This window comes from Kitasatospora brasiliensis (genome assembly GCF_032654805.1).
In the GTDB taxonomy this organism is placed as follows: Bacteria; Actinomycetota; Actinomycetes; order Streptomycetales; family Streptomycetaceae; genus Kitasatospora; species Kitasatospora brasiliensis.
Genome location: NZ_JAUOOW010000003.1, coordinates 692059 through 748202 on the forward strand (window position 1 = coordinate 692059; position 56144 = coordinate 748202).

At 73.7% G+C, this 56144-nt stretch carries 50 protein-coding genes (2 of these 50 only partly in view); 29 read left to right on the forward strand and 21 right to left on the reverse strand.

Features of this window, described 5'->3' with window-relative positions; translation table 11 throughout:
- Both QWJ13_RS15165 and QWJ13_RS15170 read right to left on the reverse strand, forming a co-directional pair.
- Positions 1 to 155, reverse strand: the beginning of a protein-coding gene (locus QWJ13_RS15165; RefSeq protein WP_316524776.1) for a hypothetical protein. It extends 592 nt beyond the left edge of the window; 155 of the gene's 747 nt are visible here — the first part of the coding sequence; its start codon is at positions 153 to 155; its stop codon lies off the left edge, out of view.
- Positions 152 to 1069 carry an ATP-binding cassette domain-containing protein gene (locus tag QWJ13_RS15170; RefSeq protein WP_316524778.1) on the reverse strand — a complete coding sequence of 306 codons (918 nt, stop codon included), beginning with the start codon at positions 1067 to 1069 and terminating at the stop codon, positions 152 to 154. The genes QWJ13_RS15165 and QWJ13_RS15170 overlap by 4 nt, the downstream gene beginning before the upstream one ends.
- Before the next feature lie 199 nt (positions 1070 to 1268).
- On the opposite strand from QWJ13_RS15170, the gene QWJ13_RS15175 reads away from it, so the two are divergent.
- Both QWJ13_RS15175 and QWJ13_RS15180 read left to right on the forward strand, forming a co-directional pair.
- A complete protein-coding gene (locus tag QWJ13_RS15175; RefSeq protein WP_316524780.1) occupies positions 1269 to 2615 on the forward strand; it encodes a sensor histidine kinase in 1347 nt (448 codons plus the stop codon).
- A complete protein-coding gene (locus QWJ13_RS15180) occupies positions 2612 to 3322 on the forward strand; it encodes a response regulator transcription factor (protein WP_316524783.1) in 711 nt (236 codons plus the stop codon). The genes QWJ13_RS15175 and QWJ13_RS15180 overlap by 4 nt, the downstream gene beginning before the upstream one ends.
- A gap of 68 nt (positions 3323 to 3390) precedes the next feature.
- Here QWJ13_RS15180 and QWJ13_RS15185 read toward each other — a convergent pair whose 3' ends face one another.
- The 3 genes from QWJ13_RS15185 to modA form a co-directional block, all read right to left on the reverse strand.
- Positions 3391 to 4503 carry an ABC transporter ATP-binding protein gene (locus QWJ13_RS15185; RefSeq protein ID WP_432277511.1) on the reverse strand — a complete coding sequence of 371 codons (1113 nt, stop codon included), beginning with the start codon at positions 4501 to 4503 and terminating at the stop codon, positions 3391 to 3393.
- Between the two features lie 97 nt (positions 4504 to 4600).
- Positions 4601 to 5404, reverse strand: coding sequence for an ABC transporter permease (locus QWJ13_RS15190; protein ID WP_316525201.1), 804 nt, complete (start codon positions 5402 to 5404; stop codon positions 4601 to 4603).
- Positions 5405 to 5484: 80 nt separating this feature from the next.
- Complete coding sequence (modA, locus tag QWJ13_RS15195; protein ID WP_316524787.1) at positions 5485 to 6387, reverse strand: molybdate ABC transporter substrate-binding protein; 903 nt, start codon at positions 6385 to 6387, stop codon at positions 5485 to 5487.
- Positions 6388 to 6737: 350 nt separating this feature from the next.
- On the opposite strand from modA, the gene QWJ13_RS15200 reads away from it, so the two are divergent.
- The 6 genes from QWJ13_RS15200 to QWJ13_RS15225 all read left to right on the forward strand — a co-directional run bounded on the left by QWJ13_RS15200 (position 6738) and on the right by QWJ13_RS15225 (position 13591).
- Positions 6738 to 7805 carry an RNA ligase (ATP) gene (locus tag QWJ13_RS15200; protein WP_316524789.1) on the forward strand — a complete coding sequence of 356 codons (1068 nt, stop codon included), beginning with the start codon at positions 6738 to 6740 and terminating at the stop codon, positions 7803 to 7805.
- A gap of 378 nt (positions 7806 to 8183) precedes the next feature.
- Positions 8184 to 9131 carry an MHYT domain-containing protein gene (locus QWJ13_RS15205; RefSeq protein WP_316524792.1) on the forward strand — a complete coding sequence of 316 codons (948 nt, stop codon included), beginning with the start codon at positions 8184 to 8186 and terminating at the stop codon, positions 9129 to 9131.
- 90 nt (positions 9132 to 9221) lie between these two features.
- Entirely contained in the window at positions 9222 to 11987 is a 2766-nt protein-coding gene (locus tag QWJ13_RS15210; protein ID WP_316524794.1) for a sensor histidine kinase, read from the forward strand.
- Positions 11984 to 12394 carry a roadblock/LC7 domain-containing protein gene (locus QWJ13_RS15215; protein ID WP_316524797.1) on the forward strand — a complete coding sequence of 137 codons (411 nt, stop codon included), beginning with the start codon at positions 11984 to 11986 and terminating at the stop codon, positions 12392 to 12394. Before QWJ13_RS15210 ends, QWJ13_RS15215 begins: the two co-directional genes overlap by 4 nt.
- A 5-nt stretch (positions 12395 to 12399) precedes the next feature.
- Positions 12400 to 12867, forward strand: a complete 468-nt coding sequence (locus tag QWJ13_RS15220) for a DUF742 domain-containing protein (protein ID WP_432277527.1) — start codon at positions 12400 to 12402, stop codon at positions 12865 to 12867.
- A 151-nt stretch (positions 12868 to 13018) separates the two neighbouring features.
- Positions 13019 to 13591, forward strand: a complete 573-nt coding sequence (locus QWJ13_RS15225; protein ID WP_316525203.1) for a GTP-binding protein — start codon at positions 13019 to 13021, stop codon at positions 13589 to 13591.
- 136 nt (positions 13592 to 13727) lie between these two features.
- On the opposite strand, the gene QWJ13_RS15230 is transcribed toward QWJ13_RS15225, so the two are convergent.
- Positions 13728 to 14099: a hypothetical protein gene (locus QWJ13_RS15230; RefSeq protein WP_316524800.1), complete on the reverse strand. Its 372-nt coding sequence runs from the start codon at positions 14097 to 14099 to the stop codon at positions 13728 to 13730.
- 327 nt (positions 14100 to 14426) lie between these two features.
- On the opposite strand from QWJ13_RS15230, the gene QWJ13_RS15235 reads away from it, so the two are divergent.
- Positions 14427 to 15068 (forward strand): RNA polymerase sigma factor, encoded by a 642-nt coding sequence (locus tag QWJ13_RS15235; RefSeq protein WP_316524802.1) that lies wholly within the window; start codon positions 14427 to 14429, stop codon positions 15066 to 15068.
- Between the two features lie 45 nt (positions 15069 to 15113).
- Positions 15114 to 16163, forward strand: a complete 1050-nt coding sequence (locus QWJ13_RS15240; RefSeq protein ID WP_316524804.1) for a hypothetical protein — start codon at positions 15114 to 15116, stop codon at positions 16161 to 16163.
- A 128-nt stretch (positions 16164 to 16291) separates the two neighbouring features.
- Here the strand turns inward: QWJ13_RS15240 and QWJ13_RS15245 are convergent, their stop codons facing one another.
- Complete coding sequence (locus QWJ13_RS15245) at positions 16292 to 17695, reverse strand: cation:dicarboxylate symporter family transporter (RefSeq protein ID WP_316524805.1); 1404 nt, start codon at positions 17693 to 17695, stop codon at positions 16292 to 16294.
- A gap of 243 nt (positions 17696 to 17938) precedes the next feature.
- Here QWJ13_RS15245 and QWJ13_RS15250 point away from each other — a divergent pair, with 243 nt between their 5' ends.
- The 4 genes from QWJ13_RS15250 (at position 17939) to QWJ13_RS15265 (ending at position 23702) form a co-directional block, all read left to right on the forward strand.
- Complete coding sequence (locus tag QWJ13_RS15250) at positions 17939 to 19843, forward strand: sensor histidine kinase (protein WP_316524806.1); 1905 nt, start codon at positions 17939 to 17941, stop codon at positions 19841 to 19843.
- Positions 19840 to 20571 carry a response regulator gene (locus QWJ13_RS15255; RefSeq protein ID WP_316524808.1) on the forward strand — a complete coding sequence of 244 codons (732 nt, stop codon included), beginning with the start codon at positions 19840 to 19842 and terminating at the stop codon, positions 20569 to 20571. Before QWJ13_RS15250 ends, QWJ13_RS15255 begins: the two co-directional genes overlap by 4 nt.
- Before the next feature lie 222 nt (positions 20572 to 20793).
- Positions 20794 to 22191, forward strand: coding sequence for a diaminobutyrate--2-oxoglutarate transaminase (locus QWJ13_RS15260; protein ID WP_316524811.1), 1398 nt, complete (start codon positions 20794 to 20796; stop codon positions 22189 to 22191).
- On the forward strand, positions 22188 to 23702 hold the full coding sequence (locus QWJ13_RS15265) for a pyridoxal phosphate-dependent decarboxylase family protein (protein ID WP_316524814.1): 1515 nt from the start codon (positions 22188 to 22190) through the stop codon (positions 23700 to 23702). Before QWJ13_RS15260 ends, QWJ13_RS15265 begins: the two co-directional genes overlap by 4 nt.
- Positions 23703 to 23728: 26 nt before the next feature.
- On the opposite strand, the gene QWJ13_RS15270 is transcribed toward QWJ13_RS15265, so the two are convergent.
- Complete coding sequence (locus QWJ13_RS15270) at positions 23729 to 24526, reverse strand: inositol monophosphatase family protein (protein ID WP_316525205.1); 798 nt, start codon at positions 24524 to 24526, stop codon at positions 23729 to 23731.
- Between the two features lie 362 nt (positions 24527 to 24888).
- Between QWJ13_RS15270 and QWJ13_RS15275 the strand changes: the two genes are divergently transcribed.
- Positions 24889 to 25290 carry a VOC family protein gene (locus QWJ13_RS15275; RefSeq protein WP_316524816.1) on the forward strand — a complete coding sequence of 134 codons (402 nt, stop codon included), beginning with the start codon at positions 24889 to 24891 and terminating at the stop codon, positions 25288 to 25290.
- Here the strand turns inward: QWJ13_RS15275 and QWJ13_RS15280 are convergent.
- Positions 25251 to 25625, reverse strand: a complete 375-nt coding sequence (locus QWJ13_RS15280; RefSeq protein ID WP_316524818.1) for a DUF6191 domain-containing protein — start codon at positions 25623 to 25625, stop codon at positions 25251 to 25253. The two genes, QWJ13_RS15275 and QWJ13_RS15280, sit on opposite strands and share 40 nt — an antisense overlap.
- A gap of 141 nt (positions 25626 to 25766) precedes the next feature.
- Between QWJ13_RS15280 and QWJ13_RS15285 the strand changes: the two genes are divergently transcribed.
- The 3 genes from QWJ13_RS15285 (at position 25767) to QWJ13_RS15295 (ending at position 30818) form a co-directional block, all read left to right on the forward strand.
- Positions 25767 to 26525, forward strand: coding sequence for a dienelactone hydrolase family protein (locus QWJ13_RS15285; protein WP_316524820.1), 759 nt, complete (start codon positions 25767 to 25769; stop codon positions 26523 to 26525).
- A 1170-nt stretch (positions 26526 to 27695) separates the two neighbouring features.
- Positions 27696 to 29342: a M4 family metallopeptidase gene (locus tag QWJ13_RS15290; protein ID WP_316524822.1), complete on the forward strand. Its 1647-nt coding sequence runs from the start codon at positions 27696 to 27698 to the stop codon at positions 29340 to 29342.
- A gap of 507 nt (positions 29343 to 29849) precedes the next feature.
- Positions 29850 to 30818, forward strand: a complete 969-nt coding sequence (locus tag QWJ13_RS15295; RefSeq protein ID WP_316524824.1) for a CPBP family intramembrane glutamic endopeptidase — start codon at positions 29850 to 29852, stop codon at positions 30816 to 30818.
- A 100-nt stretch (positions 30819 to 30918) separates the two neighbouring features.
- Here the strand turns inward: QWJ13_RS15295 and QWJ13_RS15300 are convergent, their stop codons facing one another.
- Positions 30919 to 31710 carry an ABC transporter substrate-binding protein gene (locus QWJ13_RS15300; protein ID WP_432277528.1) on the reverse strand — a complete coding sequence of 264 codons (792 nt, stop codon included), beginning with the start codon at positions 31708 to 31710 and terminating at the stop codon, positions 30919 to 30921.
- A gap of 245 nt (positions 31711 to 31955) precedes the next feature.
- On the reverse strand, positions 31956 to 32732 hold the full coding sequence (locus QWJ13_RS15305; RefSeq protein WP_316524830.1) for a MerR family transcriptional regulator: 777 nt from the start codon (positions 32730 to 32732) through the stop codon (positions 31956 to 31958).
- Between the two features lie 238 nt (positions 32733 to 32970).
- Between QWJ13_RS15305 and QWJ13_RS15310 the strand changes: the two genes are divergently transcribed.
- Genes QWJ13_RS15310 through QWJ13_RS15320 form a run of 3 tightly spaced genes read left to right on the forward strand, consistent with a single transcriptional unit; the run spans position 32971 to position 36427 of the window.
- Positions 32971 to 34542, forward strand: a complete 1572-nt coding sequence (locus QWJ13_RS15310; protein WP_316524833.1) for a flavin-containing monooxygenase — start codon at positions 32971 to 32973, stop codon at positions 34540 to 34542.
- Complete coding sequence (locus tag QWJ13_RS15315) at positions 34539 to 35525, forward strand: alpha/beta fold hydrolase (RefSeq protein WP_316524835.1); 987 nt, start codon at positions 34539 to 34541, stop codon at positions 35523 to 35525. The genes QWJ13_RS15310 and QWJ13_RS15315 overlap by 4 nt, the downstream gene beginning before the upstream one ends.
- Entirely contained in the window at positions 35522 to 36427 is a 906-nt protein-coding gene (locus QWJ13_RS15320) for an SDR family oxidoreductase (RefSeq protein ID WP_316524837.1), read from the forward strand. The genes QWJ13_RS15315 and QWJ13_RS15320 overlap by 4 nt, the downstream gene beginning before the upstream one ends.
- Before the next feature lie 114 nt (positions 36428 to 36541).
- Here the strand turns inward: QWJ13_RS15320 and QWJ13_RS15325 are convergent, their stop codons facing one another.
- A complete protein-coding gene (locus QWJ13_RS15325) occupies positions 36542 to 37885 on the reverse strand; it encodes an aminotransferase-like domain-containing protein (RefSeq protein WP_316524839.1) in 1344 nt (447 codons plus the stop codon).
- 132 nt (positions 37886 to 38017) lie between these two features.
- On the opposite strand from QWJ13_RS15325, the gene QWJ13_RS15330 reads away from it, so the two are divergent.
- Positions 38018 to 38680, forward strand: coding sequence for a LysE family translocator (locus QWJ13_RS15330; protein WP_316524841.1), 663 nt, complete (start codon positions 38018 to 38020; stop codon positions 38678 to 38680).
- A 24-nt stretch (positions 38681 to 38704) separates the two neighbouring features.
- Here QWJ13_RS15330 and QWJ13_RS15335 read toward each other — a convergent pair whose 3' ends face one another.
- The 4 genes from QWJ13_RS15335 to QWJ13_RS15350 form a co-directional block, all read right to left on the reverse strand.
- Positions 38705 to 39748: a serine hydrolase domain-containing protein gene (locus QWJ13_RS15335; RefSeq protein ID WP_316524843.1), complete on the reverse strand. Its 1044-nt coding sequence runs from the start codon at positions 39746 to 39748 to the stop codon at positions 38705 to 38707.
- On the reverse strand, positions 39745 to 40683 hold the full coding sequence (locus tag QWJ13_RS15340) for a DUF6895 family protein (RefSeq protein ID WP_316524846.1): 939 nt from the start codon (positions 40681 to 40683) through the stop codon (positions 39745 to 39747). Before QWJ13_RS15340 ends, QWJ13_RS15335 begins: the two co-directional genes overlap by 4 nt.
- Positions 40680 to 41399, reverse strand: coding sequence for a hypothetical protein (locus QWJ13_RS15345; RefSeq protein ID WP_316524850.1), 720 nt, complete (start codon positions 41397 to 41399; stop codon positions 40680 to 40682). The genes QWJ13_RS15340 and QWJ13_RS15345 overlap by 4 nt, the downstream gene beginning before the upstream one ends.
- A gap of 64 nt (positions 41400 to 41463) precedes the next feature.
- Positions 41464 to 41667: a hypothetical protein gene (locus QWJ13_RS15350; RefSeq protein WP_316524852.1), complete on the reverse strand. Its 204-nt coding sequence runs from the start codon at positions 41665 to 41667 to the stop codon at positions 41464 to 41466.
- A gap of 155 nt (positions 41668 to 41822) precedes the next feature.
- Here QWJ13_RS15350 and QWJ13_RS15355 point away from each other — a divergent pair, with 155 nt between their 5' ends.
- Together QWJ13_RS15355 and QWJ13_RS15360 are read left to right on the forward strand one after the other, a co-directional pair.
- Complete coding sequence (locus QWJ13_RS15355) at positions 41823 to 42596, forward strand: SDR family NAD(P)-dependent oxidoreductase (protein WP_316524854.1); 774 nt, start codon at positions 41823 to 41825, stop codon at positions 42594 to 42596.
- A 163-nt stretch (positions 42597 to 42759) separates the two neighbouring features.
- A complete protein-coding gene (locus tag QWJ13_RS15360; RefSeq protein ID WP_316524856.1) occupies positions 42760 to 44640 on the forward strand; it encodes an ABC transporter ATP-binding protein in 1881 nt (626 codons plus the stop codon).
- A 4-nt stretch (positions 44641 to 44644) separates the two neighbouring features.
- On the opposite strand, the gene QWJ13_RS15365 is transcribed toward QWJ13_RS15360, so the two are convergent.
- Positions 44645 to 45313, reverse strand: a complete 669-nt coding sequence (locus QWJ13_RS15365) for a lysophospholipid acyltransferase family protein (protein WP_316524860.1) — start codon at positions 45311 to 45313, stop codon at positions 44645 to 44647.
- A gap of 176 nt (positions 45314 to 45489) precedes the next feature.
- Here QWJ13_RS15365 and QWJ13_RS15370 point away from each other — a divergent pair, with 176 nt between their 5' ends.
- Positions 45490 to 45702, forward strand: coding sequence for an EF-hand domain-containing protein (locus QWJ13_RS15370; RefSeq protein ID WP_316524863.1), 213 nt, complete (start codon positions 45490 to 45492; stop codon positions 45700 to 45702).
- Between the two features lie 108 nt (positions 45703 to 45810).
- On the opposite strand, the gene QWJ13_RS15375 is transcribed toward QWJ13_RS15370, so the two are convergent.
- Complete coding sequence (locus QWJ13_RS15375) at positions 45811 to 48036, reverse strand: bifunctional glycosyltransferase/CDP-glycerol:glycerophosphate glycerophosphotransferase (RefSeq protein WP_316524865.1); 2226 nt, start codon at positions 48034 to 48036, stop codon at positions 45811 to 45813.
- A gap of 841 nt (positions 48037 to 48877) precedes the next feature.
- Between QWJ13_RS15375 and QWJ13_RS15380 the strand changes: the two genes are divergently transcribed.
- Both QWJ13_RS15380 and QWJ13_RS15385 read left to right on the forward strand, forming a co-directional pair.
- A complete protein-coding gene (locus QWJ13_RS15380) occupies positions 48878 to 49144 on the forward strand; it encodes a hypothetical protein (protein WP_316524868.1) in 267 nt (88 codons plus the stop codon).
- Between the two features lie 241 nt (positions 49145 to 49385).
- Positions 49386 to 49847: a YjbQ family protein gene (locus QWJ13_RS15385; protein ID WP_316524871.1), complete on the forward strand. Its 462-nt coding sequence runs from the start codon at positions 49386 to 49388 to the stop codon at positions 49845 to 49847.
- Positions 49848 to 49925: 78 nt separating this feature from the next.
- Here QWJ13_RS15385 and QWJ13_RS15390 read toward each other — a convergent pair whose 3' ends face one another.
- Entirely contained in the window at positions 49926 to 50480 is a 555-nt protein-coding gene (locus tag QWJ13_RS15390; RefSeq protein ID WP_316524874.1) for a DUF1990 domain-containing protein, read from the reverse strand.
- Positions 50481 to 50610: 130 nt separating this feature from the next.
- Between QWJ13_RS15390 and QWJ13_RS15395 the strand changes: the two genes are divergently transcribed.
- A complete protein-coding gene (locus tag QWJ13_RS15395) occupies positions 50611 to 50829 on the forward strand; it encodes a hypothetical protein (protein ID WP_316524875.1) in 219 nt (72 codons plus the stop codon).
- Between the two features lie 17 nt (positions 50830 to 50846).
- Here QWJ13_RS15395 and QWJ13_RS15400 read toward each other — a convergent pair whose 3' ends face one another.
- Positions 50847 to 53885: an SMC family ATPase gene (locus QWJ13_RS15400; protein ID WP_316524877.1), complete on the reverse strand. Its 3039-nt coding sequence runs from the start codon at positions 53883 to 53885 to the stop codon at positions 50847 to 50849.
- Complete coding sequence (locus tag QWJ13_RS15405; protein ID WP_316524879.1) at positions 53882 to 55051, reverse strand: exonuclease SbcCD subunit D; 1170 nt, start codon at positions 55049 to 55051, stop codon at positions 53882 to 53884. Before QWJ13_RS15405 ends, QWJ13_RS15400 begins: the two co-directional genes overlap by 4 nt.
- 363 nt (positions 55052 to 55414) lie before the next feature.
- Here QWJ13_RS15405 and QWJ13_RS15410 point away from each other — a divergent pair, with 363 nt between their 5' ends.
- A protein-coding gene (locus QWJ13_RS15410; RefSeq protein ID WP_316524882.1) for a DUF8829 domain-containing protein crosses the window boundary here: on the forward strand, positions 55415 to 56144 show its 5' portion. Its footprint extends 473 nt past the window's final position; only the first 730 of its 1203 coding nucleotides appear in the window; the start codon lies at positions 55415 to 55417; its stop codon lies beyond the right edge, outside the window.

Here is a 56144-nt window from a genome sequence, read left to right on the forward strand (position 1 = left end):
TTGTGCTCCTTGCCGCTGAGGGCGGCGCCGACGGCGGTGGTGCCCCCTGCGGTGAGCACGAGGGAGAGCAGCGGGGTGATCCAGAGCGAGCGGAGGGTGGTGAGCTTGATCCGTTCGGCGCGCAGGGCGTTGAGGACGAGGACCGGCGCGCTCATGCGACGGCCTCCGCACGGTACTCGACGCTGTCGGCGGTCATGCGCATGAACGCCTCCTCCAGGGAGTCCTGTTGCACGGCGATCTCGTACAGCACCACGCCGTTGGCGGCGGCGAGCGAGGCGATCCGCTCGGGTTCGGCGCCGCTCACCTCCCAGGCTCCGCCGTCGACTCGGGTGGCGTCGAGGCCGTGGCCGGGGTCGCCGAGCAGGTCGGCGAGCTTGGCCGGGTTGACGGCGCGGACCCGGATCCGGCTCCGGCCGTGGCGATCGATGAACTCGGCGGTGGCGGCGTCGGCGAGCAGCCGACCGCGCCCGATCACCACCAAGTGGTCGGCGGTGAGCGCCATTTCTGTCATCAGGTGGGAGGAGACCAGCACCGCCCGGCCCTCGGCGGCCAGGTCGCGCAGCAGGGTGCGGATCCAGCGGATGCCTTCCGGGTCGAGGCCGTTCACCGGTTCGTCCAGCATGAGGACCGGCGGGTCGCCGAGCAGCGCGGCGGCCACTCCGAGGCGCTGGCGCATGCCGAGCGAGAAGCCCCGGATCCGCCGTCCGGCCGCGTCCGCCAGGCCGACCTGGCCGAGCACCTCGTCGACCCGGCGCCCCGGCAGCCCGTTGCTCGCGGCGAGCCAGCGCAGGTGGCCGTGGGCGGTCCGGCCGCCGTGCAGCGCCTGGGCGTCCAGCAGGGCGCCGACCGTCCGCAGCGGGGAGGGGAGTTCGGGGTACGGCCGGCCGTCGACCAGTGCGTGTCCGGCGGTCGGCCGGTCGAGTCCCAGGATCAGGCGCATGGTGGTGCTCTTGCCGGCGCCGTTCGGGCCGAGGAAGCCGGTGACCACGCCGGGCCGGACCTCGAAGGTCAGGTCGTCGACGACGCGCCGGCCGTCGTACTCCTTGGTCAGGCCCTGGATCTCGATCACGGCCGGCTCCCCTCATCTCGTCGTCGGTGGTCCGCTCCGGTGCTCGCTGTGGTCGGCCCCGGGCGGTGGCTCCATTCGACCGGAACGGGCCGGTGCGGCGGATCCCGCCGGGGCGGGGAGCGGCCTCCCTCTCGGGAGGGAGGCCGCGGGCGCCCGGCGCGGGATCCGGGAGCCGGCCCCGACCTGGCAGGATGGCCCGATGTCCAAGATCGAAGCGCTGAGGAGCGCGGTGTTCGGAGCCATTGGGCGGGAGAACGCGGCGGCAGGCGGCACGGTGTCCGGGTGCGCGGTTCCCGGGCGCGCGGTTCCCGGGTTCCTCGCACCGCTGGTGGCCGGTGTCACGTACGCGCGGATGCTGCACCTGCTGGTCGGGTGGATCTTCGCGGGCGTCGTGCTGATGATCTATCCGGGGACGTACCGGAAGGGCCTCGGCGAGATCCTGATGGCGGCCGTCCCGCTGGACTGCCTGCTGCTCGCGGCCGTCGCCCTGATCCCGGCGGCGCGGCGGGCCGAAGGGGTGCAGGCGCGGCTGCTGCTGGTGCCCGATCGCGAGGAGGACATCGCCACCGAACCCTCCCGCACCTGGGCCGACCGGCGGCGTACGGCGGGCTGGTTGATCGGTCGGGTCGCGCTCGGGTCGGTGGCCGGCTTCGCGCTGTCCTTCGGCGCCGCCGCGTGCTACGGCCGGCTGACCGGTCCGGACGCGCTCTGGTACCTCCCGTTCACCCCGCTGCTGGTGCTCGGCTTCGGCTGGTTCCTGGTCCTCGCCGGTCGTCTCCAACTGGCCATGTCGGTACGGATGCTGGGCCCCTCCCCGGTGGAGCGGCTGGCCGAGGCGGAACTGCGGGCCGAACGGCTGCTGGAGCGCAACCGGTTGGCCCGGGAGCTGCACGATTCGATCGGCCACGCGCTGACGGTGACGGTCCTTCAGGCCGGCGCCGCGCGCGAGGTCGGGGATCCGGCCTTCGTCGCCAAGGCCCTCGAAGTCATCGAGGAGACCGGCCGCTTGGCCATGGAGGACCTCGAACGCACCCTCGTCCTGCTCCGCGAGACCCCGTCCGGGGTAAGCGGGGTGGCCACCGAACAGCCCGGCATCGACCAGCTGCCCGCGCTCTTCGACACCGCCCGGGCAGCCGGCAGCCCGGTCGAGGCGCGGATCGACGTGCCGCCCGGCACGCTGCCCGGGGTGCTCTCCCGGGAGTCCTACCGGATCGTCCAGGAGGGGATCACCAACGCGCTCAAGTACGCACCCGGCGAGCCGGTCGACCTCCGGATCGCCGTGCAGGACGGGCAGTTGGAACTGCGCTGCGCCAACCGGCTGCCCGGCTCCGGGCGTTCGGCGGCCGGTGCGGGCAAGGGCGGAACGCGCAAGGGCGGCAAGGGGCTGCGCGGCATCCGCGAGCGCGCCGCGCTGCTCGGCGGGGAGGCGACGGCGGGTGCGGCGGCAGGTGCGACGGCAGAGGTCGAGCCGACGGCGGGGGCGTCCGGGGACAGCGGCGGGGAGTGGGTGCTGAGCGTCCGGCTGCCCCTACGCTTGGGCTCGTGACGAACGATCTCGATGCGGCAGACCGGGGCGGCCGCGGAGCCGCCGGTACGACGGACATCCTGCTCGCCGACGACGAGGAACTGGTCCGGGCCGGCCTGCGGGCCGTCCTGGAGGCGCAAGGGGACCTGAGGGTGGTCGGCGAGGCGGCCGACGGCGCGCAGGCCGTCACCCTGGCCCGCGCGCTGCGCCCGCACGTGGTGCTGATGGACGTCCGGATGCCGGTCCTGGACGGCCTGGCGGCCACCCGCGAACTGCTGCGCCCCGGTGCGCCGGGGGAGCGGCCGCCACGCATCCTGGTCGTGACCACCTTCGAGAACGACGACTACGTCTACCAGGCGCTGCGCGCGGGCGCCGACGGCTTCCTGCTCAAGCGCAGCCGCCCGGCCGAGATCGCCCACGCGGTACGGCTGGCGGCGGCGGGGGAGTCGCTGCTGTTCCCGGCCGCGATCCGTCGCCTGGCGGCCGGGCACGGCAACCCGAGCGCCCGCGCGGCGATGGAACGGGCGGCGCTGACCGAACGCGAGGCGGAGGTGCTGCGGCTGGTCGCGCGCGGCCTCAGCAACGGGGAGATCGCCGAGCAACTGTTCCTCGGCGTACAGACGGTGAAGACGCACGTCAGCAGCGTGCTGGCGAAGCTGGGCGCGCGGGACCGCACCCAGGCGGTGATCGCGGCGTACGAGTCGGGGTTCGTCGAGCCGTCGGAATGACCTCGCCTGGGCGGCCCGGGCGTGGTGGCCAAGCGAAGCGGCGGCTTCGGTGACGTGCCGGTGGGCGGTCAGGCCGGGTAGGCGTGGGTCTGGGCGGCCTTGACCGACGCCCAGACCGCGGCGCCGGGGGCCAGTTCCAGCTCCGCGACGGCGGCCGGGGTCAGGTCGGCGGCCATCGGCAGGTCGCCGACGAGTTCGGCGCGGACCTGGTCGCCGTGCAGGTCCAGCCCGGTGACCTCGGCCTTCCACAGGTTGCGCGCGCTGGTCTGCGGGCGCTCCCGGTAGAGGGTCACGGCGGAGGGCGGGAAGGCCACGAAGGCCGGGCCGTGCAACTCCTCGGTGGTGGCCAGGACCGTGCCGTCCGGGAGCGTGACCCGACCGCCCTCGGCCCGGCCCTGGTACAGGTTCAGTCCGACCAGCCGGGCGATGTAGTCGGTGCGCGGGCGCCGTGCCACCTCGGCCGGGCTGCCGGACTGCACCTCCTGCCCGTCCTCGATCACCACCAGACGGTCGGCCAGCACCATGGCGTCCAGCGGGTCGTGCGTCACCAGCACCGCGACGGCCTCGAACTCGGCCAGGTGGCGCCGCAGTTGGGCTCGTACGTCGAGCCGGGTGCGGGCGTCCAGGGCGGCCAGCGGCTCGTCCAGCAGGAGCAGCCGGGGGTGAACGGCCAGGGCGCGGGCGAGTGCCACCCGCTGGGCCTGGCCGCCGGAGAGCCGGCCGGGGCGGGACGAGGCGTGGTCGGCCAGGCCCATCCGCTCCAGCCAGCCGGCCGCCTCGGCCCGCGCCTCGCGTTTGGGACGGCCCTGGCAACGCGGGCCGAAGGCGACGTTGTCGAGCGCGCTCAGGTGCGGGAACAGCAGGTAGTCCTGGAACACCACGCCGACCGGCCGCTCCTCGGCGGGGGTGTGCACGCGCTGCGCCGGGTCCTCCAGGAGGCGGCCGTCCAGGCGCAGATGGCCGCCGGTGAGCGGAAGCAGTCCGGCGAGGGCGCGCAGGGCGGTGGACTTGCCGGCGCCGTTGGGGCCGAGCAGGGCGACCACCTCGCCGGGGGCGGCGGCGAGGGTGAGGTCGAGGGCGAACGTGGCGCGCTCGACCCGCAGGCGGGCGTCCAGGGCGGGGCCGGGGGGGCTGTCGGCGCCCGTGGGGGGTGTGGAGGGCACAGGGGGCGTGGGGCTCATCGGGGCGGCGTCCAGGTGTCCGAAGGGGCGTCCGAAGGGGTGTCCGAGTGGGCACCCGAGGGGGAGGCCGAGCGCGAGTCCGAGGGCGCGGGCCGGGTCACGGCGTCGACAGCCAGCGGTCGCGCAGACCCACCAGGACGGCGACGGAGACCACCAGCAGGACGAGCGACAGCGCGATCGCCGCCTGCGGGTCCGACTCCATGGCCAGGTAGACCGCCAGCGGCATGGTCTGGGTGCGGCCCGGGAAATTGCCCGCGAAGGTGATCGTCGCGCCGAACTCGCCGAGCGCCCGGGCCCAGGCCAGGACGGCGCCGGCCGCGATCCCCGGGGCGATCAGCGGCAGGGTGACCCGCCGGAACGCGGTCAGCCGGGAGGCGCCCAGGGTCGCGGCGGCCTCCTCGTAGCGGGGGTCGGCGGCCCGCAGTGCGCCCTCGACGCTGATCACCAGGAAGGGCATCGCCACGAACGCCTCGGCGATCACGACCCCGGTGGTGGTGAACGGCAGTGTGATGCCGAAGGCCGAGTCCAGCCAGGAGCCGACGATGCCGCGCCTCCCGAGCACCAGCAGCAGTGCCACACCGCCGACCACCGGCGGCAGCACCAGCGGCAGGGTGACCAGCGCCCGGATCACCCGCCGGCCGGGCAGCTCGGTGCGGGCGAGCAGCCAGGCCAGCGGGACGCCGAGGACCAGCGACACCGCGGTGGCGGCGGTCGCGCTGATCAGCGACAGGCGCAGCGCGTCCCAGACGGCGGTGCTGGTGAGCTGCTCGGACAGACCGCTCCAGGGCGCCCGGACCAGCAGGCCGACCAGCGGCAGGATCAGGAACGCCAGCCCGAGCAGCGCCGGGAGCAGCAGGGCGGCCGGGACCCCGCGGTGTGCGCTCGGGCGGCGGCGCGGCAGGGCCTTCGCGGGTGCTGCCGCACCGCCGGGGGTGCGGCCTTGGCCCGAACGGTTCGTCCCGGGGTCGGTGGTGCGGTCGTTCACGGGGCCTGGAAGCCCGCGGCGGTCAGCACCTGCTTGGCCTCGGGCGACTGGACGTACGCGAGGAAGGCGGCGGCGCCGTCCCTGTTCGGGGCCTTGGCGAGGGCGGCGATCGGGTAGTCGTTCACGGCCTTGTCGGCCTCGGGGAAGTCCACACCGTCGATCTTCGCAGCATCGGCCCGCACATCGGTGCGGTACACCAGCGAGGCGTCGACCTCGCCCAGTTCGACCTTGGTGAGCGCGCCCTTGACGTCCTGCTCCAGGGTGACCGGAGTCAGGTTGAGGTCGGCGGCCTTGAGCGCGCTCTGGGCGGCGCCGCCGCAGGGCACCTCCTTCGCGCACAGGGCGACCTTCACGCCGGAGCCGGTCAGGTCCTTGAGGCCCGCGATGTGCTTGGGGTTGCCCTTGGGGACGGCGATGGTGAGCGTGTTCTTGACGAAGGTCGTCGGCTGTCCGTCGGCACCGCCCGCGTCCGTCACGGTCTTCATGGTGGCCGGGCTGGCGGCGGCGAAGACGTCCGCCGGGGCACCGGATTTGATGCTGGTCGCGAGGCTGGAGCTGCCGCCGAAGTTGAAGGTGACCTTGGTGCCCGGGTTGGCGGCCTCGAACTTCTTGCCCAGGTCGGTGAAGCTCTCCTTGAGCGAGGCGGCGGCGAAGACGGTGATGGTGCCGGAGGGCCTGGAACCGGATGGCTTCGCGCTGTTGCCGTTGCCGTTGCCGTTGCCGCTGCCGCTGCCGCTGCCGTTGCCGCTGCCGCTGCCGCTGCCGCTGCCGTTGCCGCTGCCGCTGCCGCTGCCGCTGCCGCTGCCGCTGCTGCCGCAGGCGGTGGCCCCGAGGCTGAGGGCGAGGGCCGCCGCGGCGGCGACGGCGAGTCTGCGCGTGGTGGTGGTTCGGGTGCTCATCGGTGCTTCCCCTCCAGGGCGCGCGCCGGGAGGGCGCGAGGGACTGGTTGTAGGTGCGGCCATTAGGGCGATCATAGTGTCGCAAATGCGAGTGATAAACCCCCTATGGCTTTGCAAGGGCGGGGCTGGGGTGGGGCTCGTGCGTGGCTGGTGCGGGCCTGGTGCGGGCCGCCGGGCTGCCGGTGGAAGGCGGGAACGGGCCTGGTGGGGGGTGGTGCGGGTGGCGGCAGGGGGCGCGCGGAAATTGTGTCGCGCCAGGGGTGGTCGGACGGCCACAGTGGTCGCCGTCCGTACGAACGGCCCGAACGGCCCGATGAGCCGCCGCGGCCGACCAAGGGAGGAGTCCGTCCATGTCCACGCTGCGCGTCACCGCCGAGAAGCTGACCATCCTGGAGCACCCGAACGCCGATGCCCTGGAGCTCGCACAGGTCGGCCTCTACCGGGCGGTGGTCGCGAAGGGCGTGTACCGGACCGGGGACCACGCCGTCTACATCCCCGAACAGTCCGTCCTCCCCGAGGAGTTGATCGATGAGCTGGGGCTGACCGGCAAGCTGGCCGGCGCCCGGGCGAACCGGGTGCGGGCGGTACGGCTGCGCGGTGAGCTGTCCCAGGGCATCGTCTGCCGGCCCGCCGCGCTCGCCGACGCGGACCTGGCCGCCGCGGCCGAGCGGGGCGAGGACTTCGCGGAGCTGCTCGGGGTCGTCAAGTGGCAGCCGCCGGTGCCGACGTCGATGAGCGGCGAGGTGGTCAGCGCGCCGGACCTGCTGCCCTGGGTGGACATGGAGAACCTCAAGCGCTACCCCGACGTCTTCGAGCCGGGCGAGCCGGTGGTGCTGACCGAGAAGCTGCACGGCACCTGCTGCCTGGTCACGTACGTCGCCGCCACCGGTGAGGTGCGGGTGTCGTCCAAGGGCATCGGCGCGCAGGGGCTGGCACTGATCGAGGACGAGCGAAACCTGTACTGGCGGACGGTGCGCGCGTACGACATCCCGGCGGTGGCGGCCCGACTGGCGGAGCGGCTCGGGGCCGAGCGGGTCGGCATCTTCGGCGAGGTGTTCGGTGAGGGGGTGCAGGACCTCGCCTACGGGGTCTCGGCGCGCACTGGGCGGTCCGGCTATGCGGCGTTCGACGTGTCGGCCGTGGTCGACGGGCAGCCGACCTGGCTGTCCGCGGCCGAACTGCTGGATGGGGAGCTGCCGTTGGCGCCCGAGCTGTGGCGCGGCCCGTTCGACCTGGAGACGGTGCTGGGGTTCGCCGGGGGCCGGGAGAGCGTCTCCGGGCGCGAACTGCACCTGCGGGAGGGTGTGGTGGTGCGGCCGGTGACCGAGCGGTGGAGCCTGGCGCTCGGCGGGCGGGCGATCGCCAAGGTGGTCAGTGACGCCTACCTGACTCGCAAGGGGGGCACCGAGTACGAGTGAGGACGCGGGAGTGGGCGGCGGACGGGGTTCAGCGGACAGATGACAGATTTCAGCTGACAGATTTCAGAGTCTGTCAGCTGTGATCTGTTACCTGTGATCTGTTCGCTGTCCGTCGCTCGCCCGCCCTGTGCCGTTCACCGTGCCGTCTGTCGTCCGCCGGGTACAGGACCGGGTCATTCGAACACACCGTCCTCGTCTCGCGGGCAGCTTTTCAGATCTTCGCCTGACCGATTCCGACCCCTCGATAGCGTCCCACGCACCCCAGGCCGGAAGCGCACATGCGGGTGGCATATGCCATTCGTATGCAGTCCGCCCGGCCCGGGGAGCCCGGGCGCGCCGTGGACCGCCCCCGGGCCCGACCGGTCGACCGGAGGTCCCATGGGCACCCTCAACCATCTCAGCCTGAGCTGGCTGACTCCCGCCCTCTCGTACCTGATGGCCTGTGCCGGCGCCGCCCTCGGGCTGCGCTGCACGCTGCGCGGCCTGGCCACGAGCGGCCCGGCCCGGCGGAACTGGCTGATCACGGCTGCCGCCGCGATCGGCTCCGGCATCTGGACCATGCACTTCGTCGCCATGTTCGGCTTCACCGTCGACGGCACCGAACTGCGCTACAACGTGCCGCTGACCGTCCTCAGCCTCGTCGTCGCGGTGCTGGTCACCGGCCTCGGTCTGACCGTGGTCTGCTACGGCCGGCACCGTGGCCTCTCCCTGCTCTCCGGCGGCGTCACCACCGGCCTCGGCGTCGCCGCGATGCACTACCTGGGCATGGCGGCGGTACGGATGCACGGCGGCCTGCACTACGACGCCGGGACGGTCGCGCTGTCCGTGCTGGTCGCGGTCGGCGCCGCCACCGCCGCGCTCTGGGCCGCCGTCACCATCCGCAACGTCTACGCGGCCGCGGCCGCCGCGATGGGCATGGGCCTCGCCGTCAGCTGCATGCACTACACCGGCATGGCCGCCCTCCACGTCCGGCTGGATCCCACCCGGACCGGTCTCGGCGGGGCCAGTCCGATGGAGTTCGTCTTCCCGCTGGCCGTCGGCCTCGGCTCCTTCCTCTTCCTCGCCTCGGCGTTCGTGGCGCTCTCGCCGACCGACCAGGAGCGGGTCGGTTACCGGGAGGCCGGCCGGCTGCCCATCGAGGAGCTTCCCGGCGCTGCGGCGTACCCCGGGTCAGACCGGCGCGAGCCCGCCCGGGCCGGGGCCGGGCGCTCCGACACCGAACTCCATGACACCGAACTCCATGACGACGGACACCCCGGCACCGGACACCCCGGCACCGGGCGCCCCGGCACCGGGCGCCCCGGCACCGGGCACCGCGCCGCCTGAGCCGTCGCCGGCCTCTACGCCGTCCCTGCCAACTCCGCCGTCCCCGCCGTCCCGCCGTCCCGCCGTCCCCGCCCGAAAGGCTCCTCACCCATGCGAGAAGACCGCGGCACCGCCTCCGGTGCCCGTCGGGGGGCCCATGCCGGGCCGCCCGCCCGGCCGCCGCGCCCCGGTCCATGGCTGCGCGGACTGCGCCCCCGGACCGTCCGCGCCCGGATCATCGCGCTGCTGATGGTCCCGGTCGTGTCCGTCATCGCCCTGTGGGGGTTCGCCACCGTCACCACCGCCCAGGGCGTCTGGGACCTGCTGCGCCAGCGCGATGCCCAGCGCACGGTGCTCACCCCGGTCGCCGAGGCGGTAGCCGGGCTGCAAGCCGAACGCACCGCCGCCGGCCAGCTGTTGGCCGCCCCGGCGCCCGCCCCGGCGACCACCCCCTCCGCCGCCCGGGAGAGCGCCCTGCGTGAGGCCGCGACGGCCACCGACCGGGCGCTCACCCCGCTGTTCCCCGACACCCGGCACCCCGACCGGGGCTACAACCGCGCCGACGCCCAGGGCCTGGGCGGTGACGCGGCCGCCCGGCTGGACGCCTTCGGCAGCTCGCTCGCCGCCCTGCCCGCACTGCGTGATCGGGTCCTGGCCAGGAGTGTCGGCTGGCCCGAGGCGTACGCCGCGTACGGCGAGGCGGTGGACCGGGCGCTCGCGGCGGCGGGCTCGGTCACGCCGTTCCTGGACCGCCAAGTGGCCGTCGACGAAAGGGTGCTGCTGGAACTCGCCCGCTCCCGGGAACTGCTCGCCCGGGAGGACGCGCTGCTGCGCGCCGCCCAGCTGTCCGGCGGGTTCGGTGACGACCAGCTGCGGGAGTTCTCCGGAGCGGCCTTCGCCCGGCGGGAGTTCGAGCAGGGCGCTGTCGCCGGTCTGCGCTCCGCCGACCGGCAGGTGCTGCTCACTGTCACGGGCGGCCAGGACCATCGCGAGCTGGCCGGGTACGAGGACAAGGTCCGGGCGGCGCCCGACGGCCGGACGGCCGTCGCGTTGGTTCCCGCGGACCGCTGGGCGATGGTGGCCGGGAACGTGGCCGACGCCCTGAGCTCCGTCGAGGACCAGGCCGGACGGCTCGCCGCCGAGCGCCAGGACCCGTACGCCCTGGGCCTGTTCACCCCGGCCGGGATGGCGGTGCTGCTCGGTCTGGTCGGCGTGGTCGCTTCGCTGGTGATCTCGGTGCAGATCGGGCGCGGGCTGGTCACCGAGCTGATCGGCCTGCGCAACTCGGCACTTGAGCTGGCGGGTCGCAAACTCCCTGACACCATGCGGAAGTTGCGCGCGGGAGAGGAAGTGGACATCGAGGCCGAGGCCCCCCGGCCGGTGGAGCGCGGCGACGAGATCGGTCAGGTGCACCGGGCGTTGGGCACCGTCCAGCGGGCCGCCGTCACCGCGGCGGTCGAACGGGCCGAGGTGCTTTCCGGGGTCTCCGGGGTGTTCGTCAACCTCGCCCGCCGCAGCCAGGTCCTGGTGCACCGCCAACTCACCTTGCTGGACGCGATGGAGCGCCGCACCGAGGACCCGTCCGAGCTGGCCGACCTCTTCCGGCTGGACCATCTCACCACCCGGATGCGCCGTCACGCCGAAGGCCTGATCATCCTCTCCGGGGCCGCCCCGGGCCGGGGTTGGCGCCGACCCGTCCCGCTGGTGGACGTGGTGCGGGCGGCCGTCTCGGAGGTCGAGGAGTACGCCAGGGTCGAGGTGCACCCGCTGCCGCGCGCCGCCGTGGTCGGCCACGCCGTCGCGGACCTCACCCACCTGGTGGCCGAACTGGTCGAGAACGCCACCGGGTTCTCCCCGCCGCACACCCGGGTGCACATCCGGGGCGAACGGGTCGGCAACGGCTTCGCGTTGGAGATCGAGGATCGCGGCCTCGGCATGGGCCCGGAAATGCTCGACTCGGCCAACCGCCGGATCTCCGCCGCCGAGCAGAGCGACCTCTTCGACAGCGACCGGCTCGGCCTGTTCGTGGTCAGCCGGCTCGCCCGGCGGCAGGACGTCAGGGTCTCGCTGGTGACCTCCGCGTACGGCGGCACCACCGCGGTGGTCCTGCTGCCCACCACCCTGCTGGCCGACGGGGCGGCGGAGGTGGAGCCGGGGGACGTGCGGCACGGGTTCGAGCCCATGACGCCGGAGGCTCCCCCCGCGCCGGCGGCGCCCGTGGCCTCCGGAGCGCCGACGGGCAGGGCGATGGCCGAGGTCGAGGAGTCGGACTTCGCGGGGTGGGTGCGGCAGGACGCGCCGAATGACGGGCTTCCGGCGGCGGGTGGGCCGCCGCCGGAAGGCGGGGCGCTGCTGCCGTTCGGCAACCGGGGCGCAGACCCCGGCCCGGTGCGCCGCACCCCCTTCCGGGCCTCCGCTGCCCGGGGCGCCGGTCCGGTCGCGGACGACGGCCGAGCAGACGGTCCCTGGTCGGACGGCCACTGGTCGGACGGCCGCGGCCGGTCGGAGGACCGCGCTCGACCGGAGGAGCGTGCCCGGTCGGAGGGCCTCGCTCGATCGGACCGTCGCCAAGTCGACCAGGGCCCCGAGGAGTTGCCGCGACGGACCCGCCAGGCGAGCCTCGTGCCGCAGTTGCGCGAAGCCCCGGTCCGGCAGACCGTGCGCAGCCGACGTACGGCTGCCGCCTCCGCGGACGGCTCCGGCGGCGCCGACCGCAGTCCCGAGGCGGCGCGCGCGGCGATGTCCGCGTTCCAGAACGGATGGGCGCGCGGTCTGCGCCCGGAGGGGCGGCGGGACGGGCAGTCCGCCGACCCCGCGCGGCCGCCGCGGGCGCGCCAGCCCCAACCGTCGTCCCGACCCGAAGGAGAGCGTCCGTGATCGCCACCACCCACCGCGCGGGGGAGCTGAACTGGCTCCTCGACGAGTTGGTCCAGCGCGCCCCCGAACTCCGCTTCGCCGTGATGCTCTCCGCCGACGGCCTGGCCATGGGCACCTCGGCCGGCCTGCCGCGCGAGGACGGAGAGCACCTGGCGGCCGTCGCCTCCGGCTTCCACAGCCTGGCCAAGGGCGCCGGCCGGCACTTCGGCGCGGGCGAAGTCCGCCAGACCATGGTCGAGTTGGAGGGCGGCTATCTGCTGGTCGCGGCAGCCGGAGAGGGCACCTGCCTCGCCGTGTTCGCCACCGCCAGGGCCGATCTCGGGCTGATCGCCTACGAGATGGCCAGACTGGTCCGCCGGGTCGGGGAGCATCTGAGCGCCCCGCCGCGGGCGGTGGGCGGCCGGTGAGTCCGATGCCCGGCCCGTACCGGGAGCGACATCCGCGGCGCCCGAGGGCCGAACCCGGCGAGTACCCCCGCAACCCGCTCGCCGCCGCGCACCGGGCCCGCTGGTACGACGACGACGCCGGGCCGCTGGTCCGCCCGTACGCGATGACCCGGGGGCGCACCGGGGCCGGGGAGCAGCAGTTCGACCTGATCGCCGTGGTGGTCACCGAACTGCCCGACCCGGCGTTCGCCCTGGATGTGCCCGAGCCGCCGGTCGGCCCGGAACAGGCGCGCATCCTCGCGCTGTGCCGGAACGCTCCGCTGTCCGTGGCCGAGTTGGCCGCCGACCTCGACCTGCCGGTGGGCGTCGTGCGGGTGCTGCTCGGCGACCTGTTGGCGGCCGGGCTCATCCGGGTCCGCCGTCCCGTCCCGCCCGCCCTGCTCCCCGACGAGCGCATCCTCCAGGAGGTCATCCGTGGACTCCGCGCACTCTGACCACCCGTCCGAGTCGCCCTACCCGTCCGATCCGTATGGCAGCTCTGATCCGTACGGCAGCGGCGAGCCCTGCGGCAGTCCCGAACCGTACGGCAGTTCCGAACCGTACGGAGGGTCGGACCCGTTCGAGACCGAGGACCCCGACGACACCGTGCTCGCGCTCAAGATCCTGGTGGCGGGCGGCTTCGGGGTCGGCAAGACGACGCTGGTGGGCGCGGTCAGCGAGATCCGCCCGCTGCGCACCGAGGAGCGGCTGACCGAGGCCGGGCGCGAGGTGGACGACCTGGACGGTGTGGAGCGGAAGACCACCACCACGGTGGCGATGGACTTCGGCCGGATCACCATCCGCGAGGGACTGGCGGTGTATCTGTTCGGCACCCCGGGGCAGGACCGGTTCTGGTTCCTCTGGGACGAGTTGGCGCAGGGGGCGCTCGGTGCGGTGGTGCTCGCGGACACCCGCCGACTGACCGACTGCTTTCCGGCCGTCGACTTCTTCGAGCACCGCGGCATCCCGTTCGTGGTTGCGGTGAACCGTTTCGCCGGGACGCGGGAGTTCGGCCCGGAGGAGGTCTCCCGTGCACTGGACCTGGACGCCGGTACGCCCGTGCTGCTGTGCGACGCGCGTCGCCGGGCCTCGGGCAAGGAGGTGCTGATCAACCTGGTGGAGCACGCGGGCCGAGTGCACGCCGCCCGGCTGCTCGCGGACGCCTCTCCGGTGGGCTGACGCGGAGGGGGAGGGGACGGCCGAGGGCGGGCGGGGGGCGAATGACAGACGACAGGTAACGGCGAACAGATAACAGATGACAGATAACAGCTGACAGATTTCGAAATCTGTCAGCTGTCATCTGTCAGTCGAGGGTTCAGCTGTGCCACTGGAACACGATCTTCGTCCAGCGGGATCCGGGGCAGTTGCCCCAGACCGACCAGGCCTGCGACCGCGCGCCGATCCACAGGCCGGTGGTGTGCGAGCCGTCCGCGCAGTAGGTGATGGTGCGCAGCTGGCCGGAGTAGACGTAGCAGTAGCCCTCCCAGCGCCAGCCGTAGTTGGCGGTGATGACGCAGTGGTAGGCCTCGGACGCGACGGTGTTCGAGACCGCGGCGGCCCCGGGGGTGATGGTCTGGTGGGGGGCCGTCGCCGCGGCGGCCGGCAGGGTGGTGGTCCCGAGCACGCCGAAGGCGGCCGCGGCCGCCAGTCCGAACGTGGCGATCTTCCTGGCGATGCAACCTCGCACGGTGGTTCTCCTTGCTGAGGGGTTCTCGTCGGGCGGGTGTCCCGGCCGCCGGGATGTCCGCGTGGAGGTGAAGTCCCGCTCCCCGTGCGACTGGTGACGTGTTGCATACGAGTGACTGCGCAGAGTGAGACGACGAAGTATGATGTGACCTGTGTCACAAGTAGTTCAGTCGGGTTGGGCCTCGTTGGCCGGGCCGGGCCGGACGTTCGGCTGCCGATTCCCGGGGAGAGCGGCATGGCGGATTGCACAGGTCGGAATGTGGGAGACGGGCGGGAGCGGGACTTCGGTCCGAGCGGGGGTGGCGGCCAATCCGCCGAATTCAACCGGGTGTTCACGGATCTGCTGCCCAGGCTCCACCAGGCGGCGGCCTCCCTGTCCGGTAGCCCGCTGGGTGCCGGTGACGTCGTCCACGACGCGTACCTGCGGATAGCCCGCAGTCCGGAGCGCTTCCTCGGCCATCCGCAGCCGTACGCCTACGCGTTCACCACGATGGTCAACATCCTGCGCGACCAGTGGCGACGGGAGCGGCGACGGGTGTCGATGCCCGAGGTGCCGGACCCGGGCGACGCCGTCGAGCGGGACCGGGGAGTGTCCGACCCCCAGGCCGGCGGGATGGTCGAATTGCAGGCGCACTGGGAGGTGCTCCGGCTGCTGAGCTGCCTGACCGCCAAGCAGGCCCGCGCGGTGGCGCTGGTGGACCTCGACGGCTACAGCGTCGACGAGGCCGCCGAGCTGCTCGGGCTGCACCGCAGCACCCTGGCCGTCACCCGCCGTCGCGCCCACGGTCGACTGCGCACCGTCCTCGCGCGGGAACGGGAGCGAGAGCGGGAGCCAGAACGCGAGCCAGAACGCGAGCGCGAGCGGGAGTGCGAATGCGAGCGCGAGCGTGGGCGTGGGCGTGGGCGGGAGTCCGGACCGGGCCGGGCGAGTCGGGCCCGGTGTCCGCGCCGCCCCGACGCACCGAGCTGACGGCAAGTCAGCTGATGTGCCGCCCCGGCCCGTACCCTGCGGAACGTGATCACGTACGAGGACGGCCGTCTGCGCGCCCTGGCCGAGGGCGGCCGCTGGCCCGAGCTGCTCGCCGCCTACCGGCAGGGCCGGGCGGCCGCCGTGGCGGAGGCCGGGGAGGAAGCCGCGGCGGCCCTGACCGCTCCGCTCGGCCATCTGATCGCCTACGCGGCGCCGCCCGAGCTGGCCGTCCGGTTGTTCGACCGGGCCGGCGGCGCGGGGACGGCCGCGGGCGTGGCCGACCATGACGCCGGCCCGCTCTGGGAGGTGCTGGCGACCCGGCACTCCTGGCTGCGGCTGGCCCCGCTGCTCGGCCCGGCCCCGGTGCGGCGGCTGGTCGCGCACACCCGGGTGCTGCTCGGCGAGGACCTCTCCCACGGTGCCGAGCCCGACCCGGAGGGCGTGCCGCTGTGCCTGGAGCCGTGGGAGGCGTCGGGCTGGGACGAGGCGGCCCGGGTGCGCGAGTACCTGCCCGAGGGTGGCGCGCGCAGCGCGCTGCTCACCCTGCCGGCCAGCCGGGAGGGCCTGGGCGAGGTCGAGCTGCCGCCCTCGGTGGAGCAGCCGGAGGGCCGGCCGGACGGGCCGCGGGCCGCCCGGGCGCTGGCCGGGCTGGGGGCGCTCGCGCCGTGGGCGGCCACGGTCTGCGTCCTCGGCCGGGCCCCGGCGGCGGCCGCCCTGCTGGCCCGCGACCGGAGGGTGGTCGGCGGGTACCTGCCCTTCGCGCTCGCCTACCCGGCGCTGGTGCGGGCCGCCGCCGTGGGGCGGGCGCAGGGCTGCGCGCACGGTCGGCTGGGGCTGTGGCGGGCGCTGTCCGCGATGGCGGCCATGGCCGGGCCGGACGCTCCGGGCGGCACGGGCGAGGCGGACAGGGCGGGCGAGGTGGACGGCGCGGACGGCGCGGACGGGGTGAACCGGGGCGAGGTGAACGCGCTCGTCGCCCGGATGCGCTGCTTCACCTGGCAGGAGCCGTCGGCCGGGCTGCACCATCTGCACCTCGCGTTGGAGGACCCGGTGGGTGGGGTGGCCTGGGCGGTCAGCGGCTCGCAGGAGCTGTAGCCGGTCGCCTCGGAGAAGTCGGGCGGACGGCAGAGAGGGCTTCCGAAAAGCACGAACCCCCCGGTCCGGCGCCGTTCCCAGGGGGCGTGGGAGGCGTCGGACCGGGGGTGCTGGGGTTGTTGCCGGGCTCAGACCCCGGCGGGGGCGGCGCCCTGGGCGGGGACGGTCTCGCGCGCGCCGTCCGAGGCGCCGTCCGAGCCGGCGGGCGCGCCGTGGGCGTCGACCAGCGTCAGCTCGTCGAACGGCACCTCGCCGGCCAGCACCCGCTGGGCGCGCTCGGCGTCGAGCTCACCGGTCCAGTGCCCGATCAGCACGGTCGCGACGGCGTTGCCCGCGAAGTTGGTGAGCGCGCGGGCCTCGGACATGAAGCGGTCGATGCCGACGATCAGGCCGACCCCGTCCACCAGCGCAGGCTTGTGCGACTGGAGGCCGCCCGCGAGGGTGGCCAGACCGGCGCCGGTGACGCCGGCCGCGCCCTTGCTCGCGATCACCATGAAGACCAGCAGCGAGAGCTGCTCACCGAGCGACATGGGCTTGTCCAGCGCCTCGGAGATGAAGATCGAGGACATGGTCAGGTAGATGGCGGTGCCGTCGAGGTTGAAGCTGTAGCCGGTCGGCACGGTGATGCCGACGACCGGGCGGCTGACGCCCAGGTGCTCCATCTTGGCGATCAGCCGGGGCAGCGCGCTCTCGGAGGAGGAGGTGGAGAGGATCAGCAGGAACTCGCGGCCGAGGTACTTCAGCAGCGCGAACACGTTGACCCCGGCGACCAGGCGCAGCAGCGTGCCCAGCACCACGACGACGAACAGCACGCAGGTGACGTAGAAGCCGATCATGATGACGGCCAGGCTCTTCAGCGCTGCGGTGCCGGTGGCCCCGACCACGGCGGCCATCGCTCCGAAGGCGCCGACCGGCGCGACCCACATGATCATCGACATGATCCGGAAGACCAGTCGCTGGACGTGCTCGATCCCGCGCAGCACCGGCGTGCCGGCCGAGCCCATCGCCTGGAGGGCGAAGCCGGTGAGCAGGGCGACCAGCAGGGTCTGGAGCACCTTGCCCTGGGTGAGGGCGGAGAACAGGGTCTCGGGGATCATCCCGAGCAGGAAGTCGGTGGTCGACTGGGCGCCGCCGGCCGCCGCCTGGGCGTGGCCGGACTTGGCGAGCGCGGCGGTCAGGTGCAGGCCGCCGCCGGGCTCCAGCAGGTTGCCGACGGCCATGCCGATGGCCAGCGCGACCGTCGACATGGTGAGGAAGTAGCCGAGGGCGAGACCGCCGACCTTGCCGACCTTCGCGGCCTTGGTCACGGAGCCGATGCCCAGGACGATGGTGCAGAAGATCACCGGGCTGATCATCATCTTGATCAGGTTGACGAAGCCGGTGCCGACCGGCTTCAGCTCCACGGCGAACTTGGGAGCGGCCAGACCGACCACCACGCCCGCGACCACCGCGGCGATCACCGCGAGGTAGAGGTAGTGGGTGCGGTCCTTGCGTCTGGGTTCCGCCGCCTTGGCGGCTTCAGCGTTCGACATCTGCGGCTCCCTTGCCGTGCAGTCCTGGCGGCCCCGGGGGGAGGGCCGCTCCGACTATGGGCCCCGAAGTGACGGAGGACACGTTTACGTTCATAGAGTTCATGAACGGTCCGGGTGGCCCGGGTGGTGGGCCTGTGAACGCGGCGGGCCGTCCGGCGAAGCGGGGCGGCGAACGAACCCGGGCCGTCTCCGGGGGTGGACGGGCTTCGAGGGCGGCCTCGGCCTTGGTGCACACTGGCAGGCATGTCCGAGCGCACCGCCCCCACCGCCGTCCCGCGTCGCCGCTCGTACCGGCCGACGGGCCGCGCGCCCCGGCGGCTGCCTCGACGCCCGGTCCGACGGGTGCCGCGACGCTTGGCCCGATTCCTGGTCCGGCCGCTGCCGCGGCGGCTGGTGCGCAGCCTGGCCGGGCAGCTCTTCGTGGTCCAGGTGGTGATCGTCGCCGCCGTGGTCGCCGGCGGGGCCGTGCTCGCGTACCTCTTCGCCGCGGACCGTACCGAGGCCGCCGCCCGTCGCCAGGTCACCGCGGTCGCGCATGCCGTCGCGGACTCGCCGTCCGTCCGGGCCGCGGTGGCCGGCTCCGACCCGACCGGGGTGCTCCAGCCGTACGTGGAGCAGGTGCGGGCCGACACCGGGGTGTCCTTCATCACCGTCATGGACACCGACGGGGTGCGCTGGACCCACCCGCTGCCCGAGCAGATCGGCCGCACCTACCTCGGGCACATCGACTGGGCGCTCGCCGGGCAGACCCGCAGCGAGACGTACACCGGCACGCTCGGCCCGTCGGTGCGGGTGGTCACCCCGGTGTGGGACGACCGGCACCAGGTGGTCGCGCTGGTCAGCGTGGGCCTCACGGTGGAGTCGATCTCCGCGGAGCTGAGCGGTCCGCTGCTTGCGCTGGTCGGGGTGGCGGTGGCCGCGCTCGCGGTCGGCGGCGCCGGTACCTACCTCGCCAACTCCCGGCTGCGGCGGCACACCCACGGGATGGGGCCGGACGAGCTGAGCCACCTCTACGAGTACCACCAGGCGACCCTGCACTCGGTGCGCGAGGGCCTGGTCCTGCTGGATCGCTCGGACCGGGTGGTGCTGTGCAACGACGCGGCCCGTGAACTGCTGTGCCTGGAAGGCGACTTGGATGGCCGCCCGGTGGCGGAGCTGGGCCTGCCGGAGGCGCTGGTGGCGGCCGTGCTGGGGGAGGGGCCGGTCCGGGACGAGGTGCACCTGACCGCCGAGCGGGTCGTGGTGCTGAACACCTCGACCATCGGCGCCGGAACCGGCCTCGGCCGGGTGGTCACCCTTCGAGACCACACCGAACTCCAGGCGCTCAGCGGTGAGTTGGACTCCGTTCGCGGCTTCACCGAAGCGCTCGGCGCGCAGGCGCACGAGGCCGCCAACCGCCTGCACGCGGTCGTCTCGCTGATCGAACTCGGCCGACACGAGCAGGCGGTGGAGTTCGCCACCGCCGAACTCGAACTCGCCCAGCAGCTCACCGACCGGGTGGTCGCGGCGGTGACTGAGCCGGTGCTGGCTGCTCTGCTGCTCGGCAAGGCCGCCCAAGCCGCCGAGCGGGGCGTGGAGTTGACCCTCACCGAGGACAGCAGGATCGACGACGGGGTGCTGCCGCCCGGGCTCGGCGCGCGGGACCTGATCACCGTGCTCGGCAATCTGATCGACAATGCCGTGGACGCCGCGATCGCCGGTACGGCCGAGAGCCCCGTCCCGCCGGAGGTCACCGTCACGGCGCGGATCGCCTCCGGTCGGGACTGCGTCGTCGGCGGCGCCGGGGCGGCCGGTGACTGCCTGCTGCTGAGGGTCGCCGACACCGGGGCGGGGATCGACCCGGGCGTGGTCGAGGACGTGTTCCGGCGCGGCTGGAGCACCAAGCAGGACGGCCGCGGGCACGGGCTCGGGCTGGCACTGGTCGCCCAGACCGCCCGGCGCAACGGCGGCACCGTCGAGGTCGGACGCGAGCGCGGCGCGGTGTTCACGGTGCGGCTGCCGCTGGCGGGAGGGCCCACGGAACCGGTCGGTGGGTCAGGGGGGCCGGTCGGCGGCCCAGGGGCATCGGGCGACGGGCCGGGGGCGCCGGGCGACGGGCCGGGAGCGTCCGCCGCACCGGCGCGGGAGCGGGGAGGGGCCCGGTCGTGAGCGGCGGCGCCGAAAGCACCCGAGCCGCCGAGGGGATCTCCGTCCTGGTGGTCGAGGACGACCCGGTGGCCGCCGCCGCGCACACCCTGTACGTCCGGCGCGAGCCCGGCTTCCACGCCGCGGGGACGGTCCACAGCTGCGCCGACGCGCTGCGCTTCCTGGACCGGGCCCGCACCGCCGGGACGCCCGTCGACCTCACCCTGCTCGACCTCTACCTGCCGGACGGCCACGGCCTCCAGCTCTGCCGCACCCTGCGCGCGGCCGGTCACAGCACCGACATCATCGCGGTGACCTCGGCCCGCGACCTCGGCATGGTCCGGCAGGCGGTCTCCGCGGGCGTGGTGCAGTACCTGCTGAAACCGTTCAGCGCGGCCGCCCTGCACGACCGCCTGGAGCGCTACGCCCGCTACCGCGACAGCCTCGGGCGCACCGGCGAGGCGACCGGACAGGAGGAGGTCGACCAGGCCTTCGCCCTGCTCAGGACGCCCGAGCGGACCAGCCTGCCCAAGGGTCTGAGCGCGCCCACCCTGGACAGCGTCGCCTCGGTGCTGCGCGAGGCGGACACCGGCCTGTCGGCCGCCGCCGCGGGCGCCGCCGCCGGGGTGTCGCGGATCACCGCGCGGCGGTACCTGGAGCACCTGGTGGACACCGGGTGCGCGGTGCGGGAGCCGCAGTACGGGAGCGTCGGGCGGCCGGAGCTCTGCTACCGGTGGCGGGGGCGGGGCTGACGCCGGGATCGTCCGCGGAACCGCGCGGCGCGTGACCTTCCGGCGCCGCGCCCCGCCGCGTGACCTTCCGTAGCTGTGCCCGTCGCGTGACCTTTCGGCGCTGCGCTCGTTGGGAGAAACGGGGGAGGTTCACTCGCGCGGGTGGTTTCGGCGGCCCCGAGGCCGTTCTACCAGGTCAAGGCGATAAAGTTAGGCTTACCTAACTTCCCTTGGGGGTTTCTCGTGTCACTCGCTGCCGTCCCCGCCCAGGCCGCCTCCGGAGCCCTGGACGCCGGTGAAGCCATCCTGCGCCGTCAGCGGGTCCGCGAGTCCGCCGCCAGAACGTACGCCCGCTCCTTCCCGATCGTCCCGGTCCGCGCCCACGGCATGACCGTCGAGGGCGCCGACGGACGGCGCTACCTGGACTGCCTCTCCGGCGCCGGCACGCTCGCCCTCGGCCACAACCACCCGGTGGTGCTGGAGGCGATCCGCCGCACCCTCGACAGCGGCGCCCCGCTGCACCTGCTCGACCTCGCCACCGCCGAGAAGGACGACTTCACCAGCGCGCTGTTCGAGAGCCTGCCCGCGGAGTTCGCCGCCCGAGCCCGGGTGCACTTCTGCGGACCGGCCGGGACGGACGCCGTCGAGGCCGCGCTCAAGCTGATGCAGACCGCCACCGGCCGCTCCGGGGCGCTCGCCTTCACCGGCGCCTACCACGGGATGACCGCCGGCGCCCTCGCGCTCACCGGCAACGTCGCCGTCAAGGAGCCGCTGCCGAGCGGCGGCGAGGTCGCCCGGCTGCCCTATCCGTACGGGTACCGCTGCCCGTTCGGGGTCGGCGGCGAGGCGGGCGTCGACCTCGCCGCGACCTACGTGGAGCGCCTGCTCGACGACCCCTCCGGCGGCGTGGTGGCGCCCGCGGCGATGATCCTGGAGGCCGTCCAGGGCGAAGGCGGCGTCGTTCCCGCCCCCGACGACTGGCTGCGCGCGATGCGCCGGATCACCGCCGAGCGCGGCATCCCGCTGATCGTGGACGAGGTGCAGACCGGAGTCGGCCGCACCGGCGCGATGTGGGCGATCGAGCACAGCGGCATCGTCCCGGACGCGATGGTCCTCTCCAAGGCCATCGGTGGCAGCCTGCCGCTCGCCGTCGTCGTCTACCGCGAGGACTACGACGGCTGGCGGCCCGGCGCCCACACCGGCACCTTCCGCGGCAACACCCTCGCCATGGCCGCCGGCGCCGCTACCCTGCGCCACGTCGCGGCGAACGGGCTGGCCGAGCGGGCCGCCACCGTCGGCGAGCGGATGGCGGCGCGACTGCGCGAACTCGCGGCCGAACTGCCGGTGATCGGCGACGTGCGCGGACGAGGGCTGATGCTCGGGGTCGAACTGGTCGACCCGGCGGCCGAGCCCGACGGGTGCGGCGCCAGGCCGGCCGACCCGGCGCTCGCCGTGCGGGTCCGCGAGGCGTGCCTGGCGCGCGGGCTGATCGTCGAGCTCGGCGGACGCCACGACGCGGTGCTGCGGCTGCTCCCGCCGCTCACCATCACGGACGAGCAGGTGGCGGCGGTGCTGGAGCGGCTCGCGGAGGCGATCGCGGCCGCCTCGGCGGGTGTGCCGACGGTTCGGGAGCCCCGGTGAGCGCGCCCGGGCCCGGCCCCGTCGAACTGCCCGGGGAAGGCTTCGCGACGGACGCCCTGGCGGGTGGCGCGGCCGGGCCGGGGGCGCTCGGGCCGCTGCTGGCCACCGTCCTCGACTCCCTGGAGGCGGGCATCGCCATGCGCTCCGGACCGCTGCCGGCGGGCAGCCCGGCCGAGATCGCCGCACTCGTCGGCGAGGCGCTGGCCACCAGCGAAGGACCGGCCGCACTCGCCCGGCTCACCGAACTCCTCGCCTACGGCGCCGCCGACCCCGCCGACCCGGCCTGCGCCGCGCACCTGCACTGCCCGCCGCTCGCCGTCGCCGCCGCGGCGGACCTCGCGGTCAGTGCCCTCAACCCCTCCCAGGACTCCTGGGACCAGGCCCCCGCCGCCACCGCCCTGGAGAGCGCGCTGCTCGCCGAACTCGCCGGGCTGGTCGGCTACGACCCGGCGCGCTCCGCCGGCGTCCTCACCTCCGGCGGCACCGAGTCCAACCTCATGGGGCTCATGCTGGCGCGCGACCAGAAGCTCGACGGCATCGTCGAGTTGGACGGCGTCCCGGCCGGTGCCCGGCCCTGCATCCTCGCCTCCGAGGCCGCGCACTTCTCCGTCCAGCGCGCCGCCGCCCTGCTCGGCCTCGGCGAGCGGGCCGTCATCCCCGTCCCGGTCGACCGCCGGCTGCGGATGCGGGAGGACGAGCTGGAACGGACGATGGCCGAGGCCGGCTGGGCCGGACGGACCCCGATCGCCGTGGTCGCCACCGCCGGTACCACCGACACCGGCGCCGTCGACCCGCTGCACGCCGCCGCCGACCTCGCCGGACGCTACGGCGCCTGGCTGCACGTGGACGCCGCGTACGGCGGCGGGGCCCTGCTCTCCGACCGACTCGCCCCGCTGCTCGACGGCATCGCCCGCGCCGACTCGGTCTCCCTCGACTGGCACAAGCTCGGCTGGCAGCCGGCCGCCGCCGGGATCTTCCTGGTGCGCCACGCCGAGACCTACGCCTCGCTCGCCCGCCGCGCCGAGTACCTCAACCCGATCGACGACGAGCAGGCCGGCTACCCCAGCCTGCTCGGCCGCTCGCTGCGCACCACCCGCCGTGCCGACGCCTTCAAACTCGCCGTCACCCTGCGCACCCTCGGCCGCGACGGACTCGGGCGGCTGGTCGACAACTGCCACGACCTCGCCCGCGCCGCCGCCGAAGCCGTCCGGGCCGACCCGGCGCTCGAACTCCACACCGAGCCCGTGCTCACCACCGTCCTGTTCCGCTACCGGCCGCCTGGGGTGACGGACGAGGCGGCGCTGGACGAGACGAACGGCCGGCTGCGGCGACTGCTGCTGCGCACCGGCCGGGCGGTGGTCGGCCGCACCGAACTCCCGGGGAACGGTCCGGGGCGGGTACGGCTGAAGCTCACGCTGCTGAACCCGCACGCCACGGAGGGTGAGGTCGGCGCCCTGCTGCGGGAGGTGGTGGGCGCCGGCCGCAAGGTGGCGGGCGAGCGCGCGGGGTAGTCGGGAGTGCTCCCCGGGGCTCCGGGTCAGTTCACCAGCAGGATCGACCGGGTGAGTTCCCAGGTCTCCGGGTCGGCGGCGACCAGGAGGCCGTCCTCGCAGCCGGGGGCCTCGGGGCGGTAGGGGGTGCCGTCCGGGCGGGCGGAGACGCCGCCGGCCTCGGTGACCAGGAGGGAGCCCGGGGCGTGGTCCCAGGGGAGGGTGCGCCAGTACAGGAGGAAGTCGAAGCGGCCCTCGACGACGTCCGGGTACTCGATGCCGGCGGCGTGCCGGCCGGAGGAGATCTCGCCGAAGGACGCGATGTTCTCCTGGAGCCTGCGGCGGTGTTCGGGGTCGAGGTAGCGGCTCTTCACGGAGCCGCGCAGCTCCGCGACGTTCCTGGGGGCCGGCGGGCGTGTCAGACGGACTCCGTCCCGCCAGGCGCCGGAGCCCAGTTCGGCGCAGTAGGTGGTGGCGGTGGCGGGCTGCCAGATCCAGGAGGCGACGGTCCGGCCGGAGCGGACCAGGGAGCACATCACGGCGTACTCGGGGCGGCCGGCGACGAAGTTGGCGGTGCCGTCCACCGGGTCGACCAGCCAGGCCGCGGGCTCGTCGTGGAGGGCCATGGCGAGCGACGGATCGGCGGCGACGGCCTCCTCGCCGACCACGGGGACGGGCAGCAGCTCGTGCAGGCGGCGGGCGATGATCGCCTCGGCCTCGCGGTCGGCGACCGTCACGATCTCGCCAGGCGCCTTCTCCATCACCTCGCCGGCGGTCAGTGCCCGGAAACGCGGCTCCACCGCCTCGGCCGACGCCTCGGCGAGTATCTCCGCCACCTTGTCCATCAGCACGTTCGCGCTCCCTTCGCTGCTTACCACTGTCCCATGAGCGGCGGGAGGGGGCGGCGGCGGACCGGGGGACGGCGGGCGGCGGGCAGCTGACGGGGGACGGAATTCAGACGACGGGTTTCAGATGTCAGATAACAGATGTCAGATAACAGATTTCGAAATCTGTCATCTGACATCTGAAACCTGTGATCTGTCCGCCGCCCCCAGTCGCCCGCTGGTCGCCCCGCCGCCACCCCGCCGCCGCCCGCCATTCGTCGCGCCGCCGCCGTGCCACGCGACCCGGGATTTCCTGACAGTCCGTCCACAGCCCAGCGGAGATGCATGGTTCGGATCCAGCGGCATCGGCTATGGTCGCCCGCGTGATCGATTCCACCACGCGGGTACGGATCGCCCGCCCCTCGCGCGACCTCGCGGCGGCCGAGCGCTTCTACGTCGGCGGCCTCGGCCTCGACGTGGTGTGGCGCAGCACCGAGCGGGTGTCCGGCAAGCACGACCTGCTGATGGTCGGCCCGTCCGGCGGCAGCTGGCACTTCGAGCTGACGCACGACCCGGAGCGGCCGATGGAGCCCACGCCGACGGTGGAGGACCTGTTCGTCGTCTACCTCGGTGCCCCGGTGGACGAGGCCCTGGTCGCCCGACTGGAGGAGGCCGGCGGTACCCGGGTCGAGTCCCACAACCCGTACTGGGACGAGTTCGGCGTGACGGTGTCCGACCCGGACGGCTACCGGCTGGTGCTCTGCTCCCGTACCTGGGAGGCCTGAACCCCCGCTTCCCGGGGTGCCCGGGCGGCCGGGCCCGTCCCGCCCCCGCCGCGCAGCACCGCCACGCCCCGGTCCAGGTCCACGCCGAAGTGCGGCGGCGCCGCGGCCTGCGCGTCGTCCCGCAGCACGAGTTGCTCCCACTTCTGCTCGATCTGCACCTGCTTGCCCGGGCTGAACAGCGCGTGCAACTCCGCCAGCCCGCCGGCGCCCACCCCCACCCCGGGCCCGCGGTGCCGTGGCCGCGGCGAGGACTCGTCCCAGACCTGCCAGGACGCCAACAGCACCAGCCCCAGCACCGCGGCGGTCGCCGCCACCACACCCACGATCAACCCCATGCCCGCTCAACGCGGCCACAGGGCCCGGGCGTTCCCCAGTGGACGGGCGGCGGCGAATCGCGCCGGGAGAACGGCGGTCGGCGGTCGGCTGTCGGTGACCACCGGCTACGCTGCCGGACGGACGGAAGGAGCGCCAACACCATGTCAGTGCGCGGAACCCTCGTGGACATCCCGACGGCGGACGGCATCGCCGACGCCTACCTTGCCCACCCCGATGACGGTCGGGCCCACCCGGGCGTCATCCTCTACCAGGACGCCTTCGGGCTCCGGCCGCAGCTGGAGCGGCTGGCCGACCGGCTGGCCGAGGCCGGCTACACCGTGCTCGTCCCCAACGCCTACTACCGCAACGGTCGCGCACCGGTCGTCGAACTGCCCGAGCTCATCGACGTGGAGCAGGCCGGGGAACTGTTCGAGAAGCTCGGCCCGCTGCTCGACAGCCTCATACCGGAGGTGACCGCCCGCGACGCGGACGCGTACCTTCGCTGGCTCGCCGAGTCCCCGCTGGTCCAGGACGGTCCGGTCGGCCTGACCGGCTACTGCCGCGGCGCCCTGCTGGCGCTGCGCACGGCCGCCAGTCACCCGGACCGGATCGCGGTCGCGGCCGGGTTCCACGGGGGCGGCCTGGCCACCGACCACCCGGACAGCCCGCACCTGGGCGCCGAGCGGATCACCGCCGAGCTGTACTTCGGCCACGCCGACCATGACCCGTCGCTGCCGCCCGAGCAGATCGACCGGCTCTCCGCCGCCCTCACCGCCGCCGGTGTCCGCTATCGGGCGGAGGTCTACGCCGACGCCCCGCACGGCTACACCCAGGCCGACACGACCCGCTATGACGCGGCCGCCGACGCCCGGCACTTGCAGGCATTGCTCGATCTGTTGAAGCGTGGCCTGTCGAACTGAAGTCGGTTGACCAGCTGCGAAGTTGACCGGCCGACGCGTTGTCCCGCCGGTCGCGGGCCATCCGGAACCGGGCCCGGTGGAAGCGGGGTCGAACGGCTGATCCAAGGGGGATCATTCACTGAACACCGGGCAGGGCAAGCGGGGGGGGCGAGGGCCACGCCCGACCTGCGGGGCGTCCAGAGCGCATTCGCGCGGGCGCTGGGAGGGTGCGTGCCGGACGCTGTCCGGGCCGACGGACTGGACCGCGGCGGACGGGCGTTGCGCTGACTGGAGGCCGGCCGGGACGGCGTCGCGCCGCTGGTCCTGGGCTGGCCCAACTCCTCGCCTGGCAGCGGCCGGAGCGGGTGGCCGGGCTGGTCCTGGTGGACCCGGCGCACGAGGAGTTCCAGCCGCGCTCCATCAGGGTCGCCGAGGCTGCGCTGAACCGGATCTGACTGTACCGGGCGGCGCTGGCGTCAGTCCGGCAACCGCTGATGCCCTCCGGGCGGGCGCAGCCGCTGGACCGCGTTGCAGGGGGCCGTCGCGGCCGCTGCCGTCCGCGGCACGCACGGCGTGGTGCGCACGACGTGGTGTGCGGCGCCGGACAGGCCATCCAGGCCGACCGGCCGCAGGTCGTCACCGCGGCTGCTCGCGAAGTCGCTGACCGGGCCCGGTACTTCCTCCAGGACTGACGGTGTCGGGCGGCTGATTAACAGACACCTTCCAGGTCAGCAAGGGGGCCCGGGTGGCGGAACCTCGCCACCCGGACGTCAAGGGGCCGTATGGAATCTTCTACACACATGTAAAAGCCGATCGAGGGTCGGGTGGCCCCGCCCGTCGGGCCGGCAGTCGGCGGGTGGGTGCCCGTAGGCGCAGGCGGTCGGCCGTCGTTCGGGTGGGAACCCCTGGCCGGATGTGGTGAATTGCCCTGGTTCGCCCGTCGATTGGAGGTTCTTTACCCAATGGCGGGACCTGGCCAATCGCTGAAGCAGGCCTGTCAATTCACCAGCTGGATTGTCATGCTTCTGATCACCCCCCAGCGGTAGCCCCACCCCCACCCCTCGGTGGCGAGCCGCTCGACTGCACGGGGTTCCTGCACGTCAGCGCCCGTTCCGCCCCACAGGTGCCGACCCGGCTCCCCGGGACGCGGTGCGACCGCGCCCAGACGCGGTTTCCCGGAAGGACTCGTACGTGAAGCGTAAGCTCGCGGCCGTCGCCGTACTCTCGGCCACGGCCCTGTTGACCGGTGTGATCCAGGCGAGCACCGCCGCCCAGGCTGCTCCCGCCCCCTCGTCGCAGGCCCAGTCCGCCCAGTTCGCCCAGCAGCACGCGGCCGTGCTCAAGCTCGCGGCCGGTCAGGCCGGCCCGCTCGCCAAGGCGCTCAAGCTCGGCGACAAGGAGCAACTGGTCGCCAAGGACGCGGTGGTGGACAAGGACGGCACCCGTCACCTGCGCTTCGAGCGCACCTACGCCGGCCTGCCGGTGATCGGCGGCGACCTGGTCGTCCACCAGAAGGCCGACGGCTCCGTGAAGTCGGTCGACAAGGCCGTCTCCGCGAACCTCGCCCTGCCGAGCCTGACCCCGAAGATCGCCGCCGACCAGGCCGCCGCGCAGGTCACCGGGACGGTCAAGGCCACCGTCGGGGTCACCACCGACAAGGACGAGGCTCCGCTGACCGCCGTGCACCAGACCGGCAAGGCCGAGCTGGTGGTCTGGGCCACGGACGGCAACCCGCGCCTGGCGTACCGCACCACGGTCGAGGGCGATCGCGCCGACGGCACCCCGAGCCGCCAGATCCTGATCACCGACGCGGCCGACGGCCGGGTCCTCGCCACGCACGAGACGATCGAGACCGCCTCCGGCACCGGCACCGGCATCTTCGTCGGCCAGGTCCCGCTGACCACCACCCAGAGCGGCTCGCAGTACCAGCTGAAGGACGCGAGCCGTGGCGGCCAGTCCACCAGCGACCTGAACAACGGCACCGACGGCACCGGCTCGCTGTTCGCCAACACCAGCGACAGCTTCGGCGACGGAACCGTCAACAGTCGCGAATCCGCTGCCGTGGACGCCCAGTTCGGCGCGGCCACCACCTGGGATTTCTACAAGAACACCTTCGGCCGCAGCGGCATCCGCAATGACGGCGTCGGCGCCCTGAGCCGGGTGCACTACGGCTCCAACTACGTCAACGCCTTCTGGGACGACAGCTGCTTCTGCATGTCGTACGGCGACGGCAGCAACAACACCGCGCCGCTCACCGAGATCGACGTGGCCGGCCACGAGATGAGCCACGGTGTCACCGCCGCGACCGCCAACCTCAACTACGCGGGCGAATCCGGCGGCCTCAACGAGGCCACCTCGGACATCATGGGCACGATGGTCGAGTGGTACGCCAACCTGCCCTCCAACCCGCCGAACTACTGGATCGGCGAGCTGATCAACCTCAACGGGAACGGCACCCCGCTGCGCTACATGGACCAGCCGAGCAAGGACGGCGGTTCGGCGGACTACTGGGACGCGAACGTCGGCAACCTGGACGTGCACTACTCGTCCGGGGTGGCGAACCACTTCTTCTACCTGCTGTCCGAGGGCAGCGGCGCGAAGACCATCAACGGGTTCAGCTACAACAGCCCGACGTACGACAACTCCACGCTCGCGGGCATCGGCCGGGACAAGGCGGCACAGATTTGGTACCGCGCGCTGACCACCTACTTCACCTCCACCACCGACTACGCGGGCGCCCGGGCGGGCACCCTCAGCGCGGCGGCGGACCTGTACGGCTCGGGCAGCGCGGAGTACAACGCGGTCGCTTCCGCCTGGACGGCGGTCAACGTCAACTGAGTCGATTCCCATGAGTCGATTCCCGTGGTTCCGGCGCGACTTCGGGCATGAGTCGAGCAGGGAACCGAGCCGGGCCCGGGCCTGATCCGATCAGGCCGGGGCCCGGGGAAACGCCCGATCGAGGCCCCCGCCGGGCCGTGGGTGCCGGACCGGCGGGGAGTGCGGCGGGGGCGACGGTGAGCGGACCACCGTCGCCCCCGCCGGCGTGCTGCCTGACGATACGTCAATTTCCTTGACAATGCAGCTTTTGAGATGACTTCGCGCTGTTCCCTGGCGGACGCGTCGCTCGGTGTCCCGTACTGCGCGGACGACCCGGAGGCGGGGGCGGCGGTGGACGGCGGGGCTTGGGGCGGGGGCCCGTCGGTGGGGAGGCGAGAGGCGGTCAGCACACCCGGCAGGCCGCTGTACACCCAGAAAACTCGACCATCCGGACGGCAGTGGACGGCGCCCCCAACCGGCAGCGCACGTGGTTCCGGGGGCGGGTGCCGTCTCCGTAGCGTCGCCGGCATGACGTTACTGACGCAATCTCCGTCGAGCGCCGTCCGCCGGCGCGGTCTGCTGGTCTACCTGGCGCTCGCCTACGCCGGGATGTGGGCGGCCATGACGCCGCTGCTCGCCGACGGGTACCAGCGGGCCGACGCCCGGGAGGAGACCGGCGGTCTGGAAGAACTCTGCATCGGGTCCGCGATGTTGGCGCCGGCGTTGGCGGCGCTGTTCGTCGTTCGCTTCATCGAGCGCGGCAGGCGTGGAGGCGGGTCGGACGGGGTGCGGGAGGCGCTCGCGCTGAGCCGGCCCCGGCCACGGGATCGTGCGGTGCGGGCCTGTCTGCTGCCGCTCGTGGTGCTCGGCGGGCTGACGGCGGCGACGCTGGTGGTGGGCACACTGCTGGGAAGTTACCCGTTCGCCGGCTTCGGCTCGCTGGACGCCGGGCGGGTCGGCTCGTGGGCGGTCCAGGGGCTGATCGGGATGGTGCTCTCGCTGCCGCTGTTCTTCGGGGAGGAGATCGGTTGGCAGGGTTTCCTCTTCCCCCGGCTGCTGCGGCTCGGCGAGGGCGGCGGCGGTGCGGGCGGCGGAGGCGCGAGCGGTGGTGGTACGGCGGCGCTGGTCCGGGCGTACCTGCTCACCGGGACGGCCTTCGCGCTCTGGCACATGCCGACGCTGCTGATGGGCGGCCAGTACCCGGGGCGGCCGTGGTACCTGGCGGTGCCCGCGCTCACGGTGAGCTGTGTGCTCGTCCTGCCGGTCTTCACCTGGATGCGACTGCGCTCGGCGTCGGTCGTCCCGGCGGTGCTGGCGCACACCTTCACGAGCAGCATGAGCGTGTCGATGGTCCGGGAGTTCGCCGACCCGGGCGCCGAGCTGGACCCGCTCACCATGTCGCTCGCGGGCTGGCCCGGCTGGATCGTCCTCGGTGCGTTCGTGGCCTTCCTGGGGCTCACCGGGCGGCTGCGGCCGGGCCGGTACGGCGGGGAGTGACGGCCGGGGTGACAGATGACAGCTGACGGATTTCAGCTGACAGATGTTGAAATCTGTCAGCTGAAACCCGTCGGCTGAAAGCTGTCGCCCGCCAGCCCCGTCACCCGCCCGCCGGCGCCAGGTCCTTGCGGATCTCGTCCAGGATCAGCCCGGCTCCGGTGTAGCCGATGCCGAGCATCCACAGGTTGTCATCCACCGGGAACGCCCGCCCGCTCCGGACGGCGTCCAGGTTCTTCCAGAGCGCACCCTCGATGATCTTCCCCTGGGCGGACTCGGCCGCGTCCCCGTACACCGAGTAGAAGATGACGTCGGCCGCCGCCTGGTCCACCTGCTCCGGGCTGATCTCCATCGAGAATCCGGGCTTGTCCTGGTTGGCGGGCCGGCCGAGCCCGAGGTCCTTGAACAGCGAGCCGACGAAGGTGTCGTTCAGGTAGAGCCTGGTCGGCGCACCGGCCAGGAAGCGGGCCATCTCGACCCGGATGGTCGCCGCCCTGGCCGGTCCGCCGAGCGCGGTGACCAACTCCCGCAGCTTCGCCCGGTACGCCGCGTCCGCCGCCTCGGCCTCGGCCTGGCGGCCCAACGCCTCGGCGTGCAGCCGGACGTTCTCCTGCCAGGTCGGCCCGGTGGTCTTGGAAAGCACGGTCGGCGCGATCTTCGACAGGTCGTCATACCGCTTGTCGTCGCGGACCTGGTTGCTCAGGATGAGGTCGGGCCGCAGCGCCGCGATCGTCTCCAGACTCGGCTCGCCGATCGCCCCGACGGGCTTCGTCCCGGACAGCCGCTCGGTGGGCAGGTACCCCGGGAAGGGCGCGCCCGCGCCGGTGGTGGTGGCGCCGACCGGGCTGAGGCCGAGGGTGACCACCGAGTCCAGCGCGTCGGTGTCCAAGGCCACCACCCGGCTCGCCCGCGCCGGCACGGTGCTCTCGCCGCGTGCGTGCCGGACCGTCCGGGTCCTGCCGGATCCGGTTGAACCAGCGCCTGAGGAAGGGGAGTTGGACCCGCACCCGACGAGCGCGAGCCCTGGGGCGAGCGCGGCGGCGAGGCCGAGGGCGGCGCGGCGGCTGAGCGGACGGGGCATCGGCGGCACCTCCGATGTGCGGGCAGGGCGCGGGAATCCCTGCCCGCCCGGCCGCACGGTTACGCCTCGGAGCCGCTCTCCCGTCGCTGGCGCAGCAGTCCCTCGTACTCGGCGTGCACCAGCCGGTCCATCGCAAGGGCGAATTGGGCGTCCACCACCGTGCGGGCGAGCGGCCGCACCCGCAGGATGCGCTCGGTGAGTCGGGCCGCCTCGCCGGATGGCAGGGGGACATCGGCGGCCAGAGCGCTGAGCAGGTGCTCGCTGACCACCTCGATGAAGACCTCGGCGATGGCGTCCACGTGTTCCTGGGTGCGCCGGCTGGCCTCCAGTACCGCCGAGAGCGGCACGCCCTCCGCCACCAGCTCGGTGGTGGCGTCCATCAGCCGGCGGCTGACGTGGGTGATGCCCTCCTCCTCGACGGTGATGTAGCCCTGGGCGATCGACTCGGCGGTGTTCTCCTCGGTGAGCTGGTCGCCGAAGGCGGTCTTCAGCTCGTCCCAGTCCAGCCGCACCGGGGTCTCGTCCGACCACGGGGCGACGATGGCGGCCTCCAGCCCGATCAGGTCGGCGACGTCCCGCCCGCTCTCGCCGGCGCCGATCAGCTCGGCGATGCCGCCCAGGGTGTGGCCGCGTTCCAGCAGTTCGCCGATCATCCGCAGCCGGGCCAGGTGCTCCTCGCCGTACCAGGCGATGCGGCCCTCCTTGCGGGGCGGCTGGAGCAGCTTGCGCTCGCGGTAGAACCGCAGGGTGCGGGTGGTGATCCCGGCCGCCTCGGCCAGATCCTCCACCCGGTACTCGCGTCTTCTGTCGCCCGCGGCAGCTCTGACCTTGTCCACGGCGATCAGCATAGGACCGTCGGCTCCGGAAGGTTCCCCGAACCGGAGCCGCCGTGCTTCTTCCATCCGGTGTCAGCAAGGGCTACTCTCCAACCGTGCCAGTGATTACTGGCGCGATTGGCAGGGTCCCGGAGGAAGTCCCCGGGAGGCCCCGGGAGGCGAGCCCCCCGGGAGGTCCCGGGGCGGACGGCCCCGGGAGAGCGCGACGATCACCGCCCCACCCTCAGGAGGTTGCCGCATGGCATCCAGCAGCAAGCGCCCCCGCTCCGGCGCGTCCGCAGCGACCGACACCACTGCTGCACAGGAGACCGTCCCGCACGTCCGGGTGGCGGTGATCGGCTCCGGCTTCGGCGGCCTCGGCGCCGCGGTCCGGCTGCGCCGCGCCGGGATCACCGACTTCGTGGTCCTGGAGCGCGCGGACTCCGTCGGCGGCACCTGGCGCGACAACAGCTACCCCGGCTGTGCCTGCGACGTGCCCTCGCACCTCTACTCCTTCTCCTTCGCGCCCAACCCGGACTGGCCGCGCAGCTTCTCCGGCCAGCCGGACATCCGCGCCTACCTGGAGAAGGTCGCCACCGTCTTCGGCATCCGCCCCCATCTCCGCTTCAACGCCGATGTGCTGGAAGCGCGTTGGGAGAGCGAGCAGACCCGCTGGCGGATCACCACCTCGGCGGGCCAGTGGACCGCCGACGCCGTCGTCTCCGCCGTCGGACCGCTCGCCGACCCGCAGGTCCCCGACCTTCCCGGGCTGAGCGGCTTCCCCGGCAAGGTGTTCCACTCCTCCCGCTGGGACCACGACTTCGACCTGGCCGGCAAGCGTGTCGCGATGGTCGGCACCGGCGCCTCCGCCGCCCAGATCATCCCGTCGATCCAGCCCGAGGTCGGCAAGCTGACGGTCTTCCAGCGCACCCCCGCCTGGGTCCTGCCGCGCCGCGACCGCGAGATCACCCAGCTGGAGAGGCGGCTGCACCGCCGCCTGCCGGTCACCGCGAAGATCCGCCGGGGCGCCCTCTTCGCCCTCCGCGAGATCCAGGTGGACGCGTTCGTCCGCCGCCCCGGACTGCTGCGCATGGTCCAGCAGCTCGCCGAACGCCACATCGCCCAGGGCGTCGCCGACCCGGAGCTGCGCGCCAAGCTCACCCCGGACTACCGGATCGGCTGCAAGCGCATCCTGCTCAGCAACACCTACTACCCGGCGCTCTCGGCGGCCAACACCGAGGTCGTCTCCTCCGGCCTGCGCGAAGTGCGCGGCTCCACGCTGGTCGCGGCCGACGGCAGCGAGCACGAGGCGGACGCCATCGTCTTCGGCACCGGCTTCCACGTCACCGACATGCCCATCGGCGCCCGGGTGTTCGGCGCCGACGGGACGAGCCTGGCGGAGGAGTGGAAGGACGGCATGGAGGCCCTGCGCGGCTCGACCGTGCACGGCTTCCCGAACCTCTTCTTCGTCATCGGCCCCAACACCGGCCTCGGCAACAGCTCGATGATCCTGATGATCGAGTCCCAACTGAACTACATGGTCGACGCGTTGACCACGCTCGACTCGATCGGCGCCACCGCGATGCAGCCGACCGTACGCGCCCAGCGGCAGTGGAACCTCGAACTCCAGCACCGGATGGACCGCACCGTCTGGACCACCGGCGGCTGCACCAGCTGGTACCTCGACCCGAGCGGCAAGAACACCGTGCTCTGGCCCGGCTCCACCACCTCGTTCCGCCGGGCCACCCGCAAGGTCGACCTCGGCGAGTACGAGCTGATCATGCGCCCCGCGCCGGCCGTCGCCCGCACCGTCCAGGAGGTCTCCGCGTGAACTCCGTCCCGCTGCCCGCCGACTACGAACCCCCGGTACCGGTGGAGGAGTTGATCGTCCGCTCGGCGGACGGTGTCCGGCTGTACGTCGAGGTGCACGGTCGGCCCGGTGCGCCTACCGTGGTGCTCTCGCACGGGTGGACCTGCTCGACCGCCTTCTGGGCCCCGGTGATCCGCGAACTGGCCGACCGCTACCGGGTGGTGGCCTACGACCAGCGTGGCCACGGACGCAGCGAGATCCCGCCGAGCCGGGCCCGCTACTCGACCCGGGCGCTGGCCGAGGACCTGTCCGCCGTGCTCGCGAGGACCGTTCCGGCGGGGGAGCGGGCGGTATTGGCCGGGCACAGCATGGGCGGGATGACCATCATGGCCGCCGGTGGCCGCCCCGAGGTCGCCGAGCGCACCGCCGCCGCCGTGCTGATCTCCACCGGGCCGGGCGAGTTGGTGGAGGAACTCACCGTCCTGCCGCCGGCCGTACGGGCCCGGGGTCTGCGGCGCTTCCTGCACCGGCAGCTGCTGCGCTCCCGGATGCCGCTCGGGCCGGTCTCGCCGGTCACCCGGGTCGCGCTCAAGTACGCGACGATGGGGCCGGGTTCGCCCGCCGGGCAGGTCGAGGCGACGGCCCGGATCGTGCACGCCTGTCCGACCGCCGTCCGTGCCAACTGGGCCGCGGTGCTCGACCGGCTGGACGTCCATGCCGGGCTCGCCCGGCTCGCCGCGCCCACGGCGGTGGTGGTCGGTACCGGCGACCGGCTGACCCCGCCGGTGCACGCCCATCGGATCGTCGCCGAACTCCAGGACCCACAGGGGCTGTTGCTGCTTCCCGGGGTCGGCCACATGTCGCCGCTGGAGCGCCCGGTGGAGGTCGCCGCCGAGATCCACCGGATGGCGTGGGCGTACCTGACGGCCGCGCCCGTCGCTGAAGTCCCTGCCGTTACCGCCGCTGATTCCGCTTCCGTCGACGAGAGGACCGCTGTCGCATGAACGCCATCCCGCCCCTGTCCGCCCAGGTCGTGGTCATCACCGGGGCCGCGCGCGGCGTCGGTGCGACGCTGGCCCGCAAGCTCGCCCGGCGCGGGTCCAAGGTGGCCCTGCTGGGGCTGGAGCCGGAGGAATTGAAGGCCGTCGCCGCGCAGTGCGGTCCGTCCGCGACCAGCTGGGAGGTGGACGTCACCGATCTCGACGCGCTGGAGGAGACCGCCCGGCTGATCAAGGAGCACTACGGGCGGATCGACACCGTCGTCGCCAACGCCGGGATCGCCCTCGGCGGACCGCTGACCGACAGCGACCACAAGGCGTTCAGCCGGGTCATCGAGGTCAACCTGCTCGGTAGCGTGGCCACCGCGCGGGCCTTCCTGCCCGCGCTCGCCCAGAGCCGCGGCTATCTGCTCCAGATCGCCTCGCTCGCCGCGCTGACCCCCGCGCCGCTGATGAGCGCGTACTGCGCCAGCAAGTCCGGGGTGGAGGCCTTCGCCCACTCGATCCGCGCCGAGGTGGCCTACCAGGGGGTCAAGGTCGGTGTCGGGTACCTGAGTTGGACCGACACGGACATGGTGCGCGGGGCCGACGAGGACGCCGTGCTGAAGCAGATGCGCTCCCGGCTGCCGTGGCCGGCCAACAAGACGTATCCGCTGGAGCCCGCCGTGGACCGGATCGTCGCGGGGATAGCCCGCCGGTCCGCCCACGTCTACGCCCAGGCTTGGCTGCGCGGGATGCAGCCGGTCCGCTGGCTGCTGCCGAGCCTGATCGCGGTGGTCGGCTCCCGGGACGTGGCCCGGCTCGCCCCGCAGCTCGCCGCCACCGCCGCGAGCCGGCTGCGAGCGGTCGGTGCCGGTGGCGCGGCGGACGCGGCGGTCCGGGGGAGCCGGAGCGGGACGGGCGGCTGACGGCGGGCCACTGCCGGGCGTCAGTCGATGGTCGACGGCTGACGGCCGACAAGTGGCGGTCGACGAGTGACAGCTAACAGCTAACAGCGGACAGATAACAGATTTCGAAATCTGTTATCTGTCCGCTGCCTGTTGTGCGCCCGCCCCCGCTACCCCCGCCAGCGTCCCCAACGCCCGCGCCAGCACCGGCAGCGGCGGCGAGGCGAGCCCGACCCGGACGGCGGCGGGCGAGCGTCGGGGGTCGACGGCGAAGGCGGTCGCGGGCGTGACCGAGATCCCGGCTCGGGCCGCCGCCGCCACAAAGGCCTCCGCCCGCCACCCCGTCGGCAGCTCCCACCACAAGTAGTACGAGCACGGATCGGACCGCAGCCGCTGCCCCGCCAGCACCTCGCGCGCCAGCAGCTGCCGGGCCGCCGCGTCGGCCCGCTTCGCCTCCGCCAGCGACGCCAGCGTGCCGTCCCCGATCCAGCGCACCGCCGCCTCCAGCGCGAAGCCGCTCGGCGTCCACCCGCCCGAGCGCAGCGCCCCCGTCACCCGCTCGCGCAACGTCGCAGGGACGACCGCGAACCCGGTGGTCAGCCCCGGGGCGAGCCGCTTGGAGAGGCTGTCCACGAGCACGGTGCGCTCGGGCGCGAGGGCGGCGAGCGGCGTCGACTCGGGTCGCAGAAAGGACCAGACGGCGTCCTCGACCACCGGCAGGTCGAGCCGCCGCAGCACTCCCACGAGCTCCGCCGCCCGCTCGTCCGGCAGGCTCACGCCGAGCGGGTTCTGCAGCCGCGGCTGAACGTACAGCGCGCGCAGCGGCCCGGCCCGGTGGGCGGCCGCCACCGCCTGCGGCAGGAGGCCGTGCTCGTCCATGGCCAGCGGCACCGGCACGATGCCCAGCCGCTGCGCCACCGCCTTGACCACCGGATAGGTCAGCTCCTCCACCCCCAGCCGCTGTCCGGGCGGCACCAGCGCGGACAGTGCCCCGGCGATGGCCTGCCGCCCGTTGCCGGCGAACAGCAACCCCTCCGCTCCGACCTCCCAGGACCCGGCGGTCGCCAGCTCCGCGAACGCCCGCCGAGCCGCGCCCGTCCCGGCCGCGCCGACCGGCCGCAGTGCGTCGCCGAGCGCGTCCGGTCGCAGCAGCGGCGCCAGCGCGCCCGCCAGCAGCTCGGCCTGTCCTGGGACGGAGGGGTGGTTGAGCTCCAGGTCCACCGGGGAGGCGGCCGGTTCGGCGAGCGCCACCCGGGCGCCCTCCGGCCCGCGCCCGGCCCGGACGAAGGTGCCGCGCCCGACCTCCCCGACGGTCAGCCCGCGCCGGGCCAGCTCCCGGTAGACGCGCCCCGCCGTCGAGGCGGCGATGCCCCGGCCGCGGGCGAACGCGCGCTGGGTCGGCAGCTGCTGACCGGGCCGCAGCCGCCCGTGCGCGATGTCGGCGGCGATCCGGTCGGCGATCCGGCGGTAGTCGTCCATCGGTCCTCCTGCGTTCCCTCGTCCTGCGTTGCCTCGTCACAGCCCGCGCCGCAACAAGGAAACGAGCCGGGCATTGCACCGAGGGCAAAGTCATCATTGCATCGACCCGGCGGCCCGCCCTAGCCTCCTCGCATGGACGCCTTGACATCCGCCGTGGACGGCCACGCCGTGCTCGGGATCGCCGCCGTGGCCCTGGGCATGGTGCTGTCGCCCGGGCCCAACATGATCTACCTGGTCTCGCGCTCGATCGCGCAGGGCCGCCGCGCCGGGCTGGTCTCGCTGATCGGTGTCGCGGCCGGATTCCTGGTCTACCTGGTCGCGGTGACGGCTGGGGTGGCCGCGGTGTTCTCGGTGGTGCCCGCGCTCTACACCGCGATCAAGCTGGCCGGCGCCGGATACCTGCTCTGGCTGGCCTGGAAGGCGGTCAAGCCGGGCGGCGCGGCGGTCTTCGCCCCGCAGCAGCTGCCACCGGACCCGCCGCGCCGGCTGTTCGCGATGGGCTTCCTGACCTGCCTGCTCAACCCCAAGATCGCCATCATGTACATCTCGTTGCTGCCCCAGTTCGTGGCCCCGGAGCGCGGCCATGTCGCCGTGCAGAGCCTGGTGTTGGGCCTGGTCCAGGTCTCGATAGCGGTCACCGTCAACGGCCTGATCGCACTGAGCGCGGGCAGCATCGCGGCCTTCCTCAACCGCCGCCCCGGTTGGCTGCGGATCCAGCGCTACGCGATGGGCACCGTCCTGGCCGGTCTCGCGGTGCACATCGCCGCCGACCGCGCCAAGGCCGTGGCCGTCTGACCGGAACGGGCAGGTCCCAGCGGGCTACTCGGAGCGGCTGGCCACCCGCAGCGCCTCGTACCCGGCCTGGACGAACCGACCGTCCAGCGCCGGAGCGGTGTTGGCCACCGCGGCGACGGCCGCCGAGCCGTCGGGCGAGAACCCCACGAAGGCGGTGAACCCCCGGGTGCCGCCGCTGTGGAAGTAGAGGTCCCGGTCGCCCGAACGGCGGTGCATCCAGACCAGCGCGATCCGGTCGGTGGAGCGCGGCAGCCGAAGTCGCGGCCGCTGGACGTCCCGAAGCGCCGCGCCCAACCCTGTCTCACCCAACCCCCCGGCGCCGCCGTCGAGATGGGCGCGCAGGTAGCGCAGCAGGTCGGCCCCGCTGGCTCGCACCGCGCCGGCTCCGGGCAGCCCGGGGATGCGCCAGGGCGGCAGTGCCCGTCCGTGCCGGTATCCGGTCGCCCGGCCCGGCTGGTCCGGGGCGCAGGTCGTGTCGTGCAGCCCGAGCGGTCCGCAGACCCGTTCGGTGAGCAGTTCCCCGTACGGAAGGCCGCCTCTCTCGGCGAGCGCGCGGCCGAGCAGTCCGACTCCGAAGTTGGAGTACCAGTAACGGCTACCGGGCCTGTCGTGTACGGAGGTTCGGGTCAGCGCCTCCCGCAACTGCTCGTCGCCGTACGCCTCGTACGGGTTGCTGAACCAGGCCGGTGCGGCCTTCGCGAGCAGGCCGGGAGGGAGGCGGGGCAGGCCCGAGGTGTGCGTGGCCAGGTGCATCAGTCGGATGGGTTCCGCCGAACGGGCTTCGGCCAAGCGCCAGTTGAGCGGCAGCAGTTCCTCGACCGGGTCGTCCGGGGCGAGTTCTCCGCGAGCGGCCAGCTCGGCGAGCAGCAGCGCGGTGAACGTCTTGCTGACGGAGCCGAGTTCGAAGACGGTGTCGGGGGTGCAGGTCGGTGCCGTACGCTCCCGTCCGACCCGCCCGAAGCAGCGCACCTCCGCCCGTGCCCCGGCGGCCAGGGCGACCGTCACGGCGGTGGCGTACGGCCGGGCCGCCCGCACCACCGCCGTGACCGCGGCGTCCAGCCCGCTCAAGGGGCGGCCACCGGGGTGCCGCCGAGCGCCCGGGAGAGCGCCACGTCGGCGGCCACGACCCCGACCACCGCGGTGTGGCAGTGCTGGCGGAAGTCCTCTTCCGGGTCGTCGTTGTCGGGGGCCGAGCCCTCGCACTTGATCATCCCGTTCTCCTGTTGGGCCGCGGCCAGCGCCTCCCAGCCGGCTCGTCCGGTGACCGGTTCGCCGATGCAGGAGTCCACGATGAGCAGTTCACCGGCGAGGTCCCACTGCTCGATCTCCAGCCAGATGTCGAGCCAGACCGGCAGCCAGTCGCGCAGGTATTCGCGCATCGGCTCGGGCAGGCACTCGGGCCGGGCGCCCCAGTCGGTGAGGTGGAAGACCGTGTGGGTGACTTGGTAGGCGATCACCCAGGCGATGGTCCACGGTTCGGGGAGGGCGCCGAGCCAGGTGCTCCTGGCCAACTCGGGCCAGTCCGGCTGGGGTTCGAGGCCGGAGATCCGCCGGGCGTTGGCGAGCGCGAGGTGGCGGCTGCCCTGGATCTCGACGGCGTGCACGGCCCGGAGCCGGCCGATCGAGGTGAGCAGCTCCTCCATCGCGGCGTGCCGGTAGCCGGAGCGGGCGAAGTGGCCGTACGTCTCCAGCGGGTCGACGAGGGTGACGTGCCGCAGCTGCCGCTCCAACAGCAAGTCGCCCTCGCCCAGTTGGGACCAGGCGGCGTCGAGCAGCTCGCGGGCGAGCCGGGCGTCGTGCGGGCCGGCGACGCCGTCGCGCAGCACCAGGGAGGAGGCCAGGGCGGCCTCGCAGAGCGGCTTGTAGACGTCCTCCGGGTCGGCCAGGTCGACGATGGTGCTTTCCTCCAGGCGGCTGTAGCCGCGCTGGTAGCCCTCGTGCAACCAGGCCAGCGACCGGGAGCCGAGCTGTTGGGCGGTGGTGAGCACCGCGGTGTCGGTCATCTCGTCGCCCCGTTCGACGGGCCGTGCAACAGGCGCTGGGCAATGGCGAGTTCGAGAGTGGAGCGGGCGGTGCCGTCACCGGCGAAGCGGATCCGGTCCAGGACGGGTTCGAGTTCCAACCGGAGTGCCTGGCCGTCGGCGTGGGCCCAGGCGAGCCACCGGGCGAGCCGGACGGCGGTGGTGGGGTCACGCCGAAGCATGCAGCGGACGGTGCCGCGGGCGAGGTCCAGGGTGTGCGCGCGGGCGGCGTCGTGCACCGGGCCGTCCAGCGTCGGCAGTGCCAGCGCGGACAGTTGGGCCATCCGCTTGGACCAGGCCTGCCAGCCGATGGCCTCGGGGCCGGACAGCGCGGCGGGGTCCGACCCGGACGACCCGTACGGCGTGCGGGCCAGCAGCCGTCCGGCTGCCCAGTCCTGCCAGCCGATCACCAGGGCGGCCTCCTCGGAGGAGGGGGCGGGTGCGGGGAAGGCCGCGCGCGCCTCGGCCAGCAGGGCGGCGGTGGTGCCGTCGGGCTCCGCGCCGGTGAGCAGCCGCGGTGCGAACAGGTCCGCGCCGAGCACGCGCACCGCGGCCAGCAGGGAGCGGGGCACGACGCTGTCGGGGTCCGCGAGTGCGGCCGTGCCCTCGCCGTCCTGGAGAACGGCGAGGGTCCGGTCCGCCACCCGCTCGACCGCCGCGGCGAACTCGTCACGGAGAGGGGTCTCGGCGGTTGGCATGGTGATCGGGTCCCCCTTCGGAGGGTTGGTCACGGGCGCGGAGCCCGACGGGGGAGGAGCGGCCCTACCGGGTCGGCTTCTCCTTCGGTCCCTTCGGCGAGAGGAGCAGGAGCGCGGCCAGCAGCACCGCGCCGGCGGCCTCGGGCAGGTACGTGGGCGCGTCGGACACGACGGCCTCGTCCTCCACCATCAGGCTCGCGAGTGTCTCGGCCTCAAGCGTCGCGCTGCGTGACGTCGTGGCCGTTTCGGTCCGGAACTGAGTAAGCATCAGAAGTGCCTCCTCAACTGGATTTCACCGCCCGGTCGGACGATGCCCCTGTTCGACAGTACGAGCACCTCCGGATGGCTGCATCCGCAGTCCGCTGAGCTGGCGGCCTGCCCCGGATGTGGGCGCGGACGCGGTGAATGGGTACGGTCGGGGGCATGACCACAGCCTTGATCACCGGCGCGACCGCCGGCATCGGAGCCGCCTTCGCCAGCCGGCTCGCCCGCAGCGGCTACCGGCTCGTCCTGGTGGCCCGCGACACCGAGCGCCTGGAGCGCGCCGCCGCCGACCTGCACGCGAAACACGGCGTCGAGGTGGAGACGCTGACCGCCGACCTCGCGACCGACGAGGGCATCGGCTCCGTGGAGGCTCGGCTCGCCGACTCCGCGCGGCCGGTGGACCTGCTGGTCAACAACGCCGGCTTCGGCAACAAGGGCGCCTTCGGGGTCGTCCCGCTCCAGGACGAACTGGACATGCTGAAGGTGCACATCGAGGCGATCCTTCGGCTCACCACGGCCGCCCTGCCCGGCATGCGGGAGCGCGGCCGGGGTGCGATCGTCAATGTGGCCTCGGTGGCCGCCTTCCTGCCGCGCGGCACCTACGGTGCGAGCAAGGCCTGGGTGGTCAGCTTCACCCAGGGGGTGATGCGTGACCTCGGCGGTACGGGCGTGCGGATGATGGCGCTCTGTCCGGGCTTCACCCGGACCGAGTTCCACGAGCGGGCCGGCATGGGCACCGGCAACATCCCCTCCTGGTCCTGGCTCTCCTCGGAGCGGGTGGTGAACGAGGCGATGCGCGACCTGGCGCGCGGCCGGGTGGTGTCCGTGCCCAGCAAGCGGTACAAGGTCGCCGTGGCCCTCGCCCGGGCGCTGCCCTCCGGCAAGCTGGGTGGCGTCTCCTCGAAGGCGGCGCGCACCTACCGGACGAACTGACGGCAGGGGCGGTCGGGGCGGTCGGCGACGTCCGAGGGTCGGGAATAGAGGCTATCTCACTATTAGCTTGTCTAACTATGAGCTACCCTCGCTATAGTCCCGCCATCGGCCCATCCATCCCCCCGGCCGTCCGCGCCGCCGTCCACCCCAGGGAGGCCCGTCCTTGAGACCCACCGCCATCGACTGGACCCCGCCCGAACGCGCCGAGGGCGAGCCCCGCCCGCCGGCCCAGTGGCGCCGCATCCTCGCGCTCTTCCGCCCGTACTCGGGCCGCCTGACCGTCGTCGGACTGCTGGTCGCCGCCTCCGCCGTGGTCTCCGTCGTCTCTCCGTTCCTGCTCAAGGCCGTCCTGGACACCGCCATCCCGCAGGGCCGCACCGGGCTGCTCAGCCTGCTGGCACTCGGGATGATCCTGACCGCCGTGGTGAACAGCATCTTCAACGTCCTCCAGACGCTGATCTCCACCACCGTCGGCCAGCGCGTGATGCACGACCTGCGCACCGCCGTCTACGGCCACCTCCAGCGGCAGTCACTGGCCTTCTTCACCCGCACCCGCACCGGCGAGGTGCAGTCCCGGATCGCCAACGACATCGGCGGCATGCAGTCCACGGTGACCTCCACCGCGACCAGCCTGGTCTCCAACCTGACCGCGGTGGTCGCCTCCGTCGTCGCCATGGTCGCGCTCGACTGGCGGCTGACCGTCATTTCGCTGCTGCTGCTCCCGCTGTTCGTCTGGATCAGCCGCCGGGTCGGCCAGGAGCGCAAGAAGATCACCACCGAGCGCCAGAAGCAGCTGGCCGCGATGAGCTCGGCGGTCCAGGAGTCGCTCTCGGTCAGCGGCATCCTGCTCGGCCGCACGATGGGCCGATCCGGCTCGCTGGCCCACGAGTTCACCGAGCAGTCCGACCAGCTCGCCGACCTGGAGGTGCGGGCCAGCATGGCCGGGCGCTGGCGGATGAACACCATCCAGATCGTGATGGCCGCGATGCCCGCGCTGATCTACTGGGCGGCCGGACTGACCTCCGCCGCCGGCGCGCCGATCGTCTCGGTCGGCACCCTGGTCGCCTTCGTCACCCTCCAGCAGGGCCTGTTCCGCCCGACCGTCAGCCTGCTCTCCACCAGTGTGGACGTGCAGACCTCGCTCGCCCTCTTCCAGCGCATCTTCGAGTACCTCGACCTGCCGGTGGAGATCGACGAACCGGCCGACCCGGTCACCCTGGCCGACATCCGCGGCGACGTGCGCTTCGAGGCGGTCGACTTCCGCTACGACCCCGCGCAGGAACGCCCGACCCTGGCCGGCCTCGACCTCGCGGTCCCGGCCGGGAGCTCACTGGCCGTGGTCGGCGAGACCGGCTCGGGCAAGACCACCCTCAGCTACCTCGTCCCCCGGCTGTACGACGTCACCGGCGGACGGGTCACCCTGGACGGCGTGGACGTGCGCGAGCTCTCCTTCGACACCCTGGCCCGCGCCGTCGGCGTGGTCTCCCAGGAGACCTACCTCTTCCACGCCTCGGTCGCCGAGAACCTGCGCTTCGCCAAGCCCGGCGCGAGCGACGCCGAACTGGTCGAGGCCGCCCGGGCCGCGCAGGTGCACGACACCATCGCCGCCCTCCCGGACGGCTACGACACCCTGGTCGGCGAGCGCGGCTACCGCTTCTCCGGCGGCGAGAAGCAGCGCCTCGCACTCGCCCGGACGATCCTGCGCAACCCGCCGGTGCTCATTCTCGACGAGGCCACCAGCGCGCTCGACAACCGCACCGAACGGGCTGTCCAGCAGGCCGTGGACACCCTGGCCGCCGGCCGCACCACCATCACCATCGCGCACCGGCTCTCCACCATCCGGGCCGCCGACCAGATCGCCGTCCTGGACCGCGGCGAAGTGGTCGAACTCGGCAGCCACGAGGAACTGGTGGCACTGGACGGCCGGTACGCGGCGCTGCTGCGCCGCGAGGCACCGGAGGCACCGGAGGCGCCGGAGGTGACGGGCGTGTCGGACGCCCCCGACGCGCCGCAGGCGTCGGCGGCCGTCCGGCAGCCGGCGTGAGCGGTCAGGCCGCCTTGGGGACCTCGTTGTAGCTCTCCGCGACCTCCTGGCCGGAGAGCCGCTGGATGGCCGCCATCACCTCGTCGGTCACCTGCCGACGGGCCTTCAGCGAGCGGGCCTGCCCGTGCAGCTCGTCGAAGTGCAAGGGCTCGCCGAAGCGGACCGTCACCTTCTTCAGTCGCGGCACCCGCTTGCCCACCGGCAGGATCTGCTCCGGACCCTCCAGCGCGACCGGCACCACCGGCACGCCCGCGGTCAGCGCGAGCCAGGCGACGCCCGTCTTGCCCCGGTACAGCCGGCCGTCCAGCGAGCGGGTGCCCTCGGGGTAGATGCCGAAGGCCTTGCCGTCCTCCAGGATCTCCAGCGCCGACTCCAGCGAGGCCTGGGCGGAACGGTAGGTGCCGCGTTCGACCGGCACCGCGCCGATCGCCTCGAAGAAGCCCTTGGACAGCCGGCCCTTGAGCCCGGTGCCGGTGAAGTACTCGGCCTTGGCGAGGAAGTGGACCCGGCGCGGGGCGGTCAGCGGGATCACCACGCTGTCGATGAAGGACAGGTGGTTGCTGGCCAGGATCACCCCGCCCTTGCGGGGCACGTTCTCGATCCCCTCGATGACCGGCCGCCAGATCCCCCGCGAGACCGGTTTCAGCACCAACTTGGTGGCGAGGTCGAGCACGATTCCCTCCCTGGACGAACGACCGCCCGGGAGGAGCCCGGGCCTGCAATCAGATCCGCAGACTACGACACCCACCCCCGAGCGCGTCCACTCCCGGAGACCGTGGCGCGCGCCACGGCCGGGGTAGGGTACGGCCGTCCGAACCGGGCGAAACCCCGCAGTACGCAGGAGGCACGATGGAAACCGTTGAGGCGATCAAGGCCTTTTTCGACCGTTTCGACAAGGACGGCGACGGCAAGATCACCGCGGCCGAATACGCCCTGGCCGCCAACGAGATGGGCGACCACGACGTCACCCTCTCGATGGCCGAGGCGCTGATCCACAGCATGGACACCGACCACGACGGCGTCCTGACGTTCGAGGAGTTCCGGGCTGCCCGCCAGCGCTGAGCTCGCACCGGCGGGGCCGGCCGCCGCAGAGGCGCCACCGGCCCCGTCGTCGTTGTTTGACCGTGGTTTTACCGCTGCTCGACCAGGGCTTGGCCGGCTGCCGCCCCGCTATCCGCCGAGCGGGTTGCTCCGCTGTCCGTCCACCGGGAACACCCGGCGCACCACCCGCTCCGCCGCACCGCCGTCGTCCCAGACGCAGAACTTCTCCCGGAACCGCGCCCGCGCCGCCGGCTCCGGGTCGCCTGCCAGCAGCGCCCGCGCCAGCGCGTCCGCGTCCTGGGTGACCGCGCCCGGCGGCTCCGCGAACAGGTCGAAGTAGACGCCGCGGTCCCGCTGGTACTCCTCCCAGTCCGGGGCGAAGATCACCACCGGCCGGTCCAGCACCGCGTAGTCGAACATCATCGACGAGTAGTCCGTCACCAGCGCGTCCGCCGCCAGGTAGAGGTCCTCGACCGTGGGATGCGCCGAGACGTCCACGATGTCCGCCGACCGCGCCCCGGCCCTCGTCAAGTCGCCCGGACCGTCGGTGTGGAAGTAGTGGGTGCGCACCAGCAGCGTGAAGTCCGGGCCCAACTGCCGGGCCAGCGCGGCCACATCGAGCAGCGGGACGTAACCGCCCTTGCTGCCGCGGTGGGTCGGCGCGTACAGCACCGCCCGGGTGTCCGGCCGCAGTCCGAACCGTTCGCGCATCGCCCGGACCTCGTCCGAAGTGGCGTTCGCCAACCGGTCGTTGCGCGGGTAGCCGGTGTCCAGCATCTCGTACCGGCCGGGGAAGGCGCGGGCGAAGTGCCCGCTGGTGTGCGGGTTGGGGGAGACCAGGAAGTCCCAGCGGTCGACGGCCTGTTGGAGCTGCTCGAAGTCCATCCCCTCGGCCGCCGCCGGGTGGTCGCGCAGGTCCATGCCCATCGCCTTGAGCGGGGTGCCGTGCTGGGTCTGGACGTGTACCGTGCCCGGCCGCTTCGTCATCGTGCGGGGGAAGTTGACGTTGTTGACGAAGTACTTGGCGGTCCCCATCGCCTTGAGGTAGGCGGGGGTGTTGACGATCACGTACGGCACCCCGGGCGGCAGCGTGGCGGCCTGGGCGCGGTTCTCCACCACCCACACCCCCCGGATCCGCGGGGCGAGTTCCTTCGCCTTCTCGTAGATCGCCGCCGGGCTGCACGCGTAACCCCGGTGCCAGTACGCGGCGTAGACCGCGAGGTTCTCGTCCAGCGGCAGCCGGCGGAACGCGTTGTACGCGGTGAACCGGGCGCCGCTGCGCACCCCCTTCTTCACCGCGGGCGCCACTGCCCGTGCCCCGCGCTTGAGTTCGCGCGGCAGCCGGCCGGTGCGGCGCAGCTCCGCGTACGCGATCCGGGCGCCGCGGGCGGCCAGCCGGTACTGCACGCCGCGCACCCCGCCGGGGAAGCGGTAGCCGGTCGGGCGGTGGCGGTCGAAGTGCCGGGAGATCCGCTGGAAGAAGTCCTTGCGCAGATCGGTGGGGACCAGCCCCGGGGTGTCGTAGACGTTCAGCGCCTGGCGGACGGTGCGGTCGAAGACCAGGGTGCGCAGTGAGTCCGGGACGGGCGGGCCGGGGCGGTCCGAGCGGTCCAGGAACGCGAAGATCGCGTCGTACTGGGCGAACACGTCGGCGTGCTTGGGGGAGGCGGTGGCGGTGATCGCGCCGTCCCGGCCGCGTCGGTAGAAGTAGCAGGGGCGGTCGAGGTAGCGCAGCCGTTCGGCGGCCAGCAGCGCCGGATAGGTGACCGAGATGTCCTCGTAGTAGCCGCGGCCGAAGGAGACGCCGAGGCCGTCCAGGAAGTCGCGGCGGAACACCTTGTTCCACACCGACATCACGGTCTGGAACAGCGCCGGGTGCTCGGCCAGCGTGCAGCCCTCGACCAGCGGGGAGCCGGTCAGCACGTGGCGCCAGGGGTTGGACTCCGTCCCGCCGTCCGGGTAGACGTGGGTGAAGTCGGTGATCAGCACGTCGGCGGGGGTCTCCCGGCGGCGCTCCTGGACCAGCTCGTCCAGCAGCACGCTGACCGTCCGCTCGGGCACCCAGTCGTCGCTGTCCACGAACCAGACGTACTCCCCGCGGGCCTGCGGCAGAGCGGCGGTGCGGGCGCCGCCGAGGCCCTGGTTCTCGGTGAGGTGCAGGACCCGCAGCCGGCTGTCGCGGGCCGCGTAGGCGTCCAGGATCGCGCCGGAGCCGTCGGGGGAGAGGTCGTCGACCGCGATCACCTCGAAACGGGTCTCCGCGGCGGGGGTGTCGCCGAGGATCGAGTCGAGGCAGCGGGGGAGGTACCGCTCCACGCCGTGGACCGGGAGCACGATGCTGAGGAGGAGGGACACGCTGGCCGAGTTTACCGACCCACCGGGCGCGACCTGCGTGGACGTCCGGTTCGGGGGCCTTCGGGGCCTTCGGGGCCTTCGGGGTGTTCGGAGCGACGCCCGGGGGCGCTGCGGGGGTGTTGCGTGCGGGCGCAGCGTGCGGGTGTCACGGGCGGGTGTCGCGGGTGGGGAACCCGGGACCGCCGGTGCCGAGCCCCTCGCGGGGCGGCACCGGCAGTCAGGTGGCGGTCCGGCCGACCCTCTACGGCCGACCGCCCGTCCGGGCACCGTGCGAGCCTGGCCGCCGCAGCGTCGAGGCGGCCGGGCAGTGGCTCGCGGGAGCCGGAATTCTTCCTCGTTGTTCTTCATCACTCGAACACACGCCTGAGTGCGGTGCGGGCACTGGCGTGTGCATCTGATATTGCTTGGATGATCGACCGGAGTCAATCCCTCGAATGTGTTCACTTCCTGAAGTCGGACGGTGGCGGTGCGTTCGCCGGTCCTGGGCGCGGTGATCGTGCGGGGATCGACGCCGTGAGCCGCGTGGCGAGCGGCCCGGGGAGTGGCTCGGGGAGTGGCTCGGCGGCCGTCCGGTGATCGCTTTGTCGATGTGGCGCCTGTCCCCTATATGGGAGGCGGACATGCGGGGCGCGCGGCGGATGTTTCCCGGACCTGGTGACGAACGGCCGGTCGTGCACCATCATTGATGCCTAGTCGTGATCCGGACGGTCGGCCCCTGGTGCTTCGTCAGTTGACGCCGCACGGTACGGTGGCACAACACCAAGGACGGTTGCGCGAAGGCCGTCTGTCACGGATAGTCTTCGCCTCACGGCCCTGGCGCCTCGTAGGGGTGGGAAAACTGATGGAACACATGCAAGTGCGGACTCGGCCCCGCGTGCCGGCGATCCAGTGCGGTGTCGGCACGACCGGCCGCCGGATCGACCGACACCTGGCCGTGCTCGGCGCGCCCGCACTCCCGGCGGTGGACACCGCCGAGGCGCTCGGGTTGATAAGGGAGCTCACGCCGCGTGGCGCTGAGGCCCCGACGGCCCGCCGTCGCCACACCAGGATCTCGCTGCTGACGCCGCTGCGTCGGCTGCGGCGGAGCCTCTTCGGCGGGCGCGGCTAGTACAGCCGGCTGGTCCGGCCGACGCGGCAAGGGTCCCTCCCCGCCGCCCGGTCGGGAACCGACCCGGTGGACCGTCCGGTCCGCCGGGTCTTCAGTGTGTCCGGGCACCGCCAGGGCGGGCTCCCCGCTCGCTCAGGGCCGCTGTGGTCTGAACCTTTCACCCTACGCGAGTCCCGCTCTTCGGCGCGGCGAGTCGGCGAGGGAGTACGCCCAGCCCCCTGACCTGGGACAGGATGGCGCCATGGCGGACACCAAGCACCCCACCCAGACCGGCTCGCTCCCGACCAGCGTCTTCCAGAGCGGCACCTTCGAGATCACCACCGGCAGCCGCGAGGTCGCGCTCGACATCACCGACCGCTGCGCCGCGTTCCTCGACGAACGGGCCGCCGGGCGCGACGGCCTGCTCAACATCTTCGTCCCGCACGCCACCGCGGGGATCGCCGTGCTGGAGACGGGATCCGGCAGCGACGACGACTTCCTCGCCGTCCTGCGCGACCTGCTCCCGGCCGACGACCGCTGGCGCCACCGGCACGGCAGCCCCGGCCACGGCCGGGACCACGTGGTGCCCGGCCTGGTCGCCCCGCACGCCACCCTGCCGGTGCTCGGCGGTCAACTGGCGCTCGGCATCTGGCAGTCGGTGGTGCTGGTCGACACCAACGGGGACAACCCGCGCCGGACGGTCCGGCTGTCCTTCCTCGGCTGACGGCTGACGGCTGACGGCTGAGGGCTGAGGGCGGGTGCCGGGGCCCGGTACGGGGCGCGGGGCGGGCCGGGGGTGGGCTCAGCGGACGTGCGCGGCCACCGCGGCGAGGTAGCGCTCGATCGCCAGGTGCTGGCAGAGCAGCGCCACCGGGCGGCCCAGCCTGGCGTACCAGGCGGACAGCCGGGAGAACGCGGTGACCTCGAACCACACCTCGCCGTCGGCGTCCATCGACACCAGGAACGCCTCCTCGCCGCACTCCGGGTGGCCGGGGAGGGTGCCGTAGCCGAATCCGATCCGGCCCGGCTCGTCCACCACCCACACCACCCGGCAGGGGATCACCAGCCGCGGCCACCGGCGCCCCGGCAGGTTCAGCCGCAGCAGTACCGTCCCGCCCTCCCGGGCCGGGCCGGCCGGGTACACCGCGAAGCCCGTGCCCAACTGGCTGCCCCAGGCGAGCACGTACCGCCCGGCCCGCTCCAGCACCTCCGGCCCGCGCCCCAGATGGACCCGCCGCCGCAGGTGCGCGTAGCCGTCCGGAAGCCGCCCGCCCCCACCGCGGGTGGCGCCCACCTCCGGGTACGACGGGTCGGTGGCGCGGGCGGCGAGCAGGCGTCGGTGCAGGTCGGTGGCCATGGCTGCCACGCTAGCGGCCGGCGGGGAGCGGGGCGGCGGTGGGGCGGGGCGGCGGTGGGGCGGCTCCCCATCCGTCCCATCCGCCGGGGGTGTGTTGCGGCAGGACACGGGACCGGAGTAGGAAGGCGGCATGAGCGACACCGGTACGAACGAGGAAGCGGCTGTCTGCGAACTCGGGCCCGACGCCGCAGCGGCGGCGGCGCTGCGGCACGACCCGACGGCGGCCGGGCCGCGCGCGGACTGCGTGCTGTGCGGCGAACCGACCGAACTGCCCGCCGACCAGCCGGGCAGCACCCTCTGCCCGGTGTGCGCCTGGCAGCAGGCACAGCGCATCGCCTGCTCCGGCTGACCCGACGGGCGCCCGCGCTACGCGTCCTCCCGCCCGGCCCGCGCCAGGGTCGAGCCGCGCCGCCCCTTGCGGACGAGCAGCTGGGCGGGGATGCGGCTGCGCAGGTCGGCGACGTGGCTGACGATGCCGACCGCGCGGTCCCGTTCGCGCAGCCCGTCCAGGACGTCCATGACCTCCTCCAAGGACTGCTCGTCGAGGGTGCCGAAGCCCTCGTCGATGAAGAGGGTGTCCAGCGGCATGCCGCCGGCCTCGTCGGTGACCACGTCGGCCAGGCCCAGGGCGAGGGAGAGCGAGGCGAAGAAGCTCTCGCCGCCGGAGAGGGTGGCGGTGTCCCGTTCGGTGCCCGTCCAGGCGTCGACCACCCGCAGGGCCAGGCCTGAGCGCTTGGTGCCGGTGCCCCGGTCGTCGCTGTGGACCAGGGTGTAGCGGCCGCCGGACATCCGGACCAGCCGGTCACTGGCCGCCGCCGCGACCTGCTCCAGCCGCGCCGCCAGGACGTACGACTCCAGGCGCATCCGTAGCCGGTTCTCGCTGGAGGTGCCGGACGCGAGCGCGGCGAGCCGGTTGATCCGCCCGTACCGGTCCAGCGCCGGGGCCAGCTCGGCGGCGAGGGCGGTCAGCTGCCGCCCGATCTCCGCCAGCGCCCCGCACCGCTCGCGGGCGGCCGCGTGGGCGGCGTGTGCCCGGCCGAGCCGGTCGGTGGCGGCACCGAGCGCGGCCGCGACGGCGGGCAGGTCCACCGGCGGACGGACCGCGGCCTCGGCCAGCTCCGGCAGCTCCAGCTCGCGGCGGACGGCGGAGGTCTCGGCGCGGTGCCGCTCCAGCCGGGATTCCAGCCGCTCGCGCTCCTCGCGCGGCAGCAGCACCGCCAGTGCCGCGGCTGCGTCCGGGAAGCCCGCGCCGACCGCGGCCTTGCCCAGCTCGTCCTCGGCCTCGCCGAGCCGGACGGACGCCTCCGCGTGGGCCCGGGCGGCGGTGGCCGTGGCCGCGACCTCCTCGGTGAGCCGGCTGAGGGCAGTGGCCCGGTCGGCCACCGAGGCCGCCTCGCCCCGGGCGGCGGCCACCCGGGCGGCCAGCGTCCGCTGCTCGGCGCCGAGCGCCAGCAACCGGTCGGAGAGGACGGCGGTGCGCTCCTTGGCCTCGTGCAGTTCCTCGACCCGGCGGGCGCGGTCCTGCGACAGTCGGGCGATCTCCCGCTCGACCCGGCCGAGCGCCTCCGCCGCGTGCCGCGCCTCGCGGTGCTCGCGCTCCAGCTCGGCGAGGGCCTGCGCGAGCGCCTGCGCACCGTCCGGACCGGCCGCGCCGGCGGCGGTGGCCTCGCGGACCCGCAGGGCGGTGAGCGCCTGCTCGGCCTCCGACCAGAGCCGTTCGGCGTCGGCCTGCGCCCGGCGCGCCCGTTCCTCGTCCTCGGCGCCGACCCGGCCGCCGGGAGCGGCCTCGGCGGGCGCCGGGTGCTCGGGCGAACCGCAGACCCGGCAAGCCTCGCCCGAGCGCAGCTGCTCCGCCAACTCGGCGGCCATGCCGTGCAGTCGACGGTCCCGCAGGTCCAGGCTGTGCTCGCGGGCGTCCAGCGCGGCCGTCCGCAGGTCGGTGACCCGCGGTTCGGCCGCGGCGATCTCGGTACGCAGGCCGTCGCGCTCCCGGGCCGCCCCCAGGCGGACCGTCAACTCCGTGCGCCGCCCGTCCAGTTGCTCGACCCGGGCGGTCGCCGTCCGGGCCTCGGTGTGCTGCTGCTCCAGCCGGCCCAACTCGCCCTCGAACTCGGCCAGCCAGTCCTCGGCCTCCTCGGTCAGCTCCTCGACCGCGCGCCGTTCCTCCGTCAGGGAGCGCTGCTCATGGGCGAGTTCGGCGCAGCGCCGCTCCTCCGCGCGGGCCGCCTCCAGTCGGACCACCTCGGCCCGCAGTCGCAGCTCGGCCTCGGCCAGCCCGGCCGCGTCCGCCCCGGCGAGCTCCTGCCCCTCGCCGCCGGCGCCGGTCAGTGCCTCGCGGTGCCGGAACTCCGCCTGCTGCGCGCGCCGCAGCGCCTCGGCCGCGCTCTCCCGCAGCCGCAGCGCGGACTCCACCCCGACCGCCTCGTGAGCGGCGGCCAATCGCTGTCGGTCCGCGGCCGCGGCGGCCTCGAAGCCGGCCAGCCGCTCGGCTCGCTCCCGGGCCTCCCGGTGCCGGCGCTGGCGACCGGCCAACTCCTCGGCGGCCTCCCGCTGCCCCTGGGCGGCGCGCTGGGCCGCCTCGGCGCCCGCGAGGGCGGCCTCGGCGACGGTGAGCTGCTCGGCCGCGCCGCTGCGCAGGACCGCCGCCCAACCGAGCACCCCGGCGGCCAGGGCGGCGTCGTCGTCCTCGGCCGGCACCCAGCCCCGGGCGGGTTCGGCGTTCGGACCGGCCGCCTGCTCGGCCTTGCTGGCGAGGTCCCGCAGTCGGCGCCGCCCTGCCTGGACGGCGGCCTCCTGACCGCGCCGCTGCTCGGCCAGCCAGGCCTCCACGTGCTGGAACCGCTCGGTGTCGAACAGCCGCCGCAGCAGCTTGCCGCGCTCCTCCGAGTCGGCCTTGAGGAAACGGGCGAAGTCCCCCTGCGGCAGCAGTACCACCTGGCAGAACTGCTCCCGGTTCATGCCGATCAGCCGGTGGATCTCCTCCCCGGCCTCCTGGTGCGACTTGCTGAGGCCGCGCCAGCCGGGGGTGCCGTCGCCCGCGTCGGCGACCCACTCGCGCAGCAGCGTCTGGGCCCGTTCGACGGTGGTGCCGGTGCCGACCTTTTTCGGGCGGCGCTGCTCCGGCAGCCGGGTGACCTGGAGCCGCCGCCCGCCGAGGGTCAGCTCCAGCTCGACCGAGGTCAGCCGCTTCGGGTCGGCGTGGTCGCTGCGCAGCCGGTTGGCCCGGCGGGCGCCCGGCGTCTCGCCGTACAGGGCGAAGCAGACCGCGTCCAGCACGCTGCTCTTGCCCGCGCCCGTCGCGCCGCGCAGCAGGAACAGCCCGCCGGCGGCGAGCGCGTCGAAGTCCACCGTCTCGCTGCCCGCGAACGGGCCGAAGGCGGTGACGGTGAGCCGGTGCAGCCTCATCGGGGCAGGTCCGCCTTCCGGTCGGTGGTCTCCCGGACGCGCTCGAAGCCCTCGCGCAGCCAGCCGATCTCGTCCGGTTCCGGTTCGGCGCCGGGGCGGACGTGCCGCAGGAAGCCCTCGGCGATCTCCAGGTCCGCACGGCCGCTGACCCGTGCCGCGTACGACTGCGAGGGCTCGGCCTCGCTCCGCTCGGGGTCGAACAGCAGCTGGAGGGTGTGCGGGAAGCGGCGTCGCAGCCGCTCCATCGGCTCGCTCGGCCGGGCCGCGTCGGTGAGCGTGGCCTGCACCCAGGACTGCTCGTGCTCGGCGTACCGCTCGTCGGTGAGCAACGCGTCGAGGGTGCCGCGCAGGGTGGCCAGCCGGCGTGGCTCGGGGCACGGCACCCGCTCGGCCGTCACCGCGCCGTCGGCGGCCAGGTCGACCAGCCACATGGTCTTGCGCTGCTTGACCTCGGAGAAGGAGTAGGCGAGCGGGGACCCGCTGTAGCGCAGGTGCGGGGCGAGCGTCTGGCAGCCGTGCAGGTGGCCGAGCGCGGCGTAGTGCACCCCGTCGAAGACCGAGGCGGGCACCGAAGCGACGCCGCCGACCGCGATGTCCCGCTCGCTGTCGCTCGGTGCGCCGCCGGTGACGAAGGCGTGCGCCAGCACCACCGACCTGGTCCCGGCAGGGCGCGTCGCCAAGTCCGCCCTGACCTGGTCCATCGCCGCCCCGAGCACCGCCGCGTGCCCGCCCTTGGCCAGCCCGAACCGCTCGCGCACCAGGGTCGGCTCCAGGTACGGCAGCCCGTACACCGCCACCGGGCCGTGCTCGTCCGCGAGCAGGACGGGCTCGGCGCACCCGCCAGGGTCCGTCCGCAGATGGATGCCGGCCCGCCCGATCAGCCCCGCCCCGACCCCGAGGCGGCGGGCCGAGTCGTGGTTGCCGCTGATGAAGACCGTCGGCACTCCGAGGTCCGCGAGGCGGTGCAGGACGTCGTCGAACATCGCGACCGCCTCCAGGCCGGGCAGCGCCCGGTCGTAGACGTCCCCCGCGACCAGCACGGCGTCCACGCCCTCGGAGCGGACCACATCCACCAGGTGGTCCAGGAAGGCGCGCTGGGCGTCGTGCAGGCTCTCCCGGTGGAACGAGCGCCCGAGATGCCAGTCGGAGGTATGCAGCAGTCGCATGGTTCCCGACCCTAACCCGCGGCACTGACAATCCCGCCGGGCCCGGTGGACCCGTGCGACCCGGGCGACCCACGTGACGGTCGACAGATGACAGCTGACAGATAACAGATTTCGAAATCTGTTATCTGTCAGCTGTTATCTGTTCGCTGTCATCCGTTTGCTCGCGGCTCGCGGTTCGCGGTTCGGCGGACCCCTTGGCGACGGCGGTCGGTCCCGGGTCGATGCCCCTCCGGGGATGGAGCTGAGCTTGTTCGATTACCAAGGGTGCATTGTCAGTGGCTCTGTGTATGTTCCTCGATGTCGGCCGGTCCCAGCCTGGGCGGTCGGCGTGGTCCGGTGTCGGAGAGTGAGAAGGAGGAGCCAATGGCTGCTGTGCGGGAGTCGGCGCGTGAGGCGCTGGGTGCTGTGGCGGGACGGCCGTCGCGGGGGCGTCGGCGGGTGCTGGTGCTGGCCGGGCGGAGGCCGGGCGGCGGTGTCGGCGGGGCGTCGGCCGGCGGGCCCGGCGGGGCGGTGCCGCCCGGGGGTGGGCGACCGCCGGGCGCGCGTGCGGGAGGAGGTCCGCGCGCCGGGCTCGGCGGTCGACTGCGGGGCGCGCCGCCGCCCCAGCCGGTGGCCGTGGCGCTGGCCGCCGATCCCGGGGACTTCGCCGGGCTGGCGCGGTACGGGATGTTCGGCGGGCTCGGGCACCAGGCCTACCTGCGGCAGGCGGAGGAGCAGCTGACGGCCCTGCACCGGCAGGGGCTGGAGGTGCACCTGCGGGTCCTGGAGGCGGGCGACTTCGAGGACTACTGCGAGGCGCTCGGCCTCGATCCCCGGATGCCCGCCGCCCGGGTCGCCTACGCGGGCGATCCGGAGCTGGCCGGGGAGCCGTTCGTCTACGCGGGGGAGCGGCTGGCCGAGCTGCTCCCGGTGCTGCTGGAGGACCACCGGGCGCGGGTGCGGATGTCCGTGGCCTGCGAGGCCCTGTTGGACGCCGTCGGGGAGGACCCGGACGGGCAGTTCCGGGTGGCGGCCGTGATGCGGTACGTGACCTCGGTCTACCTGGCCCTGGCCGAGGGTGCGGGGGAGGGGTGTCACCTGCTGACGCTGCGCT

Coding starts and splice junctions, on each gene's coding strand:
- QWJ13_RS15355 (WP_316524854.1), top strand. CDS start 41,823: ATGACCACAGCCTTGATCACCGGCGCGACCGCCGGCATCGGAGCCGCC.
- QWJ13_RS15380 (WP_316524868.1), top strand. CDS start 48,878: ATGGAACACATGCAAGTGCGGACTCGGCCCCGCGTGCCGGCGATCCAG.
- QWJ13_RS15350 (WP_316524852.1), bottom strand. CDS start 41,667: ATGCTTACTCAGTTCCGGACCGAAACGGCCACGACGTCACGCAGCGCG.
- modA (WP_316524787.1), bottom strand. CDS start 6,387: ATGAGCACCCGAACCACCACCACGCGCAGACTCGCCGTCGCCGCCGCG.
- QWJ13_RS15320 (WP_316524837.1), top strand. CDS start 35,522: ATGAACGCCATCCCGCCCCTGTCCGCCCAGGTCGTGGTCATCACCGGG.
- QWJ13_RS15395 (WP_316524875.1), top strand. CDS start 50,611: ATGAGCGACACCGGTACGAACGAGGAAGCGGCTGTCTGCGAACTCGGG.
- QWJ13_RS15175 (WP_316524780.1), top strand. CDS start 1,269: ATGTCCAAGATCGAAGCGCTGAGGAGCGCGGTGTTCGGAGCCATTGGG.
- QWJ13_RS15250 (WP_316524806.1), top strand. CDS start 17,939: ATGTCCGAGCGCACCGCCCCCACCGCCGTCCCGCGTCGCCGCTCGTAC.
- QWJ13_RS15400 (WP_316524877.1), bottom strand. CDS start 53,885: ATGAGGCTGCACCGGCTCACCGTCACCGCCTTCGGCCCGTTCGCGGGC.
- QWJ13_RS15210 (WP_316524794.1), top strand. CDS start 9,222: ATGCGAGAAGACCGCGGCACCGCCTCCGGTGCCCGTCGGGGGGCCCAT.
- QWJ13_RS15340 (WP_316524846.1), bottom strand. CDS start 40,683: ATGACCGACACCGCGGTGCTCACCACCGCCCAACAGCTCGGCTCCCGG.
- QWJ13_RS15270 (WP_316525205.1), bottom strand. CDS start 24,526: ATGGACAAGGTGGCGGAGATACTCGCCGAGGCGTCGGCCGAGGCGGTG.
- QWJ13_RS15325 (WP_316524839.1), bottom strand. CDS start 37,885: ATGGACGACTACCGCCGGATCGCCGACCGGATCGCCGCCGACATCGCG.
- QWJ13_RS15385 (WP_316524871.1), top strand. CDS start 49,386: ATGGCGGACACCAAGCACCCCACCCAGACCGGCTCGCTCCCGACCAGC.
- QWJ13_RS15345 (WP_316524850.1), bottom strand. CDS start 41,399: ATGCCAACCGCCGAGACCCCTCTCCGTGACGAGTTCGCCGCGGCGGTC.
- QWJ13_RS15285 (WP_316524820.1), top strand. CDS start 25,767: ATGTCAGTGCGCGGAACCCTCGTGGACATCCCGACGGCGGACGGCATC.
- QWJ13_RS15295 (WP_316524824.1), top strand. CDS start 29,850: ATGACGTTACTGACGCAATCTCCGTCGAGCGCCGTCCGCCGGCGCGGT.
- QWJ13_RS15220 (WP_432277527.1), top strand. CDS start 12,400: ATGCCCGGCCCGTACCGGGAGCGACATCCGCGGCGCCCGAGGGCCGAA.
- QWJ13_RS15245 (WP_316524805.1), bottom strand. CDS start 17,695: ATGTCGAACGCTGAAGCCGCCAAGGCGGCGGAACCCAGACGCAAGGAC.
- QWJ13_RS15280 (WP_316524818.1), bottom strand. CDS start 25,625: ATGGGGTTGATCGTGGGTGTGGTGGCGGCGACCGCCGCGGTGCTGGGG.
- QWJ13_RS15185 (WP_432277511.1), bottom strand. CDS start 4,503: ATGAGCCCCACGCCCCCTGTGCCCTCCACACCCCCCACGGGCGCCGAC.
- QWJ13_RS15310 (WP_316524833.1), top strand. CDS start 32,971: ATGGCATCCAGCAGCAAGCGCCCCCGCTCCGGCGCGTCCGCAGCGACC.
- QWJ13_RS15200 (WP_316524789.1), top strand. CDS start 6,738: ATGTCCACGCTGCGCGTCACCGCCGAGAAGCTGACCATCCTGGAGCAC.
- QWJ13_RS15370 (WP_316524863.1), top strand. CDS start 45,490: ATGGAAACCGTTGAGGCGATCAAGGCCTTTTTCGACCGTTTCGACAAG.
- QWJ13_RS15390 (WP_316524874.1), bottom strand. CDS start 50,480: ATGGCCACCGACCTGCACCGACGCCTGCTCGCCGCCCGCGCCACCGAC.
- QWJ13_RS15405 (WP_316524879.1), bottom strand. CDS start 55,051: ATGCGACTGCTGCATACCTCCGACTGGCATCTCGGGCGCTCGTTCCAC.
- QWJ13_RS15205 (WP_316524792.1), top strand. CDS start 8,184: ATGGGCACCCTCAACCATCTCAGCCTGAGCTGGCTGACTCCCGCCCTC.
- QWJ13_RS15330 (WP_316524841.1), top strand. CDS start 38,018: ATGGACGCCTTGACATCCGCCGTGGACGGCCACGCCGTGCTCGGGATC.